Raw genomic sequence first — 54,718 nt, forward strand, 5'->3', positions numbered from 1 at the left:
CCGCCAGCAGCTTTGCCGCCGGGGTGAGCCGCAGCACGCCCTCGGTCGCGAGCGCGGCGCCGTTGAGTTGCCAGCCCGCAACGTCGGCGAAGTCCGGATAGTCCAGGACGACCCCGCCGCCGGTCGCCGTCACGCTCCAGACAAAGCCGGCCGTGACCGTCTCGAGTCCGTCGCTGACCGATACCGTGACCGGGTAGTCGCCGGCATCGGCGGTGATGATGCCGGCGATCAGGCCCTCGGAGGAGATGGTCAGCCCGGCGGGTAGACCGAAGGCGTCGAAGGTCAGGGCGTCGCCGTCCGGATCGCTGGCCTGGACCTGCAGGGACACGCTCGTGCCGGTCGCGTCGGAGCGATCGCCCGGATCGCTCAGCAGCGGCGCACGGTTGGTCGGCGCGGCCGCGGCGGTTGCGAAATAGAACCCCTCCACGTCGTGATTGTTGACCTTGCCGCCGGTGCCGGCGGTAAAGCCCACGTAGGCCTGCGGGCCGACCACGCCAAGCAGGTCGAGGGCGGCGCTCATGACCGGGGCGGACGGCTTCGTCCCCGGCGTCTCGGCGAGATAGACCGCGAGGATCCCGCTCGGGGCATCGTAGTCCACCCACAGGGTATGCAGCAGGCCGTCCTGTAGATCGAAGGCGGGGGAGAACTCGGCCTGTTGGACCGCCACGCTGCCGTCGAGGAGTACCGCCAGGTGATTGGCGTCGGGATCGGCGGTGTTGCGGCTCTTGAAGGTATCGATCTCCACGGCCAGGCTGGCGGGGATGCCGGCATAACCGAGGCCGGTACCGAGACTGCCGAGGGCGGTCGGGGCGGTGCCCTGGACGACGAAGGTCAGACCGTCGGCGCCGTCGAGCGCCCCGTGCACGCGAAAGTCCAGGCGAGCGGAGAACGAGGTGTCGGCGTCGATATCCAAGGCGGTGGCATGGAAGGCGGAGCCCGCCAGCAGCTTTGCCGCCGGGGTGAGCCGCAGCACGCCCTCGGTCGCGAGCGCGGCGCCGTTGAGTTGCCAGCCCGCAACGTCGGCGAAGTCCGGATAGTCCAGGACGACCCCGCCGCCGGTCGCCGTCACGCTCCAGACAAAGCCGGCGTCGGCGGTGTCGATGCCGTCGCTCACGACGACCAAGACCGAATAGTCTCCGATGGCGTCGGTGCGGATGGTTCCGTTGATCAGGCCGGTTGTCGGTTCGATGTTTAGACCCGGCGGCAGGCCGGCCGCGCTGTAGGTCAGCGGGTCGGCATCCGGGTCGAAGGCCTCGATTTGAACTGATACGGTTGCCCCGGCTTTGCTGGTCTGCGCCTCAGGTGTGCTTACTGTCGGCGGCAGATTTCCCGGCTCCCCGATCGTCCACGCGAATGTCTCGGAGTCCCGACCGCCCAATGGATCCTCGACAGTAACCGTGACGTTGTAGATGCCTCGTGCACCGAGCCCCACAGTGCCGATGATCAAGCCGTAGTCGTCCATGGTCAAACCTGGCGGCAACTGGTCGAAGGTCCATGTAAGGGGATCGTTCTCCGGATCCGTCGCGAGCAGTTGGAGACTGACTTGGTCGCCCTCGTCGTTGCTCCGGTCACCGGGATGACTTAGGTTGGGAGGCTGATTCGGCATGCCGTCGATCCAATCGCGAAAGACCTCGGTTGCCTGGGCATCGGCGAGATGCTTAGCGAGAGGAGGCATCATCAGGGTTGGATCGATACTCTCGAGTCGAAGCCAGGCAGCGGATGTCAGGTGGCTTCCGGGTGTGATGACACGGAGGTTCGGATCGCCGAGATCGTCTGACAGGTTGCCGCCGATCATTCCAGTGTCGTTCAGATCCAGCGACGACAGCAGCCGACCGTCCCAGATGGCTCGTCCGGCGGCGCCGTCCGGCCCGCGATGACAACCGGCGCAGTTGCTGTCGAGATATGACCTGGCGCGATGCTCCAATGTCGCGGTTTCGTCATCCAAAGCGGCGGATGTCAGAACCGTTGAGAGATTGATCTCGGCCTCCTCCAGACTGGGACTGAGAAGCCCAAGGTGATTAAGCGTGACTAGTTGATTGGCCGTCCGGCCGGTCTGCGAATAGGTGACACTGCGATTCAGCTGACGGGTCTTGGGTCCGAGTACGAATTCGAGATGGGTATGGCAGAGGATGCACTGTGTCCGGGACGGGTAGTCCCACTCATAAGTCCATCCGTCCGCACCGCCGACGTCGATGATCTCTGTCGCTCCCGTCGACCCGACCAGGATGGCGTCAGAACCGTCGGGAAGCCAGGAGTAGGTGATTCCGTACCAATCGCCGTCTTCACCGTGAACCAGGAATCGAGTCTCGGTCGGCCGAGCCGTCGACGGGTCGGGATTCACCGGGTCTGAGGGAAGCTCGAAATGCTTGACCACGACGCTGCCGATCGGAAATCCCCATTGGCCTTCTTCCGAGAAGGCGATCCGCTCCCCGGGCGTGTCGTGAGTGCCGTCGTTGGGAACCACCAGGAAGCGGTACTTGAAGGCAGCATCGGACCAAAGAGGGCTGTTGAGGTCGTAGGGGATTACGCCCGGAGCAGGCTGCAGGTCCGCGGGACCTCCTATATTCTGGCTGTTCGGGAGGTTCTCGAACACGCCCGTCTCAGACAAACGGAACGGCGGCTCCGCGACCGGAGCACCGCTTCGCGCAAGCCTTTGCAGAGGCCCCGTGCCCAACACGTCTCCGAGATAGATCTCTCCGTCATTGTCCTCGCCAAACGTGGCGAGCTGCTTCGGGGTGAAGGTGGTAAGCACCTCTTTCGTTGCCGTGGTGCTTCCCGGGGGCAAGTCGACGGCCCATATGGTGTCGGTCACATAGTCGCCCGCGATGTAACGCCCTCTGAGCTCGGGGAAGCGGCTGCCGCGATAGACATATCCACCAATGATGGCGCGCGCCTCTGTGCGGACGAAATCGATGACCGGATCAGTCAAAATCCCGAGTATGGTGGCGGGAGTGTCGCCCGGGCCTTCCGTCAATCCTTCACGGAAGGGCCAGCCGAAGTTGCACCCACTGCATAAGACATTGATTTCTTCGCGCGTCTGATGGCCGACTTCGCCGAGCCACAGTCGGCCGTTTGCGGGATCAAGCGCGAGCCGATGCGGAGCGCGATGGCCGATGCTGAAATATTCCTCGAAACTATTGGCTCGGCCGACCCAGGGATTGTCGTCCGGAACGCAATAGAGTCGGCCTGAGACCTCATCGTCGTTGCCCGTGACGGATTGCAGGAATCGAGGTGCGATATGGCTACCGACAGGGCAATCCCAGGTCCCATCGCCGTTGTCATCGATGTCGACGGCGAGTCGCATGACGCCGCCCTGTAGATTGTTCTCGATGTCTTGGGCGGTGTCCTGACGCCTTTGTTCTCCGATGGTAAGATAAAGACGCCCGTCGTTTCCGAATGTCATTCCGCCGCCGCGATGGGTGTTATTGGTCAAACGGATGTTGAGTAGAACCTCTTCGGACAGAGGGTCTCCGATCAAGATGTCGGTCTGGGCATCATAGACTTCGTAGCGTGCCAGTCTCAAATAAACACCAAAGAAGCCGCTGTTGGGTCCGGTATTGTCGCGAGGGTAATTGTTGAAACAATTGCTGAGGTCAACGCCCGCCTGGGTCGCATCGTAAGGGCAGTGTGAAGAGTAAAACGTGTAGAACGTGCGCTCGAAAGGGTGTCCCGGTTTGCCGAAATCGGGATGAAAGACCATACCCAGGAATCCACCGTCCCAGACCACTGCCACGCGATCCCTGAGATCCATGAATGGATCCTTAGTCACGGCCTCGGGGACATTGTTGAATGACTCGATCACTCCGTCCCGGGACCCCACATAGAGTCGGTTGTCGTTGGGATTCGGCGCGATGACCGTCGTGTTGGTCACTGCGATATGCGGGAATGCGTCCTCGACGTGCCAATCGTTGCCTGCAGTCGGGGTCGTCGACGGGAATGCGCCGTTGACGAAGGGGCCGATGGCTGCGGGTTGATCGATCCCGGTCACTTGACCTGACGCAGATGCTGTTATCAGAAGAATCAACCAACCGACCAAAAGAGTCAGTGGAGAACTCAGCGATTTTCGTCTATTGCACTGCGGGAAGAAGTGAGTTGGCACAACAAAAACTCCTTATACTGCGGTTGTTTGTGTCGGTTTCATGGTCGCACCGCGTCGAGGCACGGCTCCTCGGGGTGGTGCTTGAGCTAAGGACCAGAGGCCGCCGCTTCTGTGATCGTTCGCCGTGCCGCCGAGGCGTTTCTTTTTTTCGCTGGGATCAGGCCCGCCCCGCCTTCGAGTGGTGGAGGTGCCGCAAATTTTCCGATTGATCATTTCCGCAAAAAGAGATGCCAGGATCTGTCTGCTCAAAGACGGGAGGCTCGGTTTTGGAATCCGCGCGCCGTTATCGACTGAACCCAGGGCCAAGGGGGATGTCGTGCTGCCGCGTTTCAGGTCCTCAATGTGCCGACCGAGAGTGCGGATGTTGGGGTGCAACCCCCGCACCGGCACCGATAGCCCGTTTCGGGCCGTTTCCTGAATTCCGGGCTAGCCAAAGACGCCGCTAGTAGTATGCCGGTCTCATCTACTGTTCGCTTTTGGCGAGTTTAGCGCAACGGGTTGGGGTTTGCCTATAATTGCCCCCGAGGTCCACTACCAACCGATAGGGTGGCCCGAGGCGTACCGCCGCATGCGCGATCAGTGCGTGTCCGACCGGACCAAGGCCGTGATCCCCTAGCGCCCGGTTGGCGAGTCGGGGACATTGCCGACGCGCTCCTTGATGCCATTTAATAGTGCGCACTCAAATCTAAAGCGTTGTCGGCCCCGTAGCCTCGGTATGGAAGTGGCGCTATAGATCAGAGATAGAGTCTCCGATAGAGTATGACGTTGCGCCCGCAATGTGCCGATTTTCCTCCGTTATGGCGTTGCGACGATGGTCACACCGGAAACCGCTTCTTCACTTTTTGCCCTCTTCAGCCTCCTCGGAGACACGCGTGACGTTTCTCGGCGTCGAGTCGATCCGATAAGTATGGTGATCATTGTCATCGACGCAATGGGGTGCCGGACCAAAGATCGCCGAATAGATCTTCGACGAGGGCGGGAACTACGTACAGGCCCTCAGAGGCAACTAGGGGATACGGGGATGTGGCCATGCGCGAAGACGACTGCCGAGCGCGACGCAAGCCCAATCGAAGGACCGCCCGCGACAGCTCTCGGACGAGCGGAATCGGAGCGTCGCGAGGATGATTCGGGAATACTCACACGTTAAGATCGTATGATGCGTAGGGGTGCGCGGCGATGGAATCGCGTCGACGACCTCCAGGAACCGGGGCCGGAGTGCTGCCGATGGGGCGGAGGCTCCGACAACACTTGTCGATGCGTGCGCTTTGAAGAGGTTGACGCGGATGTCGGTGAATCGAGATCGGTACCCAATTTGGCTTCTGGCGTTCGGTTTGGCGTTGGCTGCGGGGCATTCCAGCGCGAGTCCGTCGCAGACGACCGGCGGCCCGATGCGCGCCAAGGCTGTCGTTGGCAACACCGCCCTCGTCACCGATGCGACCTCCGACCGCAAGACCGCCGAAGCGGTCCCGAATTCGTTGCCTATCCCCCCCCGAACCGCGCCGCCGTCCCGGCAGCAGGTCAACGCGACGATCGAGCATTTTGCCAGGAAGTACAGGCTCGATCTCGATCTCGTACACGCGTTGATCAATGCCGAGTCAGCCTACGACGCACATGCGGTCTCGCGCGCCGGCGCGGTGGGGCTAATGCAAGTGATGCCTGCCACGGGCGCCGACTATGGTGTAACGTCGGTCGATGCACTCTTTGATCCGGCAACCAATTTGCATACCGGAATGAGACACCTCAGACGTCTCCTCGATAAGTACGACTCCATCGGACAAGCGGTCATGGCCTACAACGCCGGTGAAGGCGCGCTGGAGCGCGGCGGCGGATTTGTCGCCTATCCCGAGACGCAGCGCTATACCCATGCCGTTCTGGTCTCCTACCTCCGGAAGAAGGGGGTTCTACCCTACTCGGTGCAGGCGCGGCAGGTTCTCGGGATGGATGTGACCCCGGAAATGGCACAAGCCTCGGGGGCGAAGAAAAAGAGCGGTCGGGGTGCGGCAGACTCGAAAACCGGGTCAGCCGACGAAGCCCCGCGACGTGCACCGGCGACACGCTTGAAATCTCGCCTCTCGCCCGGGTTGTCGCATGAATCCGAAGGAGGAGTCTCAGCTCCCGCCTCTCGCCCGATCTCTCATGGTGTCTTGGACCGGAATCTGTCGCGCTTTTCCGTTGGGGGTAGATGACGAGCTGCCGACAGTCGCGCAAAAAAACACGCCGGCTGAGTATAATCCTCGGCTGCCCGATCATCTTTAGCGCGACGAGAACCCGGATATGCCCTCTGCTCAACGTTTGTTGTTTCCCTTGACCTTCCCGCTACGCCTGATCCCGAGTGTTTTGCACAGCCAAACGCTGGCGACCCTTTTGAACCAGGTCATGAAGGAGTCGCTCGCGGAAGGCGAGCTGGATTTTCTGGACGGTCGTCGGGTCGGTATCGAGATCGACGATATCGGGGTTCGTTACTGTCTGGGTGTGAGCGGCGGTCATATTCGTGGATACGGCAAGGACTTGCCGCCGGATGCGAGCGTTGCCGGCGGTTTACGCGAGTTTATGCTGTTGGCCGCGCGGCGCGAGGATGCGGATACGCTGTTCTTCCAGCGCCGGTTGCGGATGTCCGGGGATACGGAGCTTGGGCTCTACCTGAAGAATTTTCTGGATGCTTTCGAGCCGCCCGCGCGCTGGGCGCCGCTCACGCGGGCGCTCGATCGCATGGCGGGGCTGCGTTTTCCGGGGCATTGAGCGTCGCTGCCGGGTGCTTTCGCCGGTTGTACTCAGGACGGTTGTGCTCAGGAAAGGAGGCACGAGTTGCTCCGACGGTTCTTTGTGCCTCGTACGGCTCGCCACAACCTCCTGCTCAATCGACACCCTAAGGAACTCGTGACACCCGCTCCGCGGTGTCACGCATGCCCCGTGGCGCTCTGCGCCACGTGCCGCGATGGCAGGCGTTACACCGAGCGGATCGACGAATCTAAAGCCGCCGCTCCACGGGGCTGTTGGCGATCCCGGCCTGGCCTGTCCAATACCCGTCGCAGAGGCCCGAGGGAGTCCAGTCGCGCAGTTTCGACATGCCGGTCGCGAGATCCATGTCGCCGGCCAGACAGGCGGCGAAGACGTCGATGATGCCCGCGGTGTGTTGGGACTGCGGGCTGATGCGCAGCAGATCCACACCCATGCGCGCGACCTCCTGGAGCGACGGCAGCAGGTTGTGGGTGCCGGCCGATTGAGTCTGGATCCCGTTGAGCGCCAGGAAGGGTTCGCCGTCCTGTGTCGCGACCAGCAGCCCATCCGGGTAGTCGGCGCAGCAGAACCGGCAGTCGTCCTTGGGCAGATCGCGGTTGTAGGCGGTGAAGCAGCGCGCTGAGTAGGCCAGCGGCAGGCGCCCGAACGCGAACAGCTCGCACTCCACGCCGTCCGCGCGCGCAGCCAGCAGGTCGGCGGCGGTCTCGCGGCCGAGCTCCACCGGCAGGACCCAGCGTTTCAGCCCGCGGGCGACGAGGAAGGACAGGGTGCGCTGATTGTAGAGGTTGATCGAGTGACCGGCCACGAAGGGGCGCCCTTCGAGAAATTCGAGTGCGCCGAGGTCGTTGGCCTCGACGAGAAAGCGCTCGTCGGTACAGATACGTTTGAGGGTCTTGAGCTCGCCGTCGGATTCGATCAACGCCAGGGTCGAGATGACCGCCTGCTTGCCCGCGGCAACGATCCGCTCGGCCAGCTCCCAGTAATCCTCCGGGCGCAACAGTCGGCGCTTCGAGCAGACGGTCTCTCCGAGGTAGACGACGTCGACCGGGGTTTCGAGCATCTCGGCATAGAAGTCGAGGACCTGCTCGCGCGGCCAGTGGTAGAGGATCGGGCCGAGTGAGAGGCGCGGGCGTGGCGATTGGCTCTGCATGGAATCCATTGTCATCGTCGTTTCGGTTTAATGCCAAGGCCGGTGATAGGGGCCGATGGTCGTCTGCGCGCCTTCCGAGACCTGGGCAAGGATCTGATGCCAGCTCTCCTTCGCGCGAAACGCCTGCGGGTTGCGCTTGCAGGCATCGATTGCCTCTCGCCAGACGCGGGTGACCTGCGAGACATAACGGGTGCTGCGCTGACGCCCTTCGAGCTTGATGGCGCTCACGCCGGCCGAGAGGATTCCGGGCAGGATGTCGAGCGTATTCAGGCTGGTCGGCTCCTCGATGGCATGACGGATCTCGCCTTCAACGGTGAAGCGTCCCTTGCAGAGCGTCGGATAACCGGCCGGCTCGCCGTGTCCGCGTCGCTCGATGAGGACGCCGCCGAGCCGCGTCTCCTGACCCTGCGGGGTGTCGCGCCACTCCACGTGCGCGGCCGGCGAGCAGGCGCCGTAGGTGTTGGGCGACTGACCGCTGGCATAGGAGGAGAGCAGGCAGCGGCCCTCGACCATGACGCAGAGGCTGCCGAATCCGAAGATCTCGACCGGGACCTCGACGTTCTCGATGAGGTTCGCGACCTGGGCGAGCGAGAGCACGCGCGGCACCACGACGCGACGGATCCCGAAATGGCGATGCATGAAGCCGATCGCCGCCGGGTTGGTCGCCGAGCCCTGCACCGAGAGATGCAGATTGAGGTTGGGATGACGCTCGGCGGCATAGTCGAGTACGCCCATGTCGGCAAGGATCAGGGCATCGACGGCCAGGTCCGCGGCACGGTCGACCGCGTCCGTCCAACGTGACCAGCCGTTCGGCTGCGCGTAGGTGTTCACGGCGACGAAGACCTTGACCTTGCGGTCGCGGGCGTACTTCAGACCCTCGCGGATCTGTTTCTCGCCGAAGTTCAGGCCGGCGAAGTGACGGGCATTGGTGTCGTCGCGAAACCCGATATAGACGGCATCGGCGCCGTTGTCGACGGCGGCCTTGAGCGACGGCAGATTGCCGGCGGGACAGACGAGCTCCATACAGGGGGTCTCCGAGGGTCAGGCTGTGCTTGCAAGTTTTGGATGGGACGCGGGCGCGGCATGATCGCCTTGGCGCGATCCCCGTCGGTAAAGCTCCGCCTCGATGGCGTTCAGAACCGCCCATTTGCGGTTGCACCACCCGGGCGCGAGCAGGATGTCGCGCGAGGCGGTACCGGTGAGGCGATGAAAGGTCACCTCGGGCGGCGTGCGCTCGACCAGGTCGGCGCAGATAGTCACGTAGTCGTCGAGCGCCAGCGGCGTATAGTCGCCGCGTCGCCAGTCGATGGCCAAGCGGGTTTGGCGCACGACATGCAGCGGGTGGATCTTCAATCCCTCCACACCGAGCTCGAGTACCCGCTCCAGGCTCGACAAGGCCGCGTCGCGCCCCTCGCCCGGGAGCCCGACGATCAGGTGTGCGCAGACCGGAATGCCGCGACGCCGTGCGGCGGCAACGGCGGTTCGAAAGTCCGCGAACCCGTGCCCGCGATTGACCCGCTCGAGCGTGCGGTCGTCCGCCGACTGAAGGCCCAGCTCAAGCCAGATCTCCTTGCCGCGGGCGCGATAGCGGGCGAGCAGGTCCAACACCGCTTCCGGCACACAGTCCGGACGTGTACCGACCGAGAGCCCGATCACGTCCGGGTGCACGAGTGCGGCGTCGTAGCGCTCGCGCAGCGTTTCGACCGGATCGTAGGTATTGGTATAGGCCTGAAAGTAGGCCATAAAGCGCCGCGCCCTGGTGCGTTTGGCGATCACGGCACGCCCGGCATCGAGCTGCTCCGCAATCGGGGCCGGTGCCTTGGCGTTGGGGCTGAAAGAGACGTTGTTGCAGAAGGTGCAGCCGCCGATGCCTTTTTGGCCGTCGCGATTGGGGCAGGTAAACCCCGCGTTCAGGGCAAGCTTGTGCACCCGCTGACCATAACGGCTCAACAGATACTGACCGAAGGTGTTGACGCGAGCGCTGAGGGTGCGGTGTTGCGGGTAGAGAGAGGCCATTCCATGCACCTTAACTGACTCGATCTCGGGCATGTTTGACATGAATCAAAGAAAGGTTACATGGCTTGCGGTTACGCTAAGTATTTATTCGGAGTGTGCGCGATAGAAGATCCTGATAGTCTTCGAGCGTCTCCGAAAAGATCGGAAGAATCCTTGAGCCCCCGATGACGCATTTCACTCTGGATGCGGTTCAGCGGTCCCCTACGGCGAGTGTCGGCGCGCGCGACGACGCGTACGCAAGAAGAGCGTCCGACAGGTAGACGGGTCGTTTAGTCGAAGGCCTTCGCCGGACCCGTCCGAAACGGGGTGAATCAGGTTCGTGGAAGGTGATCGCTCCCATCCTGGCGGACGAATTCACGAGCGAGACTCGACACGATGTTCGTTGCGGTCGAGCGGTGCCTACGACCGGATTGTGCCGCAGAATCAAGACATTTCCGAACACGATGAGGGTGTACGGACCCTTAACTTCGGTGAATTCCGGAAACCGTCAAATCGGGGGAAATTGTGCCGATCCGTGCGGGTCACAACGACACGTCGGCGCAAGTTGTGCTTCCTAATCGTCAGCACAACCTACGGTATGGAACGTTGCGGAAATCGCCTCAAAATTGCGGTGTCGGCGAGAAACGCATTCCTGGTTTCCGTCCCAGCCTTGCCGGGTATCGAACGCGCAGGAGATCCACCCGAGGCGATGTAACACGGCCGGCGGGTGAAGGCGACCTTGAATCGCCTTCCAGCCAAACCACGATGTCATTGGCCGCTAGGGGCCTCGACCATCTTTTCGGCCACATTGGCAGTGCCTAGGTCGCCGCCCGCGACCGCTTGGGTACGCCGGATTCATCCGGCTCGCCGGGGTACGGGCGCCTTCAGTCGCCCGATCGCTCCCGCGCGGCGGACTGAAATCCGCGTCCCCGGGGTTTCCGTCTGGTTGGGGTAACCCGAGAGGCCTGAACGAAACAATGACCAAAGCCCCGCTCGGCAACGTCCTCAGCCCTCCCGCCGGAGGCGACGATTGAAGTGGACCGGGAATTGCTTGCATGTGCGACGGGGCGCTGCTCGCAAGTGTGTGTCTGCCTCCGATGCATTCCGATTTTCCTCGAAACAAGCCTAAGCAGCTTGCTCTAGCCTGACTGATGGAAAAAATAGGCGCGATGTAGTAGCCGAAACTTCGGTAGGGAGCAGATCACATGAGTAATTTTTTAAGCTTATCGATCGGCGAAAGGGCGACATGCCAAGGTCCCCGATTCTCGGGTTCCGACACCGAGGCACGACGAAGCGTCGGTTATCGCGCTGGCGGCATATTGCGGCGCGTCATCACATCCATTGCCACTCTCGTCGTTGCCGCCACGCTGGTCGCCATCCCGGTCCGCCTTGCTGCGGCAGCCGAAGCAATCTCGTTCGGATCGAGTGGCTTGGCCGGGACGTCGGTATTTAAACCGACATCGCTTCAGTGGGGACCCGACGATCGTCTCTATGTGGCCCAACAAGACGGCACGATCCAGATCTACTCGGTCCAACGAAACGGCCCCAACGATTACTCGGTGACCGATCTCGAGGTCATCACGGCCATCAAGGAGATGGCCAACCACAACGACGACGGCACGGTGGCGGATCTGGGCAAGCGCCAGGTGACCGGCATCTACGTTACCGGCACCCCGACCGAACCAGAGATCTACGTGGCCTCGAGCGACCCGCGTATCGGCGCAGGCAGCAGTGGAACGGACAAAAATCTCGACACCAACTCGGGGGTTCTGTCTGTGCTGAACCAGACCGCTGACGGCTGGACCAAGACAGACCTCGTCCGGGGCCTGCCCCGCAACGAGGAGAACCACTCCAGCAATGGGATGGTGATCGACGGCACCACGCTCTACCTTGCCCAGGGTGGCCACACCAATATGGGCGGCACCTCGAACAACTTCGCGTTCCAGAAAGAGTACGCCCTTTCGGCCGCTATTCTGGCCATCGACCTCTCTGCCATCACGTCGCCTCCGTACGATCTGCCCACGCTCGACGACCCCGATCGTGACGGCGTGAACGATGCCAACGATCCATTCGGTGGCAACAACGGTTTAAATCAAGCAATCCTCGATCCCTTCGGCCCCGTGCAGATCCACTCGCCGGGCTATCGCAACGCCTATGACGTGATCATCACCGAATCGGGCCGGATGTACACGTTCGACAACGGCCCGAATGCCGGCTGGGGCGACATCCCGATCGGCGACGGGCCGGATGGCCTGTGCACCGACGAGATCAGCGAGCCCGGGGTGACCCATCCAGACAACCTGCACTTGATCACCGGGCCCGGCTACTACGCCGGGCACCCGAACCCCACCCGGGGCAATCTGGCGAACACGTTCAACGGAGTCTCTCCCGTCCCCGCAGCCAACCCCGTTGAGTGTGACTACCGGATACCCGGTGTCGAGGACGGCGCCCTGATGACCATCAACTCCTCGACCAACGGATTGACCGAGTACACCGCTTCGAACTTCGACGGCGCCATGAAAGGCGATCTTCTCGCCGCGGCATGGCGCGGCTGGGTGCATCGTATCAAGTTGAACGCGTCCGGCGACGCAGTGATCTTCGACGAAGAGCTCTTCTCGAACTTCGGCGTGAAGCCGCTCGACGTCGTGGCTCAGGGCGACGAGGATCCCTTCCCGGGAACGGTCTGGGCAGCCGTCTTCGGCGCGCAGACATTTGAGCCGGCCATCCAGGTCTTCGAGCCCAGCGACTACGACGGTTCCATCGGCCCCGTCTGCACCGGTGAGAACAGGGCCGACCTCGACGAGGACGGCGACGGTTTCGACAACGCCGACGAAATCCTCAACGGAACCGATCCGTGTTCGGGCGCCGACCAACCGCACGACACCGATCGCGACGGCGAATCGGATCTGCTCGATCCCGACGACGACAACGACGGGCTTGCTGACACCTTGGATCGCTTCGCCGTCGACCCCGATAACGGCACCACGACCACCCTCCCGGTCTCCTACACCTGGGACAACGACGCCGCCGTACCCGGCGGCCTGCTGGAGCTTGGATTCACCGGGCTCATGACCAACAGCGTCGACGACTACCTCAACCTCTTCGATCCCGACAACATGACGGGCGGCGGCGCTGCAGGTGTCACCACCGTCGACAGCGTCCCGGCCGGCGACGCCTTAGGCCCAAACAACGACCAGCAATACGGCTTCCAGTTCGGCGTCAACCCCGGTAACTTCGAGGTCTTCACCGCTCACACGGTTATCCTCGCGCCATTCGCAGGGGTGTCGCCCCTCAGGGCCCAGTCGACGGGACTCTTCGTCGGCACCGGGGATCAGGACAACTACGTGAAGATCGTGGTGTCGGCGGCCAACAGTGGGGCCATTGCGGCCCAGGCTGAAATGGACGGCATTGCCGCCACGCCGATGACGGCTCTGGTGGCATTGCCCGGTCCGTCGAGGGTCGATCTCTTCCTCACCATCGATCGAACGGCATCGACCGTGGCCGCGAGCTTCTCCGTCGACGGCGGTCCGATCACTCAGGTCGGAACACCCCAACTGGTGCCGGCATCATGGTTCGACGGCTCCGAGGCCGTCGCTGTCGGCATCATCTCCACCGCTGGCCCCGACGGTGTGTCTTTCCCAGCGACCTGGGGCCTCATCGAGGCACAGCCAGGGCTGCCGACTCCGATGACGCCGGGTGAGGTGTTGTATCGGGTGAATGCCGGTGGTGGGGTGTTGGCATCCTTGGACGCCTCTATGGACTGGTCGGCGGATTTGAGGGTTTCGCCGTCGCCTTATGTGAATGCTTTGGAAACGGGTAACAGGACGGGGAAGACGAACGAGGCGTTCTCGGTGCATTCATCGGTGCCGGCGTCGACGCCGTTGGCGTTGTTCGAGTCGGCCCGGTGGGATCCCAAGCCGCTTCCCGAGATGCGGTGGAGTTTTCCGGTCTCGGGCGGGGGGCCTTACGAGGTCCGGTTGTACTTCGCGGAAATGTTCGATAAGACCCAGGAGGTCGGGGCTCGGACGTTTGATGTCACCATCGAGGGTCAGTTGGTGCTTGAGGAGTACGACATCTATGCCGATGTGAGCGGGTACACGGCGGTGATGAAGAGTTTCACGGTGGACAGTGACGACTCGTTGGACGTGTCGATCCTGTTCGAGCATTGGGTGGAAAATCCTGAGATCCGCGGGATCGAGATTCTCGCGGCGGGTGGAGAGGAGCCGCCGCCGGCCAATGCTGATCCGGTGCTGGAGTCGGTGGCCGATCAGTTGTCGGTCGATGGAGATGTCGTATCTGTGCCGGTGACGGCGTCGGATGCGGACGGGGACACGTTGTCGTTCATGGCGGCGGGTTTGCCTGCTGGCGTGTCGATCGATTCCTCGTCGGGTTTGATCTCGGGGACATTGGGGTCGGATGCGAGTGTCTTCTCGCCGTATGCGGTCTCCGTTGCGGTGTCCGACGGTGCGGGTGGTGCGGACACGACGTCATTCTCATGGGTAGTGTCCCCGGTCGACGACCCGGTGACGCCGGGCGAGGTGTTGTATCGGGTGAATGCCGGTGGTGAGGCGTTGGTCTCGTTGGATGCCGCTATGGGCTGGTCGGCGGATTTGAAGGCTTCGCCGTCGCCGTATGTGAATGCTTTGGAAACGGGTAACAGGACGGGGAGGACGAACGAGGCGTTCTCGGTGCATTCATCGGTGCCGGCGTCGACGCCTTTGGCCTTGTTCGAGTCGGCCCGGTGGGATCCCGAACCGCTTCCCGAGATGCGGTGGAGTTTCCCGGTCTCGGGCGGGGGGCCTTTCGAGGTCCGGTTGTACTTCGCGGAAATGTTCGATAAGACCCAGGAGGTCGGGGCTCGGACGTTCGATGTCACCATCGAGGGTCAGGTGGTGCTTGAGGAGTACGACATCTATGCCGATGTGAGCGGGTACACGGCGGTGATGAAGAGTTTCACGGTGGACAGTGACGACTCGTTGGACGTGTTGATCCAGTTCGGTCATGAGGTGCAGAATCCCGAGATCCGCGGGATCGAGATTCTCGCGGCTGGTGGCGAGGAGCCGCCGCCCGTTGATTCGGTGATGGTCGGCATCGCCGACGCGGCGACCGTGCAGGAGAGCGGCGACAGTGGCAGCACCATTCTCGACTTCCCGCTGACCGCCTCGGGTGGCTTCACCGGTACCGTCACGGTCAGCTACAGCGCCGGCGGCGCCAGCTTCACGGCGCAAGTGAGCTTCGCGACCGGCTCGGCCACTCTGCCGGTCGCCGTAGCCAACGACGACGTCGACACCGGGCCGACCACCGTCGATGTCACCCTAGGCGGCGTCGGCGGATCGGCCGGAACCAGCTTCGAAATCAACGCCTCCGCCAACTCCGCCTCGGGCATCGTGGAGGAGGACGACGAGGCATCGCCGCCGCCCGAAGGACCGAAGGGTCCGTTGGTCTTTGCGGTGAACGCGGGCGGGCCGTCGGTGACGGACACGTCCGGGATCGTCTACGAAGCCGATGTTAACGCGAGCTGGATTGGATCCAATGCCTACCTAGACGGCGCCTCTCCGAGGGACGGCCCGGCGCCGGACGGCGACTATACCGGCGACGGCAACGCCGATGGCGACGACGCGACGTATGCCACCGAGCGCTTCGGCGGCGCGGACGGCGGGTCGGTCACCTTTACCCGCGGTGGGATCACGCAAGGTGACTACATCCTGACCCTGAAGTTCGCCGAGATCTGGGACCCGCTCGGTACCAGCGGCGCCGGTTCCCGCGTCTTCGACGTCATCGTGAACGGCCAGCTTGTGATCGACGACCTCGAGCTCATGGCAGTCGCCGGCCTCAACAATGCCTACGACGTCGATGTCCCGGTCACCATCGGTGCGGACGGCCTGCTGAGCGTCACCGGCAGCGCCTCTTCGAACGCCGCCAAGTTCAGCGCCATCGCCCTGTACCAGGCCGTCCCGCCGTCGGATACGATCCCTCTTGATGTCTTTGAGGCCATCGGGGCGGAGACACCGGACGTTGTCCAGCCGGGAGCGATCGGCTCGGCGGTCATGAAGGTTACGCCGAACACAAACAACGTCCAGATCTCGAACTTCGGCAGCAATTCGTTCACCCTTCAGAACACCGGCGACAAGCGAATTTCGGCCGTGTTCATCGACGCCACCGGCGCGCTCTACTCGGACGTGGTTTTCGATTTGGACGGAAGCGGCGGCGACCACGTCGTTAAGCCGTGGAACTTCGATTCCGGCCAGACGACGGCCGGCGGCGTGGGCACCAGCGAGTACCAGTCGTACTGGCTCCCGGCGCACGATTCGAACGATTTGAACCCGCTATTCGACGATGTCGGCAACAGCGGTCTCGGATCGGACGGCGGCTTTCGCGGCGCTGTCCTGAAGTTTACGACCAATGTCGGGAACGGGTTTGAGAAGGGCGAGACCGTAGGCTTCAGCGGCGATATGGACTCCAACTCGATCGCCGGTTTCTTGAAGCAGACCGTCGACGACAACAGCATCCCGTTATGGGATGTGGGTGGTGTCTCCGGCGCCGAGATGATTGGCTCCAGGATTACGATCCTCTTCACGGACGGCACGACCGCAACGGGTCAGCTCGTCTCCGACGAGACACAGGCCGGTGCCCACGCGCTGATGACCCAAGCGCCCGAAGCAGGTGCCGCTACGGTGAGCGTTAACGGGTTCGAGCCGGGCGAGATCGGCAGTTACGGTGCCGACGTGCCCGAGGTCCTCGTCGGCGGTCCCGCAGGCTCGACGATCCTGGTGACCATGACCAAGGGCATTCAGCCAGTGACGAACACCGTCGCCGATGTGGCATCGATCGTCAACCAGCGGGTCGCGCTGCTGAAGTTTCCGGCAAACAATGCCGTAGAGATCCAAACGGTCCAGATCACGCTGGACGCAAATGAGACATCCCGCAATATCTCGAACCTGTTCGACTACGGCAACGATCCAAACAATTACGCCTTTGACGGCAACACCACGCTGCCGCTCGGTTTCGTAGCCTCCGTTGTGGATCCAATGACCGGACTCGGCACGGGGCCGGTCAGCAAGCCCGTCTATCTCGTCAACAACGGCTTACTCGGAAACAACGGTCTGCTCGGATATTGGGCCTTCGACGAAGGGGAAGGATCAATCGCCAATGACAGCTCCGGGAATGAGAATCACGGTGCCCTGCTCAACGCAGGATGGGCGACTGGACGGATCGGTAATGCACTCAGCCTCAGTGGGTTAAACGACTCATATGTGAGTGTTCCGGCGTCCGCAAGCCTAAACGACGTCGCCGACGCGATCACGGTTATGGCATGGATCTTCCCGACCGACCCGTTTCTTATCGACGTCGACGTCATCGCTCAACGGCAGCTCGGGGATCTCAAACATCCCGATCAGTTCTTTCTTGGGATCGTGCCGATGGACGGCGGCCGAGTCAAGTGGCATTCAAGCACCTTAGACGAAGGTTCTCTGAAGGAAACGGCTGTACATGCAGGTGACCCTCGACCGAATACTTGGTTTCACTTGGCCGGAACCTACGATGGCGAGTTTATGCGCCTGTATATCGACGGGGTTCAAAGCGGTGCGCCCCGCCCATTGACCGGGAACATCTCAGTGGATGACAACGGCCTGATCATTGGCGCAGAAGCCAACGGGGCGACCAAGGAGATCGTCGGAGAGCTCACCGGCCTGATCGACGAGCTCCGCATCTACAATCGCGCATTGAGCGTATCGGAGATCGAACGGCTAATGCATCCTTAGTTCGCATGTCTCTCCGACAGAAGCGCACCGGCGAATCACGGATCAAACAGTCACCGGCCTGGCCCGTTGATTGTCTTGTCGTGACCTTTAGGCGGCACGAAAAAAACGCTCGGCCTCGTGAGCGGTTCCGCACAGACGCTTCGAGCAGCTCACGCATGAAGGCCCCCGGCTTTTCCGGCGGATGGTTTCTCTCTAGACCCAGACTGCGGCGCGATTGGAGCTCAATATGGTCCCGCACGAACGTGTTTCGCCTTCGCCCCGATCCGACACGAATGCCAAGCGGATTCTGCTCATTCAATCCGGGTCTTTCTCTCTCATCAACGCCAGCATACTGAGCGCGCTGACGCGGCAGTATCCAAGTCTCGAAATCGACGTTATCGATATCGTCAAGGAATTCGAAACCGTCAAGTGGCGTAAGATCGCCGCGCTTCCGCATCTGCTGCTAGAGCGCGGGCCGCAGGCGTTCGTCTCGTCGCGGGCGATCCGGTTTCATACGGTCCGGAGCGCGTGGTACGTGGGAATCGTTCGCGAGATCGTCGAACGGCGGCGAGGGAACGCGCCGATCCTGTTTACCTTGCAGACCCAATCCTTGTGCGACGCGTCGCTCGACGACGTGCCGCACTGCATCTACACGGATTTCGCCGCGCTGGGACGCAGGTGGTCTTCATGGCGGGCAGACGACCCGCCGCCTCACCCCCGGTGGTTGGCGCTCGAACGGCAGTTCTACGAGCGTGCCGATCGCGTGTTTACCTTCGGATCGCGCGTGCGCGACCTGATTGCGCACGAATACGGGGCGGGAGCCGAGAAGGTCCGGTGCGTCGGGGCGGGCCCCAACGCCGAAATCCGGCGCGACCGTTCGAATGTCCGCCCGCGGAGCATCCTGTTCATCGGCGTGGAGTGGGAACGCAAGGGCGGCCCGGAGCTGGTCGAGGCATTCGGCCGCGTCCGCGCCGCGCTTCCGGACGCGACCCTGACCATCGTTGGCTGCGCGCCGCGCGTCTCGGGCCCCGGTATCGAAGTCGTTGGGCGACAGCCGCCGGCGAAGATCAGTGACTTCTTCGCCCGCGCCGCCTGTTTCTGCATGCCCTCCCGCCTTGAGCCCTTCGGGATCGTGTATGTGGAGGCACTGCACGCAGGAACTGCGATCGTCGCGAGCGACTGCGGTGATCAGCGCGACGTGGTGCGCGACGGCGAGAACGGGTTCGTCGTGCCCGTCGGCGACGTCGCCGCCCTGGCAGAAGCGCTGATCGACGTTCTGGCCGATCCCGAGCGGTCCGCCGCCATGGGCGCCGCGAGCGCGGCACTCGCTCCGCACTTCACCTGGGACGCGACCGTCAAGCGGATCGTGTCCGAGATGGCGGAAGTGCTGCCGGTCGCCGTGCGCTGATACAGGGAGCAGGTGCGCCGTCCCGCGGCGCTTCGGTCGTTTCGTGCAACTCAACAACCGCCTGCTGTGGTCGGGACTCTCAAAGATCTTTGACGGCTGCCCGAGGGCGCCTGGAAAATCCGTTAAACAGGGCCACAAACGAGGTTGCGGCCGAGCTGGCGTAATATCTTCCTTGTCAAAGACCGCGGCAGATTATTTGTGAACGTTTGCACGGCCGCGCTGTCTCCAAGTGCGCACTCTATGGTGCGACTGTCACCGTTGCCCCGGCAAGGCGCTGGAAGCTCTATCAGGCCAGCTTAGTGCAGCCGACGTCCCAACCTGCGGGACTCGTTGGGCGATGGTTACTCCTCAAGCAATATCCGCAGTAGTATGGTCGCAGCCGATGGTTTGCGAACGGTGGGGCGCATTGGTTCTTGGTTACAGCGGAGCAGTTGTCGGGCTTACGAGGCCCCTCGCGTGCAGGCAACGGAGGATTCGGATGACTCGTAGGGTCTCGGTCTACCGTCTGTTCTCACTCCTTCAGCTGATCTTCATGGGATTCGCGGTCGTCACTCTGCCCCTTGCCGGCGCGCTCGCCACGGCTTTGGTATCCGTGGATCGTCTTACTTCGCATGGGCAGGCGGCGGTACTCGAAGCGACCCATGCCATCCAGGCGAGCCGCAATCTCGTCGAAGACATGACCGCAGTCGAGCGCTACGCCCGGCAATATCATGTCCTTGGCGACACGGCCTTGCTCGAGTCATACGAGCAGAGGCGCGACAGCTTCTTGAAGACCCTTGGTACGATGAGACGCCTGCAGTTGGGATCCGCCGGCATGGAACGGCTCGTTCAGCTCGATCGAGAGGCCATGACCGTTTTTTCGGTCTTGAAGAACGAGGATTCGGGCAGTCAAGTCGCGCTGGAAGCAATCGAGTCATTTCCGGGTCTTGGAATCCTCGCAAGGAACGTTCTTCACGAGACCATCAGGTCCGTAGCGCATGAAATCGAGCAGATGCAGCGCCAAGCCACTCGATTTCGGCAACACCTTTTGTGGGAGGCATCCGCTCTGATTCCCGCGGCTTTGTTGTTGGCGATTCTTTTCACCGTTGTGATCGCGAGACCGATCCATCAACTTGACCAGGCCATCAAGTCGCTCGGCGCGGGGATTTTCGACCGGCCCATCACGGTATCTGGCCCCTATGATCTTGCAGACCTTGGCCGCCGCCTGAATTGGTTGCGGATTCGCCTGATCGAGCTCGAGGAGCAGAAGACCTTCTTCATGCACCATATCTCTCATGAGCTCAAAACGCCTCTGACCAACATCCGGGAAGGTGTTGCGCTTCTGTCGCAAGACGTCGTGGGTAGGCTGAACGTAGAGCAACAAGAGATTGCGAACATCGTCTGCGCGAATAGTCTCGATCTGCAGCGATTGATAGAGAATCTGCTGAGCGTCAGTCTCGCAAGAGCGGCTTCGCCGATAGCCGATCCGCGGGAGATCGATCTGGATGGTCTGGTGCGTGAGATCGCGGATCGACACAAGCTCTACGCCCGATCCAATGATGTGACGCTCGACTTGGATCTGAACGGCGAGGTCTTATGCACGGATCTGGATCGGTTGACAACGATTCTCGATAACCTCCTCTCGAATGCAATCAAGTTTACGGCGATGCGAAGCCGTGTCCGCGTCATCACGGGCCGGATCGACGGGGATGTCTATGTCGAGGTTCAAGACGAGGGTTGTGGCATCCCTCCAGAAGATCGGGAGCGCGTATTCGAATTGTTTTTCCAAGGTGACCACCCTGGAGCAGGTCATATCCGTGGCAGCGGCATTGGGCTCTATATCGCCCGCGAATATGCTCGGGCCCTCGAAGGGCGATTGCAGGTACTCGCCTCCGAAAAGGGGGCCCGACTACAGCTTCGGTTGCCCGGCCCCAGATCCAAATCGTCAGGTCAGATGGAATCCCCTTTGAGCGGCGCGGGCGTGGAAGGATGAGGCCGAGATTCGCTCAGGAGTGGTGCCGCCGATCATTGCGCCTGAAGGTGCAGAGGACATCCATTGGTGCCGTTTTTGTCTTGGTTGTGGGTTGCACCATGATTCCGGGAAGGACCTCCTCGACGTCCGCTCAAGAGTCGATCGATCTCGGGGTGCTTTTCGATTCCGTTGCCGCCATCCGACACACCAGCCCGGATGTCCTTCGGAAGGCGGCGGCGGAGGCCAACCCGGATCATCCATCCGAGCTATTGCATTGGAGCGTCGTGTTGATCGTGCTCGGTCGCCCATCTGACAAAAAGCGTGCAATAGAGCTGCTCGACACCTATCTGACCCACACGGATCAAGCCCCCGGCTCTGTCTTACTCGCAAACCTTCTACTACAGCAGTTGCAGGACGAGCTCCGACTGCAGAGGAGGGTCGCAAAGGCGATCGGGCAGCGAAACGAGCTCTCCAAACAGTTCGAGGGGCGTAAGGGCGAGCTGCAGGAACGTATACAGGAGTTGGAGGGTCGCGAGCAGCAACTGGAGGGGCGTGAAGAGGAGTTGACGGGGCTTCGGCGGCAACTCGCAGAGCTGGAGACACAATTGGAAGGTCTCAAACGTATCGAGCTTGAGATGCAGGACCGTGCTCTGGCGCCCGATTTGGAGTTACCCCGATTAGAATCACCGAGATGACGACCGATGATAGATCCTTTTCGTATTCTTCTCGTGGACGACGATGCAGGGCTCCTGAGACTTCTCTCCATTCGGCTCAGAGCGGCTGGCCATGTCATCGAAGCCGCGAGCAGCGGCGAGCAGGCGATTGCGCTGCTCCCGCACTTCATGCCGAGTCTAGTCATTACGGATCTCCGGATGGGAGGCCTTGATGGTCTCGCGCTCTTCTCCTCCGTCCAACAGGACTATCCTGGTCTACCTGTGATCATCCTCACCGCCCACGGCAGTATTCCGGAAGCCGTGAAGGCCACGCAGCAGGGAGTCTTCGGATATCTGACAAAGCCCTTCGACGGGCAAGAGCTTTTGGCCGTCATCGGGCGCGCACAGCGCGTTTCGACTGGAGCGGACTCCGTATCCCGTCGATCCGATGGAGCCGATGAGTGGCGTGACGGCATTTTGACCCGGAGTGCGGCCATGGAAGAGGTGTTGCGCCAGGCGTACCTTGCGGCAGGAACGGATACCAACATCCTGATCCAAGGGGAAAGCGGCACCGGAAAGGAGCTGCTGGCGCGCGCGATACATCGGGCAAGTCATCGCGCGAACCGGCCGTTCGTAGCCGTCAACTGTACCGCCATACCTGAGACACTTCTTGAGTCGGAGCTCTTCGGTCACAGCAAAGGTTCTTTCACCGGCGCGACACAGAACCGAAAAGGTCTATTCGAAGAAGCGGATGCCGGTACCTTATTCTTGGATGAAATCGGAGATATGCCGCTCGCATTTCAGGCCAAGCTGCTGCGCGCGCTTCAAGAAGGGGAGGTTCGCCCGGTCGGGGCAAATCGCTCGGTACCCGTCGATGTGCGGATCGTCTCGGCGACGCATCGCGACCTTGACCAGGCCTTGATCGAGGAGCGGTTTCGTAACGATCTTTTTTATCGCCTGGACGTGGTCAGGTTGGCCTTTCCCCCGCTTCGTGAGCGATGTGAGGACGTGTCCTTGCTTGCAAGCCACTTTCTCGCACGGGCCAACGGACGAAACAAAAGACATATCGAAGGTTTCGCACCGGATGCGATGGAGCTGATGATGTCAGCCCCCTGGCCCGGAAACGTGCGTCAACTCCAGAATCTCGTCGAGCAAGCCGCCGCGCTCTGCACCACCGAGATTATCCCAGCCAGTTTGGTGCAGCGCGCCCTTCGCAACGATCTCAACTCAGTGCCTTCCCTGGCCGACGCGCGCGAGCGTTTCGACCGGGAGTACCTCGAAAATCTGCTGCGGATCACCGAAGGTAATGTTGCGAGTGCCGCGCGACTGGCCGGACGGAACCGGACAGAACTTTACAAGCTGCTGCGCCGGCATCGTCTCGAGCCCGCATTGTTCCGTAACTCACAATCCGACGCCAAGCAGCTGTTGCCCGTTGGCCGCAACTGACCGTTCATCGACGAGTTGCGAGGCGTGACTTTGTTGTCGTGGATCGACGACAAAGAAATACCCTACAAAGCAGCTACTTCGGATATCTCATCTCTTCGGCGTCGCCATTGGACGACATGTCTGACAGCCGGCATCTCGGACTTCGATCTTCGCTTCGACGCAAATCACATCACAACAAGGGCTTATCCCGCTTCGATGGCGATGGCACGGGTTTCGCGTAGGCCTGTATGACAGCGCCCCGCGCCCAGCGTAGCACTGTGGATCCGAACCCTGAAGCCGTGGTCAACCGATCGCCGGGTAGTCGACGAACCTGTGGCGTCTCCCGGCAGCAAGCGAAAGTCTGTCTGAAGTCATGATGTAAGAAACTATGGGTGTCGCTCGTTCACCGCACTCACATGCGGGCTGTAGCCGAATCCCAGGAGCCAAGACTTCAGTCCTATCTGAATTGACACAGTCGTCGATGAATATCGACTGGGTCAGTTCACCTCGATATCTGTCCGTGTCACAATCCTTCCGTTACGACTAAATTCTGCGCTTCCATAGGAGACATTAACCAATGCAGACCTTTAAAGGGGCCGGAATGCGCCTCGCCATCGCTCTGATCTTTCTCTTTTTCATTCTCGGGCCAGTCACGGCCGGCACCTTCACGGCAAACAATTCGTCGGAACGTGCGCTGGTCGAATACAAGATCCTCGCGGCGCAGTTCCTGAACATGGCGACGTTTGGCCCAACATCAGCCGACATTGACGCGCTGGCAAGCCGAATGCAGAGAATCGGTGTCGATGATGCACGCGAGGAGTGGATCGATAGGCAGTTCGCGCTTCCGATCTCCGGGCACCTCTCCCTTGCACAGCAGCTCATTCGCGAGTCCGGGCGCTCGTCCACCTTTAAGACCGAGAATAGAGCCAGGATTCACTCATGGTGGCAAAATGCGCTCGCCGCTCCCGATCAACTTCGCCAAAGGGTCGCTTGGGCGCTCGCACAAATCTGGGTCGTTGGAGGGGCTCCGAATGCGCTGTTTATTGGCACGGCGGATTACTATGACGTGCTACTTCAGAACAGCTTCGGAAACTACCGTGACCTTATGGAGGATGTCACGCTTCACCCGGTCATGGGTGTCTATCTCGACCATTTCCGAAACCGCAAGCCAGACCCCGCACTCAACAGATTTCCCGACGAGAACTATGCTCGCGAGTTCCTGCAGCTGTTCACCATAGGCCCGTTCGAGCTGAACCGGAACGGGGAGTGGAAAATCTCGGCTGATGGCGAGTTCGTCCCATCATACGATAACGCGGATATCGAGTCATTCGCCCGTGTTTTCACTGGATTCGGGTCCGGTACGGCGAATGACTTCTGGCAACCACCAGATGAACTTACACCGATGAGGATGTTCGAAAGCGAACATGATAAAGATCGCAAAGAGCTGCTTCAGGGCCGGGTTCTTCCGGCTGGGCAAGGAGGTATGCGGGATGTGAAGGATGCTATGGACAACGTCTTCGAGCATCCGAACGTGGGGCCATTTATTGCTAGACTCCTTATTCAGCGCCTGGTGATGTCGAACCCGCCCAGGTGGTACGTAAACCGCGTTGCCCGCGCATTTAATGGCGATGACGGCGGGGCGAGAGGTGACATGCGGCGTGTAATCAAGGCCATCTTGCTCGACCCGGAGGCATCACGTGGGTTATCCATCACCCGGCCGTCGGCGCTGAGCATCACCGCGACCTCTGGCGTTTCACACCGCTCTCGACTCCAGGAGCCGGTGGTGCGGTATGCATCCCTGGTGCGGGCGTTTAACCCGAGCAGTAATTGCCCGAGGGGTCGTTTGATTCTTGACGGCGCGGTGGGAGCTTTTGATCAAGGCCCTTATGCCTCTCCGAGCGTCTTCAATTTCTACCTGCCTGATTTCAGACCGGGAGGTAAGCTGCAGGAATACACCCACCCATCGCTCCGCGACGGCGTCCTTGTTGCGCCTGAATTTCAGTTGTTGACCTCAAGCGGGGCAAATCGCTTTTCGAACCGAATCTACGGGGATGTCAGGTCTGAAGCGATCTCGGTCAATACGATTGCTGGCCAGAGATGTCGGGTGCAATTGGACCTGACTCGGGAAAAGCAGTTGGCGCTTTCGAACCCAGCGGAATTAATGCGCCACCTCGACTTGCTCCTCTGCCAGGGTACGATGAGCGACAGTAGCCGCCGTGTAATCGAGGAGGAGATTGTGAGTGCAACCAACCTGCGTTGGTTGAGCCAGAATCAAAAGGCACAGCTCCGGGCAACTAGTGCGGTGATTGCAACGACGCTCTCTCCTGACTGCGCGATTTCGCCTTGACATGGTGAGGGGCGTCATTCGCACGATTTACTCGATGTCCATCATTCCAAAGCGTTTTACGCAGTGTACTACTAGGGGCAAACCATGAAACCGAAACGTCCAGTCATTGCTCGCGAACTACCCTCGCCGAGCCGTCGTCAATTCCTGAGGCTCTCCGGTGGCTGCGCAGGGTTGTTGTCCACCTCGCTGGTGTCGAGCATCATCAACTTGAAGATGACCAACGCTGCGTACGCTGCCGCCGGGGATACATCGGGATATAAGGCTCTCGTTTGCGTGTTTTTGCTTGGCGGCAACGACAGCTGGAATATGCTTGTTCCCTACGAGTCCGGTGAATATAACGACTACGCCGGGATCCGTCGGGATCTGGCGCTTAGGCGTTCGAGTCTGCTTCCGATTACGGATACGCAGACCGGACGCCGCTTCGGCGTTCATCCGAGGATGAACGAGATCCGTAATCTTTACAATCGCGGCAACTCGCCGCTCGCTTTTGTGACGAATGTCGGCAGCTTGATCGAGCCCACCGACAAGCAAGGTTTTGTTTCCGGTCGAAATCTTCCGGTCAGCTTGTTCTCGCATTCTGACGAGCAACGTCATTGGCAGACTTCTTTGCCCCAATCGGCCGGACAAGAAACGGGCTGGGCCGGACGAATGGCCGACATCCTCACGGACTCCGTCAACGACGATCCAGCGGTCGGGATGAACATCGCGCTCAACTCGCTGAATGTTTTTCAGACGGGCAGGAGAGTGTTGCCATATGTGGTCGGTGCCGATGGTGCGATCCCCTCCAACTATTACAAGGGTAGCGGTATTGCCAACAGCATCTTGACTAAAATCAGCGACCGGCTGCTGACCGACGCCTACGCCAATGAATTCGAGGGAGCCTACGCGCTGGCGCATCGCGAAGCGATCGACCTGAGTGAAGAGTATGATCGCGCGACCCGCGGGGCGACAGTGAGAACTGCCTTCCCTCGAACCGACCTTGGGGCACAGCTACGTCAGGTTGCTCGTGCGATCGCCGCGCGCGGCGCGCTCGGGCACAGGAGACAGACCTTCTTCGTCTCGATGGGAGGATGGGATCATCACGACGAGTTGCTCAATGCCCAAGCCGCTATGCTCCCGGAACTCAGCCAGGCCCTCGCCGCTTTCTACGAGGCGACGGTCGAGTTGGGGGTCGATCAGGACGTCGTAACCTTCACGGCCTCGGATTTCGGTCGAACGTTATCCTCAAACGGCAACGGATCGGACCACGCCTGGGGCGGAAACCAGATCATCATGGGGGGTTCCGTGGTCGGTGGCCGGTTGTACGGCGACTATCCCGAGACGCTACGTGCGGGCTCAGAACTCGATGTCGGGCGCGGACGGTTGATTCCCACGACATCGGTCGATGAGTACAACGCAGAGCTCGCGCTGTGGTTCGGGGTTCAAAACAACAGGGACCTCGACGAAATTTTGCCGAACATCCGTAACTTCGACTTCCCTCGCGGGATCGCCAATGGACCGCTCGGGGCGCTGGTTTAAACGCGGCTTAGCTTGGGGGGAAGCTGGGGGAAGGGATTGCGCCTTGGCACGATGTCCCGGATGACTTAGTGACGATTCAGAAACAAGGTGAACACCTAGTTCACGGATGGGTAGAGCGCAGCGAAACCCATCCACCCCCGCTCAAGCGTCGATTCCGGGGCGCGGCGCGCAAAAGATGGGTTTCGCTGCGCTCTACCCATCCTACGTGTTTCGGTTATTTCTTAACCGTTCCTCAACGGCCTGCGTGGGCGGTCGATCGATCGGGTCTCTGCGGCGGGCGATGATGCCGTGGACGGTGGCGGGCACTCGAACCGTCGTTTCGACCGGTCTGCTCAACCCGCCCTCGTCGGCAACATGGTCATGGCGGGTCTCCTTTGCTGTACCATTTTGTGCAGTGCAAGAAACAATCGCCGATGATCAGATCCATATGACCGCAGCTGTCCAGCAACGGATCCGCGAGATCCCCTACAACTACACCTCCTTCTCCGACCGGGAGATCGTCATCCGGTTTCTCGGCGAGCCGCTGTGGCGGTTGATCGAGGAGCTGCGCGTCAGCCGCCGGACCGGACGTTCGGCGCGGATGCTCTTCGAGGTGCTCGGGGACATGTGGGTGGTGACGCGCAACCCTTACCTACAGGACGACCTGCTCGACAACCCGGAGCGTCGCCGTTTGCTCCTGCAGGCGCTGACGCATCGGCTCGATCAGTTCGAGCTGCGGCTCAACGACAATCGTCGGGCCGGCGAGCTTCTGACTGCGGCGCGGGCCGCGGTGCAGCGCTTCGGGGACTGGTTCGAGCAGGAGAAGAGCCAGCGCGCGCGTCTGCGCAAGGCGCTCGTGGGGATCACGCACAAGGACAACCTGGATTTCGGCGGTCTGGCGCGGGTCTCGCACGCAACGGATGCGACCGACTGGCGCGTGGAGATGCCCTTCGTGGTCATCTCGCCGGACACCGAGGCGGAGGTCGCGCCGATCGTGGGCGCCTGTATCGACGCGGGTTTGACCTTGATCCCGCGCGGCGGCGGCACGGGCTACACGGGATCGGCGGTGCCGCTTCAGGCGAAGACGGCCGTCATCAACACCGAGAAGCTGGAAGACCTCTCGGGTGTGGAGCGGATCGCGCTGCCCGGCGTCGAGGGCGCGGTGCCGACGGTGCGCTGTGGCGCCGGGGTGGTCACGCGTCGGGTCTCGGACCTGGCCGACCGGTCCGGTCTGGCGTTCGCGGTCGATCCCACGTCGCAGGATGCCTCCTGCATTGGCGGCAACGTGGCCATGAACGCGGGCGGCAAAAAGGCCGTGCTCTGGGGCACGGCGCTCGACAACCTGGCCTCCTGGCGGATGGTGACGCCCGATGCAGATTGGCAGGAGGTCGAGCGTCTGGATCACAACCTCGGCAAGATCCATGAGCAACCGCTGGTGCGCTTTCGCATCCGGCGCTTCTTGCCTGACGGTGTGACGCCGAAGGGCGAGCCCGAGATCCTGGAGATGCCCGGCTCCGCCCTGCGCAAGGTCGGTCTCGGCAAGGACGTGACGGACAAATTCCTCTCCGGTCTGCCCGGCGTTCAAAAGGAAGGCTGCGACGGGATCATCACCTCGGCACGCTTCGTCCTGCATCGGATGCCGGACCATGCGCGCACGGTCTGTTTGGAGTTCTTCGGGACAGATCTGGATCTGGCCGTGCCGGCGATCGTCGAGATCAAGGACTATCTCGAAGCCTTGTCTGGCGTGCAGCTGGCCGGGCTCGAACATCTCGACGAGCGCTATGTCCGCGCTGTGGACTACACCACCAAGGCGGCGCGTCGCGAGCTGCCCAAGATGGTGCTGATCGCGGATCTGGTGAGCGACGACGAGGCGTTGGTCGATCAAGCCGCCGCGCAGGTGGTGACGCTCGCCAAGGCCCGCGATGGCGAGGGCTTCATCGCGATCAGTCCGGAGGCCCGCAAACGCTTTTGGCTCGACCGCGCCCGCACCGCCGCCATCTCGCGTCACACCAATGCTTTCAAGATCAACGAGGACGTGGTGATCCCGCTCGACCGGCTCGGCGATTACAGCCGCGGTATCGAACGGATGAACATCGAGCAGTCGATCCGCAACAAGGACGCCATCATGGCGGCGCTGCTTGAGTATCTTGCGGGTGATCTCGGCGGTGATCTTGCCGGGGCGCGCGGGGAGGGCGAGTATCAGGACTCGGCCGAGGCCGTCGCTATCCTGAGTGCCAAGCGCGATGCGGCGCGCGAGGCGGTCCAAGCCGCGCGGCAGCGCTGGCAGACCATCTTGAGTGATCTGGACGAGCCCGCCTCGGCACATCTCGATCGACTGAGCGACACCGAGAAGGCCCGTATCCGCGAGGGCGACACCCTGCTCTCCATGATGCTTCGTCGCGATCTGCGTCAATCGCTGCGCGCCGAGGTGGCCGATCGACTCAACGAGATCTTCTCGGGCCAGGATCTGGCTCGCGTGCGCGAGCGCCTGACCGAGATCCACGCCCGAGTGCGCGACTCCCGGCTCTTCATCGCGCTGCACATGCATGCCGGCGACGGCAACGTGCACACCAATATCCCGGTGCATTCATCGGACTACGCCATGCTTCACGAGGCCGACCGCCTGGTCGCGCGCATCATGGCGCTGGCGAGCGATCTGGGCGGGGTTATTTCGGGCGAGCACGGCATCGGCATCACCAAGCTGCAGTTCCTCGAGCGCGAGAAGCTCGACGCCTTCGTGGCCTACAAGCAGCGCGTCGACCCGCACTCGCGCTTCAATCCGGGCAAGCTGATGCCGGGCTCCGGGCTGGAAGGTGCCTACACGCCGTCGCTGCGGTTGGTGCAGCAAGAGGCCATCATCCTCGAGGAGACCGAGCTCGGCGCACTCAACGACGACGTCAAGCACTGCCTGCGCTGCGGCAAGTGCAAGCCCAAGTGCATGACGCATGTGCCGCGGGCCAATCTCAACTATTCGCCGCGCAACAAGATCCTGGGCACCGGGCTCATCATCGAGGCCTTCCTCTACGAGGAGCAGACCCGTCGCGGTCTCTCGCTGCGCCATTTCGATGCCATGAACGACGTGGCGGATCACTGCACGGTCTGTCACAAGTGTCTGAATCCCTGTCCGGTGAACATCGACTTCGGCGATGTCACCATGCGGATGCGGCGCATCCTGATCGATCGCGGGAAGAAGCGTTTCAACGCCGGCTCCTGGGCGGCGATGCAGTTCCTCAATGTCACGGATCCCCGTGCCGTGCGACTGCTCCGCAAAGGGCTGGCGCAGTGGGGGTTTGCGGGGATGAATCTCGGCCATCGTGTCGCCAAGGCGCTGCGGATGACGGCAAAGCGTACCGCCAAGCCGGGTGCAACCAGTCATCGGCCGATGCTCGCGAGCCAGGTCGTGGATCTGGTCAGTCGACCGATCCGGGTCGAGCTGCCCAAGCGGACCTTTCGCCAGATCCTGGGGCTCGAGGACAAGACCCAGGTGCCGATCCTGCGCGATCCGCGGGTGGCGGCGGAGGACGCCGAAGCGGTCTTCTACTTCCCGGGCTGCGGCTCCGAGCGGCTCTTCTCGGATGTCGGGCTCGCCACGCTCGCGATGCTCTACGAGCAAGGCGCTCAGACCGTGCTGCCGCCCGGTTATCTCTGCTGCGGTTATCCGCAGCGCTCGGCCGGGCTCGAAGACCGAGGACGCCAGATCACGATGGAGAATCGTGTGCTCTTCCACCGGGTCGCCAATACGCTCAATTACATGGACATCCGTACAGTCGTCGTCTCCTGCGGGACCTGTATGGATCAGCTGCTCAAGTACGAGTTCGAGCGCATCTTCCCCGGCTGCCGTCTGCTCGACATCCATGAGTGGTTGATGGAGAAGGGCGTGAGTCTGGAGGGCGTTAAAGGGGTTCAATATCTCTATCACGATCCCTGTCACTCGCCCATGAAGACCCATGCGCCGCTCAAGGTGGCGGCGAGTCTGATCGGCCAGTCGGTGATGCTCTCGGATCGCTGCTGCGGGGAGGCTGGCACGCTCGGAACCTCGCGTCCGGATATCGCCAACCAGGTGCGGTTCCGCAAGCAGGAGGAGTTGACCGCGGGGATTCAGGCGCTGACGGGGCAGGACGTCGTCCGCGCCGGCGAGGTCAAGCTCTTGACCTCGTGTCCGGCTTGCCAGCAGGGTCTCGCCAAGTACACCGACGACACGGGTCTGAAGACCGACTATATCGTGGTCGAGATGGCCGACCGCATGCTTGGCGAGGGCTGGCAGCAGCGGTTTCTGGATCAGGCGCAGGACGGCGGGATCGAGCGCGTCTTGTTGTAGGGCTGAACCGCGTCCGGTGCTTCCTTGATGGTTGCGGATTGCGACGGGCGTCGAGGCTAAAGTCGGACTTGGCGAGACGCAGTTCAGGTTCGGTTGTTTTGAATCCTTCCTCGACGAGGGCTGACCGGGATGTTGCGCAACCTTTTTCAAGACCTCCCCCGGATCGATCGCGGCGAGGCGTTCGAGGAGCTGTTGCGCTGCTCCAACGTTCGGATCGAGCGCATCCTGAGCAGCGATCGCCCCGAGTCCGTCCTCTACGATCAGGTCCAGGACGAGTGGGTCTGTCTGCTGCAAGGCGAGGCGGAGCTCTGGGTCGACGGAGAGACGCTCACCATGCGCTCGGGCGACTATCGGTTCATCCCGGCGGGAACCCCGCATCGCGTGAACAAGACGTCGACCGACCCCCGCTGCCTTTGGTTAGCCGTCCATATTCACGACCATTCGACCGAAGCTTGAGGGCGACCTGATGGACCCGGCACGCGACGCGATCCCGGATCAAGAACTGCGACCGCTCGTCGATCGTCTGCTGCTCGAGCAGGGGCGGCTCGATCCACTGGAGCTTCTGCTCGCGGCCGACCTGCTTGGCTACGAGGACTATGTCGCCTGGCGGACCGGGGGGCGGTCGGATCTGCAGGGGGTCCTGCGTGCCTCACCCAAGGCGATTGCTGGGTTCCTGGAGGATGCAGGGGTCTATGCTCGCGGACAGAAGCTCGTGGCCGTCGCGCTTTCGCACAACGCGTGGGGCGATCGGGAGCGTCCCTTGTCGATCGGTCCGCACACGGAGCTGTCCCGCGCCTGCACGCTCGTCTATGCGCCGCCCCCGGAGCGTTGTCAGCTGGACCTGTTTCAGGACAGCACCGCGCTGCTGCTCGAGGAGGAGGTCCGCACGGCCTTGGTCGAGCACCGCATGGATCGTGCGCGCGATCGGGTCGCCCGATTGATGCACCATGAGCCGGGGCATCCAAGACTCGGCGGCTTTCTCCGTTTGATCCAGACCCTCGACGACGTCGATGCGGTCGGGCGCGACGGACGTGTCGAGGAACGATGGCGCGAGCTGGAAGGGATCGGGCCTTTGGCCGGAGAGCTGCTGGGTCATCGGGCACGCGATTTCCTGGGGACCCTCTGGGCGGGGCTGGCCGAGTGCTTGACCGGGCGTGCCTTCGGTCCGGGTTCGGGTGACTTCCACGCGGCGATCGCCTGGACCCGGGCAGGGCGATGGGAGCGCGCGCGAGAGGCGATCGAGTCCGAGCCCGACTGGCTCGACCAACCGGTGCTGGTCCTCGTCCATGCCGAGGCCTGCTGGCGCGTTCGCGATCCGTTCGGTGCGCGCCGAGACTGGTTGTGGCTCTGTCGTGAATATCCGTCGGCAGCGGAGCGCGCCTTTCGTGCCCCGGCGTTTCCGGATCGTCGTCTGGCCGATCTCTGGGCGGCGTTCGGCGACCTCGGACTCGAGGACGAACTGGCGACCGAGGATTTCCCCGCCTGGCTTCTGTTGGAGGATCCGAAGGCCTTTGCGGTGATCCGCGAAACGGGCGACACGTCCAGCGACGATCGCGCGACCGCATACCGTCTCTTGCATGCGCTTGTGAGCGGCGACGATACCATCGACCGGCGACGCGAGCTGGGCGAGATCCAACCAATTCTGCTGAAGCAGTTCTTGGCGTATCGAAGGCACGCTTAAGCCGGCAGTCGAGCGGACAAAGGCGTCGCCTCGCCGAGCACGCAGAATGCGGCGGTACGGTTTACGCGTGCAACGCCGCGCAATTTCCGGCGCCCTTCGCACCCGGGTCCACGGCAGACTGAAGTCCGCCTCCCCGGGTGCCGACTGAAGTCGGCGTACCGGGGAGGCAGTATCGAGACTTCCGGGGGACTCAACCGCGTCCAGAGCGAGATGCTCACTTTAGCGTGAGTTCGACGTCGGGTGCATCCACGGCTCTTAGCGGAGACGCGGTTTCGAATTTTATATCTTTTAATACTTTAAACCGCGCCGGCTCCGAGAATGATCGGAGCCGGCGCGGCCAAACCAAATCAACAGACGACGCATGCCGCGCTGGGCGCGGTTTAGCGACACGGCGCAAAGAAGGCGTTGCTCATGGCCTCCTCGCACTGTTTCCCGCTCTCCGTGACGCGGCCTGGATCGGCTCCTTTAAGCCACTCCTCCTGTTCCATTTGACGGAGTTGGCGCGCGGCCTCGCAAGCGGGCTCCTGCCAACAGGTGCGGGCGGCGCCGCAGACTCGGAGCACCAGTTGCTCGCAAGGCGAGGCGCCCGTAAGGCGTCCGCCGGTCGGCTGCTTGGCCTCGCCTTCGTCGGCTTCGACCGCCTCCGGTGCTTCTGTGTCGGATGCGGCCGGCTCGCTCGGCGCGCCGCTCGGCGCCAGCATATCGGTCGTCGGGACCACGCGGCCGCCTTCGATGCGGATGACCGAGCCGTCTTCCAGTCGGTGTACGCCGTCCCAGAGTTGCGTGCGACGACCGTTCTGATCGAGGACCGGGCGGTTGGTGCGTGGATCGACCTCGACCTGACCGCCGCGTTGCAGGGGTGCTGTCCAGGGCTCGTCGGCATGAGCGTGGAAGACGAAGAGCAGAAGGATCGCGGGAACGGCGCCGAGGCATGCTGTCCAGGGCTGTCTTTCGATGTTGTTCATGGTCACCTCCGCTGACCTGATTACGGAACGATTCAAGGCAACATGAGCAGGTCGGTGTGGCGCGCTGCGCTTTGCCTAACGGACGAGCGTCATGCAGCGCGACCTCAGAGCCGATTCTCCATCACCAGAAACCAGGGCCGGCGCGTCACGGGCTTGAGCCGACCGCGGTCGTCGAGCTCGAGGACGCTCTTGGAGACCGAGTTGCGCACGTTCCCTCCGATGACGTCCAGTGTCTGGCCGTTTCTCCCGACCACGAGGTCGCAGTGGGTTTCCGCACCCTGGAGCATCCAGGCGCTGGTATAGCCGTCGACCGGTCGCAACGGCGTGCGGCCGCGCCCTGCGCAGACCAGGTCGCCCGGCTCGGGGCTGTAGTCCTGAATCCGCCGGGGGACGAAGTAGCGACCCGGATAGCTCGCCTCCTCGACCATCGATGAGAGATAGACCCAGTGGGCGCTCGCCGGGCGGAACTGGCTCGTCGGTACGCCCGCACTCTGCATCACCCAGCTGATGAAGGCGGCCGACCAGGGTTGCCGGCAGTCCAGTCCGTCGAGCGTCGGCTTGTTGACGGCACGCCAGTAGAGGTTGACCCGACTGACATGGGTGTAGTCGTCCTCCCAGGCGCCGACGTGAGGGATGCTCTCCTCGTTGCCCTTGAAGACCACGACCTGGCGATCGAACTGCTCCCACTCGCGGGTTGCACGTTGGATCATCGCCTGTTTGAGCCCCGGGTTGGGCGAGGGCGCCCGGCCGATCGGGCGTCCGGCCCAGGTTCCGGGCGCCTCGCCGGGACGCGGGCCCGGGGCCCCGCAGGCGACCAACGCGAGGCAAACCGCGACAGAGGCTATTCCGAGCAGGGCCTGCTCGGGTCGGCATGGCACGGAGGGACAACTGCTGGGCATGGGACGGACTCCGTTTGGGCGCAGCCGGGCGTGGGTGTCGAATGCGTCTGTTCAGCCGATCGAGAAGGTTGCGCTAACGCGGCGGGCGGACCGCCTCGCGGAACCAGGGACGATACTCCTCCATGCGCGCACGCTGGTCCGCCGGTGCACGCCGCCGACAGGTCGACTCATCGGGCGAGCCCGGGGATGCGCCCCAGCGCCGCTCCACGCAGTCGTTCGGGTTGTAGGCCATCTCAAGCTCGGCGCGGCGGCTGAAGATCTCTCCGAGACTCAGCCGCCAGGGCGTGCCGTCGCTGCGGGTGTAGGTGATGAACCGCTCGCCCATTCTCTGTGCATTCATCCGTTCGATCCGCGCGGCGGCATCGCTCGGCGAGCGGCCCTGCAGCACGAAGAGCTCCGGGTAACGACGGATGCGCTCGGGCAGGTCTGCGAGCACCTTCATGGCGATCAAGAGCCGCATGTCGCGCGAGGGCGTGGCGTAATCCTCCCAGGGGCCGGTGGTCTCGAAGATGGCGGGTCCGCTCGGCATCGGGATGGTGATGCCGGGTCGGCTGCGCACGTAGGCCTCGCCGTTCTCGACCGAGGTCACGCGTGTTTCGAGCTGCTCCATTAAGGCGTCCAGCGTCGCGGTGTAGGCAACCTCGGGTTCGAGGCCGCGCGGGTTGACGAGCCGTTGCATGCGGGCATAGAAGTCTGCCGGCGACAGTGCGGCTTGCTCGAGGGAGAAGGGCGGCAGACCGGATCGACCGTCGATCGCGTTGTTGGGCATCTGGCGCACGCCGCTGCCTGTCTGAACCACCGGCCTGAACGCCTTGAAGCCCGGTCCCGCGCTCGGGGTTTGGGCGAACAGAAAGGTGCCCTCCCAGAACCGCTTGCGCGTCACGGAGTTGTCCGGCTGGGCGTCGACGGCGAGCAGGAGACCGCTCTCCCGGCCGCGTTGGGGCAGCCATTTTACGATCACCATGATGTGACCGTAGGGGTCGGCGAAGATGGTCCCGGGCCAGAGTGTCGAGCGATCGAGCGCGACCGGATAGAAGTCGGTCGCGTCGTCGCGAAGCGCGGTGCGTGCACTGCCTGAATGGACCGTGTTCATCATCGAGCGGCTGGCCTCGCGAAAGACCTCGGCGGATGCCCCCTGGTCCATGGAAGCGCCGACGAAGCGCGTCTCGGCGACAGGTGCCTGGCAGGTCGGAGCGCTGCTCCGGCTCCCGCGCGTGCAGGGTCGGTAGGCGACCGGCAGGCCGAGCTTCCAAGCGAAATAGGTCCGCAGGAAGTAGGGCAGGTCGGCGCAATCAGGCTCGGCTGGGAGGCTGTGGTCCTCGCCGTTGCCGAGATAGTTGAAGAGCAGGTTTCGCGCGGGGTCGCGCAGCACGGGGCCGAGCGAGTCGAAGCTCAGCAATTGCTCGGGCGGGGCCTCGAAGAGGTGCTCGATCCAGGCCGAGTAGAATGCCTCCGTCGCCAGGTCCCACTCGCCGCTGCCGCGCTTGCTCCCTTGCGTGCGATCTCTGCCGCCGACCCTCACCTCGGCGCAACCCGCGACCCGCCCTGCGCGCGTGGTTTCGATGCGATAGATCCCGGCGACCGGGCGAAACTGTGTCCCGTAGAGACTCCATGGCGGTCCGCCGCCGTGGGCTGTGCGCAAGCTGGTTTGGCGGCCGGCGGGGTCCGTGATCAGTACCTCGTCGAGATCGGCGTCGGTAGCGACCGCGATGATCTCCAGCGGCGCGCCCGGACTTGGTTGCAGCGGAGCGGTCCAGATCCGCACCTCCTTGCCTTCTCGGCAGGCGTCCGCGGCGCGCGCCGTGTCGGGGAGCACGGCCCCGAGCAAGGAGAGACCGACGATGGCCAACGATGGGATCAGCAATCGGATGGAGCGAGGAGTCGACATGGACTAAACCGGCCCGGCGCGTGGTGTGTCGAGTCTATCCCGAGCGGGCCCGCGATGGGAGTGGTCTCGGGTATGCCCGGGAGCGCACGTAGGGTGCGGTGAGGATACGAACCGCACCATGTGGCCATCGAGCCGCGTATCGGTGCGGTTCCTGCGTCACCACACCCTACGCCTTTGTTCTCGCACACGTCGGGTGCGGTGAGGAGACGAACCGCACGGCGCGATCATCGAGCCGCCTATCGGTGCGGTTCCTGCGTCACCACACCCTACGCCTTTGTTCTCGCCCATGTCGGGTGCGGTGAGGAGACGAACCGCACGGCGCGATCATCGAGCCGCCCAACGGTGCGGTTCCTGCGTCACCACACCCTACGCCTTTGTTCTCGCCCATGTCGGGTGCGGTGAGGATACGAACCGCACGGCGCGATCATCGAGCCGCCTATCGGTGCGGTTCCTGCGTCACCACACCCTACGCCTTTGTTTTCGCACACGTCGGGTGCGGTGAGGAGACGAACCGCACCGTGCGATTGCAGCTCAGCCTCGCCGAAGGTCGCGGTCGACAAGGGCGGCGACAACCAAGTCCCCCCAGACGTTGACGGCCGTGATCGGATAGTCGAAGAAACGATCGACGACGAGATAGAGGGCGAGATAGGTCTGCGGCAGGCCGAGCAGGTCGAGCATGAAGGCCATCAGTGCAATGCCGCCTCCGGGGATGCCGGCGGTGCCGGCGGAGGAGGCCATGGTGAGCAGAACGATGAAGAGCGCCTGCGCGGCACTGAGATCAACCCCGGCGAGCTGGGACATAAAGATGAGCAGGATCGACTGGTAGAGGGCGGATCCGTCCATGTTGAGCGTAGCGCCCAAGGGCAGACTGAAGGCCGTGACACGCTCGCTCACGCCCGTGTCTTCCAGTGCCTGCTTGGAGACCGGATAGGTCGCGGCGCTCGAGGCGGTGGAGAGCGCGGTCATTAGCGGGGCACGGCAGGCGGCGACGAAGCGCCAAGGCGAAGACCCCGTGCGCAAACGAAACAGGGTCGGCAGAAAGACCCCCGCATGCAGCACCGCGGCCAAGGCCACCGCCCATACGAATGCGTGCAGCTGGAAGACCTCGGCCCAGTCCATCCCGGCGAGTCCGTCGTAGATCAAGGCCGCGATGCCGACGGGTGCAAGTGCAAGAACCCCGCGCAGGACCTGCATCAGCAGGGCGTCCGCGGCGCGTGCACCGGCGAGCAGGGTCTCGCGCTGTTCTCCTGCGATGCGCCGCGAGGCAATCGCCAACACGATGGCAACGAACACGATGTGCAGGATGTTCCCGTCCGCGAGCGAGGCGAAGAGGTTGCTCGGGACGAGGTTCGCAACTAGGTGCTCGATACTAAAACTTGCCGCGCCCGGCTCGACCTGCTCGAGCCGGAGCAGCCCCGCCGGGAGCTCGCGCGAGAACGCCAGCCCGATCAGTGTCCCCAGCCCGGCGGCAACGGCGGAGGTCGTGACATAGTAGAGCAAGGTCCGTCCGCCGATGCGCCGCAGCTCGCGCCCGCCCGAGAGCGAGGCATAGATGGAGACCAGGATCAGCGGCAGGATCAGCAGCTTGAGGATGGAGATAAAGACCTGCCCGATCCAGGCCACGTTGGGCGCACCCTCCGGGACGAGCAGCGCGAGCACGATGCCGAGCAGCAAGCCGACGGGGACCGAGTAGAGTCGGCGCAAGGGCCCAGTGATTGGCATGTCGCTCCTCGCCGGCTCGCGTCAGACCCAGCCGAGGCGCAGAAGGTTGCGCTCGATCTCGTCCTGATCGCTGTAGGGCGTCTTGTGGCCTTTGGCATCGAGATAGCGCTCGTGACCCTTGCCGGCGACGAGGGCGACCCAGGGCTCGTCCTCCGGTCGCTCGGCAAGGAAGTCGAACAGGCGTGCGATCGCGCGCGGGCGCTCGACCACCACCTCGCGACCCGTCTCGGGCATGCCCGTCAGGATATCCGCGATGATCCGTTCCGGGTCCTCGAAGCGCGGATTGTCGGAGGTCACGATCGTGTGGTCCGAATGACGCGCCACCGCGGCACCCATCAGCGGGCGCTTGAAACGATCGCGGTCGCCGCCGCAGCCGAAGAGGCTGGCGACCTGCGCCCGGGGGAAGGCCTCGCGGATCGCGCTCAGGATGGTCTCGAGTGCGTCCGGGGTGTGGGCGAAGTCGACCACCAGCGTGCGGTTGCCGACGACGCGGCACTCGAACCGCCCGTCCACCGCGCTCAGATGCCGCCAGTCCTCGCGCGCGCCCGGTCCCAAGATCCCGTCGGCCAAGGTAACGGCGAGCGCATAGTTGCGACGGTTGTGCGCGAGCGCGAGGAATGGCTTGGCGGCGAGCGCCTCGGCGCCGAGCGTCGCGGCAGGCAGGACTTCGACTGGAACCCGCGGTTGGCCATTCTCACGCAGACGCTCGGCGACATCCGAGCTGGTCGTGTAGAGACGCCCCCCGTCCGCGATCATGTCCAGGATGCGTGCCTTGGCCGCGAAATAGGCCGCCTCGCCGCCGTGATAGTCCAGATGATCCTGCGTGAAGTTGGTCCAGGCGGCGTTCTGAAGCGGGATGCCGTGCGCGCGCCCTTGATCCAAGGCGTGGCTGCTGACCTCCATCGCGACCACCGCGTAGCGGTCGCGATGGGCGTGCAGCAGACGGCGCAGCTCGATCAGCGGCGGCGAGGTGAATCCGGTATTGACCAGCGGCTCGCCCGCCAAGGAGAGGCCGAGCGTCCCGACCGAGAGGACAGGCCGCCCATGGGCCGAGAGGATCGCCTCCAGATACTTCACCGTGGTGGTCTTGCCGTTGGTGCCCGTGACGCCCAGAAAGACCGTGCCGTCGGTGTCCAGCGGATAGATGCAATCGCAGAAGCGCGCAACGACCTCGGCCCAATCGCCGAGGTGCGTGACATAGATGCCCTTGCCGGGCAGTCGCTCGACACCCTCGATCATGCGGTTGGTGACCAGCACGGAGCAGGCGCTATCGGCGAGATAGCGCTCGATGATCTCGGTATCGGTGCGCCCGTCGTCGAACCGCTGGAAGAAGAGGATCGAGCCGGCATCGCAGGCATTCGCGCGCCATTGGATGTTGTCCAAGGGGCCGGGCGTGGCCGGTTCGCGCCTCCAGGCGAAATCGAGCGCGGACAGCAGATCGGATAGGGCGTGATTCGGCATGGTGTTCGGGTCTGATATCCAGAGGAGCCGAATGATACTCGGGGTGCCGGGATCTTGCCCGGGGTTACGGGATAGGGTCGGGTCGATCGTGACTGAAACCGCGTTGCGCTCCGACGACCACGGCCACGGTCGGTTTGTCGAGGGCTCACCGGGAATGACGCGGCGCAACGATGCATATATTCTTGATCAGTGCAGTTCGCGTTCTTCCCGCATGGCTACACTACTCCAAGACAACCAAGCAACTGACCAATGGATATCGCTGAAGAAATCCTGCTGGGTCGAATGGTCTCGGTGATCGTTCGGGAAGTCGATCCCGACGCCATCATTCTCTTCGGTTCGCGTGCCCGCGGGGAGGCTCGTTGGGACTCAGACGTCGATCTGTTGGTCGTCGAGCGTAAGCCATTCTCCGATACGCACAGTCGTGGTCGGGACGCCGGTCGTCTCTATCGCAGTTTGGCTGGGTTCGGGGTTGCAAAGGACCTGCTGCTTTACAGCCGAGACGAGGTCGATCGGTTATCGAAGAACCCAGGTCATGTCGTCAGCCAGGCGCTCAAGGAGGGAAAGGTGATTTATGGCAAGCCATCGGGATGATGCGGCGCGACTGTTACGGCGATCGAGTGCCGATTTTCTTGCGCTCGTCAACATGCGCAATCCCCGCAAATTCGACGACAACATCTTCGGATTCCATGCCCAACAGGCCGTTGAAAAGGCACTGAAGGCATGGCTAGCGATCCTCGGCGCCTCCTATCCGTTTCGCCATGATCTTGCCGAGTTGCTTGCGGCCTTGGAGTCGCACGGCCAGAAGGTCGATGATCTTTGGTGCCTTGTCGACCTCACGAGCTTCGCTGTTCAGCTTCGCTACGACGAGGTCGACGCGGGGTATCCGCTGGACAGAGAGGCTCTGATCAAAGCAGTCGGCTTGCTGATCGACCGTGTCCAGGCCACACCCCTAACCTGATTCGCGCACGGGTGGGAGCAGTATGGACGAAACGCTGGGTTACCCCCAACCCCTGTGACCGCTCGTGTGGATAAGCTGTTCGCGCGTGCCTTAACCCGCGGGTGGGGCACGGCGGATCGGTAGCCGGTCAAGGATTGCCCGCTTGTGGTTATTCGGCGTCGAGTGCGGAACGGTCGAGGCCGGTCCGCTCCTCCGCGCTCCGGCCTCGGATCTCAAGTATCATGTCGGATCAAGAGCCAGAATACAGAGTCACGTCCCATGCTCGTCCTCCGTGGTGCCCCCGCCCTTTCAGAGTTCCGTCTTCAGAAGCTTGCCGGCAGGCTGCGCGAGCAGATCGGCGTGCCGATCGAGGTTTATGCCGAGCATGTCCATTTCGCCGCTCTGGCAGGCGAGCTGGCCGAGGATCAGCGCGGGATCCTGGAGCGGCTCCTGCGCTACGGTCCCGCCTTGCCGAGCCACGCGCCGGTCGGCCGGCTCGTTCTGGTCGTGCCGCGACCGGGCACCATCTCGCCCTGGTCGTCGAAGGCGACCGACATCGCGCACAACTGCGGACTCGATGGCCTAGAGCGACTGGAGCGCGGCACAGCTTACTATCTGACGGCGGACGGCGGCTCACTCGACGCGGAGACCGTCGAGCAGGCTGCTGCATTCCTGCACGACCGTATGACCCAAGTCGCGCTCTTCGACTTGGCCGAGGCCGAGCGGCTGTTCGCACACGCCGAGCCGCGTCCGGTGCGCCGAGTCGCGCTCGGCGCGGACCCGGAGGCGGCGCTGGGGCAGGCGAACCGCGAGCTGGGCCTCGCGCTCTCGCCCGACGAGATCGCCTATCTCGCCGGCAGCTTCGCCGCACTCGAGCGCGACCCCACCGATGTCGAGCTGATGATGTTCGCCCAGGCCAACTCCGAGCATTGTCGGCACAAGATCTTCAACGCCCGCTGGGATATCGACGGCGAGCCGCAGCCGCACTCGCTCTTTAAGATGATTCGCCACACGACGGACGTTTCTCCGGATGGCGTGCTCTCCGCCTACAAGGACAACGCCGCCGTTATCGAGGGGTGGGAGGGGCGCCGTTTTCTCGCCGACCCCGCAACCGGGATCTATGGCGAGCACGAGGAAGCCATCCAGATCCTCATGAAGGTCGAAACCCACAACCACCCGACCGCGATCGCACCGGATCCGGGTGCGGCGACCGGCTCGGGCGGTGAGATCCGCGACGAGGGCGCGACCGGGCGGGGCGCCAAGCCCAAAGCCGGTCTCTGCGGCTTCTCGGTCTCGGATCTGCGCATCCCCGGTTTCGGGCAGCCCTGGGAGCCGCCAGAGGCCGACTACCACGGAAAGCCGGGCCGGATCGTCTCCGCACTCGAGATCATGCTCGAAGGGCCGATCGGTGCGGCTGCGTTCAACAACGAGTTCGGCCGACCGAATCTGACGGGTTATTTCCGCACCTTCGAGCAGGCCATCCCCGGCCCGAACGGCGCGACCGAGCTGCGCGGCTATCACAAGCCCATCATGCTCGCCGGCGGCATCGGCAACATCCGCTCCGAGCATGTCGCCAAGGACAGCTTTCCCGTCGGCACGGCGCTGATCGTGCTCGGCGGCCCGGCGATGCTGATCGGGCTCGGTGGCGGGGCGGCCTCGAGCATGGCCTCGGGCGCTTCGGCAGAGGATCTCGACTTCGCCTCGGTGCAGCGCGCCAACCCGGAGATGCAGCGCCGTTGCCAAGAGGTCATCGACCGCTGTTGGGCGCTCGGCGAGGACAATCCCATTCTCTTCGTCCACGACGTCGGCGCCGGCGGGCTGGCCAACGCGCTGCCCGAGCTGGTTCACGACGCCGGACGCGGCGGACGCTTCGAGCTGCGCGCCGTACCCAACGCCGATCCGGGCATGTCGCCGATGGAGATCTGGTGCAACGAGTCGCAGGAGCGCTATGTCCTGGCCGTCGCGGCGGAGCGGCTGGCGCAGTTCGAGGCGATCTGCGCGCGCGAGCGTTGTCCGCATGCGGTGGTCGGAACCGCGACCGAGGATGAGCATCTGATGCTCGGCGACACCCATTTCTCGGATACCCCGATCGACATGCCCATGTCGCTCCTCTTCGGCAAGCCGCCCAAGATGGAGCGGGATGCCCTCTCCGGACAGCCGCCGCGCCCGCCGCTGCGCACCGCCGAGATCGATCTGCGCGAGGCGCTCGATCGCGTGCTGCGTCTGCCCACGGTCGCCGACAAGTCCTTCCTGATCACCATCGGGGATCGCAGCATCACAGGTCAGGTCGCACGCGATCAGATGGTCGGACCCTGGCAGATCCCGGTCGCCGACTGCGCCGTGACCATCAGCGACTATCGCGGCATCACCGGCGAGGCGATGGCGATCGGCGAGCGCACGCCGCTCGCCCTGCTCGATGCCCCGGCCTCCGGGCGCATGGCCGTCGGCGAGGCCATCACCAATCTCGCAGCCGCGCGCATCGCGTCGATCGGGGATATCAAGCTCTCCGCCAACTGGATGGCCGCCGCCGGCGATCCGCGCGAGGATGCTCGGCTTTACGCCACTGTCCGCGCCGTCGGTCTGGAGCTCTGCCCGGCACTCGGGATCGCCATCCCGGTCGGCAAGGACTCGATGAGCATGAAGACGGTCTGGGAGGATGCCGCGGGTGTGCGGCACGCGATGTCCGCGCCGCTCTCGCTGATCGTCTCCGCCTTTGCCCCGGTGCTCGACGTGCGCGCGACCCTGACGCCGCAACTGCGAACCGATCAGGGCGACACCGATCTCATCCTCGTCGATCTGGGGCAGGGCCGGAACCGTCTCGGCGGGTCCGCGCTCGCGCAGGTCTACGGTCAGCTCGGTGACGACGGGCCGGATCTGGATGCACCGGACCTGCTCAAGCGCTTCTTTGCAGCGATTCAAGAGCTTCAAGACGAGGGGCTGATCCTCGCCTACCACGACCGCTCGGACGGCGGACTCATCACCACGCTCTGCGAGATGGCCTTTGCCGGACGCTGCGGGGTCGATGTCGATCTGGCCGCGGTCGGTCCCGATGACCTCTCGGCCCTGTTCAGCGAAGAGCTGGGTGCGGTGATCCAGGTTCGCCACACGGAGACGGACGACGCGCTCCAGATCCTGGAATACCACGGTCTGGCCGAGTACAGCCCGGTGATCGGCATGCTCGACGACAGCGATCAGATCCGCGTCTGCCGCCGCTGTCGACCGCTCTTCGAGGCGAGTCGCACCGAGCTTCAGCAGGTCTGGTCCGAGACGAGTTTCCGGATGCAGTCCCTGCGCGACAACCCCGAGTGCGCGGCCGAGGCCTATGCGCGCATCGCCGAGCCGGATCCCGGTCTCCATGCGGAGCTGACCTTCGATCCGGATGATGACCTGACCGCGCCCTATGTCGAGCGCGGCGCACGCCCGCCGATCGCCATCCTGCGCGAGCAGGGGGTGAACGGGCAGGTCGAGATGGCCGCGGCCTTCCATGCGGCGGGCTTCGAGTGCGTGGACGTGCATCTGTCCGACATCATGGCCGGGCGCGTCGAGCTCGCGCGCTTCCGCGGCCTCGCCGCTTGCGGCGGCTTTTCTTACGGCGACGTGCTGGGGGCGGGGGAGGGCTGGGCGAAGTCCATCCTCTTCAACCCGCGCGCACGCGATCAATTCCAGGCCTTCTTCGAGCGCAGCGACACCTTTGCGCTCGGCATCTGCAACGGCTGCCAGATGCTCTCCAACCTGCGCGAGCTGATCCCGGGCGCGGACCATTGGCCGCATTTCGTGCGCAACCGCTCAGAGCAGTTCGAGGCACGCACACTGATGCTCGAGGTTCGGGAGACGCCGTCCGTCGTGCTCGCCGGGATGGCCGGATCGCGCATGCCGATCGCGGTGGCGCACGGCGAAGGCCGAGCAGAGTTCCGCGATGCCGAGCATCTGGCCGCGGCGCGCACGAGCGTGGCGACGCGCTACATCGAGAACGATGGCCGGGTCGCCGAGCGGTATCCCGCCAACCCCAACGGCTCGCCCGAGGGCATCGCCGGCCTGACGACGCTCGACGGACGCGTGACCATCATGATGCCGCACCCCGAGCGCGTCTTTCGGTCCGTTCAGAATTCGTGGCATCCGGATGAGTGGGGTACGGACGGCCCTTGGATGCGTCTATTCCGCAATGCGCGCGTGTGGGTGGACTAAACCGCGTCCAGATCAATTGCGTGATGTTGCAGATCTCCAAGCGTATCCGAATCGACGAGACCGAGCTGAGCGAGCGGTTCATCCGCTCGCCCGGACCCGGCGGCCAAAACGTCAACAAGGTCGAGACGGCGGTCCAGTTGCGGTTCGACGTCGGACGCTCGCCCTCGCTCCCGGAGGACGTGCGCGAGCGTCTAAGACGCCTCGGCGGCCGGCGGATCGATTCGGACGGCGTCCTCATGATCGAAGCACACCGCTATCGCACCCGCGAGCGCAATCGCGCCGATGCGCGAGCCCGACTCGCCGCCCTGATCGCTCAAGCAGCGGTGCGGCCGAAGACACGCATCGCGACTCGACCCACCCGCGCCTCGACCGAGCGACGCTTGGAGACCAAGCGGAAACAATCCAGCAGCAAGCGGATGCGCCGCGCCCCGTCGGATCACGATTAGGAATCGGCTTTGCCGGGTGAGGTTTTCCCTAAAACCCGGGCAATGCTCCGGTGACGGGCGGACGCAGACCGAGCGTCCCTGAGGCCCTACTCGCTCACCTCGACAACCGCCCCCGTACCGTCCGGCGCGACGATGATCACCAGTCTGCCGAGCGTCGGGTGGCGTGCGGTGACCACGCTGAATGCGGGTAGGCGCATCTCGCCGATCAACTCGCTTTCGTCCTTCAGGTCTGAGATCAGCGCTGCTTCGGCTTCCAATAAACGCATCTGTCACCCCCGATCCTGTTGTGGGCCTAAACCGCGTATGGCTCCACTATGCTCTGTTTTTGCAGGGACGAAACCCGCGATGATCCCCGGAACGCCCTGCACGACGCGGTTTAGAATTCTTCGGGCTATTTCGCATCCTGAGCCGCGTCGCGCCAAGCTCGTGTGTCGAGCCGACGCATACATTCACGCGACCCGACCCGACCCGACCCGAACCCAACCGGACGCGGTTCAGCCCTACATCGCCATATCCAGATCGTCCTGGATCTCGGCGATGCCGGCGAGTGCGCATTCCTCGTCGGTCTCCCCCGAGGGTGCACCGCTGACGCCGACGCCTGCCACAAGCGACGAGCCGCCGACCAGGACGGGAACACCGCCCGCGGACATGACGAGACCCTCGACACGCCCGATCGGCGTATCCGCCCGATCGGCCATGGCCGAGGTTGCGGCATTGAAGTTGACCGCGGTAAAGGCCTTCATCTTGCTGATCGGCACCGTGATCGGCGCGGCGATGGTGTCGCGCAGTGTCACCTGCACCGTGCCTTCGCGATCGACGACGGTGACAGCGATCTGGATCCCCTTCTCGCGACATTCCTCGATCGCCCCTTGGGCGATCTTCACCGCAGAATCCATCGACAGACGCTGCAACGGGACCACCATAGGTCCGTCGGCGAGGGCCGATCCGCAGACCAATACAGTGGCGATGAGTACGGGAATGGTCTTCTTCATCTCTCCTCCTCTTTTCCGTTAGGGCATTCTTATCGTTAGTGCTTTGGATCAATATCTCGACGACGCGTACCCGCGGATCGGGGTGATTCAAATCGCCGTTACACACGAATCATTGCTTCTCCGGGCATCGTCGAAGCCGAGCCGACCGGCGCGTCGGTCACTGCGCCCGATAGTGGGTCTCGATGTATTCGTCGACCATCCGCTTGAACTGCTCGGCGATCCCGTCGCCCTTGAGTGTGGCGACCTTCTCGCCGTCGACATAGACGGGTGCGGACGGGCGCTCGTCGTTGCCGGGCAGGCTGATGCCGATATTGGCGTGCTTGCTCTCGCCGGGTCCGTTCACGACGCATCCCATCACTGCGACCTGCATGGTCTCGACCCCTGGAAACCGCGTGCGCCAATCCGGCATCTGCTCGCGAAGGTAGGCCTGAATGTCTTGCGCCAGGTGTTGGAAGGTATCGCTGGTGGTGCGTCCGCAGCCCGGACAGGCGGTGACCATGGGGGCGAAGGAGCGCATGCCCATGGTTTGGAGGATCTCCTGCGCGACCACCACCTCGCGGGTGCGCGCCTCACCCGGTGCAGGGGTCAACGAGATGCGGATGGTGTCGCCGATGCCTTCCTGAAGCAGCACGGACAAGGCGGCGGTGGATGCGACGATCCCCTTCGATCCCATGCCGGCCTCGGTCAGGCCCAGATGCAGGGCATAGTCGCCGCGATCGGCCAGCATGCGATAGACCGCGATCAGATCCTGCACGCCGCTCATCTTGCAGGACAGGATGATGCGATCGCGCGGCAAGCCGACCTGCTCGGCGCGCTCGGCGCTCGAGATGGCCGATTCCACCATCGCCTCGCGCATCACCTGATCGGCATCGCGCGGCTCGGGCGAGCGTGCGTTCTCGTCCATCATCCGCACGATCAGGTCGGGATCCAGGCTGCCCCAGTTCACCCCGATGCGCACCGGCCGATCGTAGCGGCAGGCGATTTCGACCATGGTCGCGAACTGGCTGTCCTTCTTCTCGCCCCGCCCGACATTGCCCGGGTTGATGCGGTACTTCGCCAGCGCCTCCGCGCACTCGGGGTAATCCGTAAGCAGACGGTGGCCGTTGAAATGAAAGTCGCCGACCAACGGCACGCTGCACCCTTGTGCGTCCAGCGCCTCGCGGATCGCCGGGACCGCGCGGGCCGCGGACTCGTGATTCACGGTGATTCGCACCAACTCCGAGCCGGCACGGGCAAGCTCGGCGACCTGTTGGACCGTGGAGGCGATATCCGCGGTGTCCGTATTGGTCATGGACTGGATGACGATCGGGGATTGACCGCCGACGGTCACCGGTCCGATGCGAACCGGTACGGTTCGGCGTCTTTGAATCGGGAATCGAGTTGGGCTCATAGTGCCTTTGCCGCTGCAGCGGCCCTGTCAGTTGGTCGGAGTCGAGCGTCGATCCGACGAGGGCAATGGGGAACGCAGACCCTGGACGATCGCGACATAATGCGGGTCGTCTTGAGGAATCAGTCCGTGGCGGATTAGAAAATCGATGATGACCAGGTTACAGTTGAGCTTGAAGTCATCGGTCTCGCGGACGATCTCCGCAACCTCCTTCACCGGCACGCGATAGAAGGCTTCGACCTCCCCGTCGGTGCAGCGCGGCTCGAAGTCCTCCGGAAGCTCGAGATCGTAGCAGAACATGACGTCCGGCTTCAGCCCGCGCTCCGAATCGCGGCAGTAGGTGACGGCTCCGACGGCCACCGCCCGGTCCGCAAGGGCGGGGGGCATGCCGGCCTCCTCCGCGCACTCCTTGCGCAGATTCTCGATCAGACCGACACCGTGGGGCAACCCACCCGCAACAAGGTTATCGAGCCGCCCCGGATAGAGACGGCGATCGGCGGCGCGCCGGCCGATCCACATCTCGATGCCCCGTGCGGTCCGCACGAAGCCGTTCAGATGCTGACCGAAGGCGCGCATCCCGAAGAAGGGTGCGCAGGCCCGATCGACCAGGCAGCGCGCCGCCTCGCGCCCGCCGGCGGTGACAGGGTACTGCTCGCCGTGCAGATAGGGGATGACGCCCTCGTCGACGAGGCCTCGCGTGACCTCGGCCAGCGCCGAGGTGCAACCCTCGAAGTCATCCGGCGTCTCGATCCACTCGACCGTCGTCTCAGTCACACGGAACCGTGTCGGCCAGCGCCGAAGCTCCTCTGCAGCGCTACGCCGCAGGCTCCCGAGACGTTCGCCCCGTCGGATGAAGGGAACAAACGCGTCCGGCTCCCAGGCGTTACAGGCGTCGATCTTGTCGAGATAGCTCATTGATGAACCGCGTCTTGGAGTGTCTTGCAACCTAATTCAGGTCACGCCCGGCCCGCTTCCCTCCGATACCTCGGCAGGACACGGTTCATTTGATAAAAAAATCGTAAAACCGCGCCCGCTGAAACGCCCGTTAGTGACTCCAGTCTTCGATCTCGATGAAGACCGAGCCTATCTCGAGGAGGCGCGGTTTTAACGCTCCTCGGATTTGATGAGGCTCCAGAGCCGCTCCATCTCCGGTCTCACCGCAGCACTCGGCTCTTGCCCGCCGGCACGCAGGCACACCTCGACACGCCCGAAGCGCCGCTCGAAACGGTGGTTCGCCGCCCGCAGCGCCTGCTCGGCATCCACGCCCATATGGCGGGCGAGATTGACACAGGAGAACAGCAGGTCGCCGATCTCGTGCACCCGCTCGGTCGGCTCGGCGTGGGCGCGCAGCGTCTCGCGACACTCCTGCAGCTCTTCGAGCACCTTGTCGAAGACCTCTTCCATCTCGTCCCAATCAAAGCCGACGACCGCCGCGCGCTTCTGCAGCTTCTCGGCCCGCACCAGGGCGGGGAGGGCTTGGGCAACCCCTTCGAGCACGCTCCCGATGGGTCGCTGGCGCTTGCTTGCACGCTCGGCGGCCTTCTCGCGCTCCCAGTTCGCGCGTACCGCTTCCTCGTCCTCGAGCTCCGCGTCTCCGAAGACATGCGGATGGCGGCGGATCATCTTCTCGCTGATCGACTGCACCACGTCCGGGAAGGCGAAGCTCCCTTGCTCCTCGGCGATCCGGGCATGGTAGACCACCTGAAGCAGCAGATCGCCGAGCTCCTCGCGCAGCTCCTTCATGTCCTCGTTCTCGATCGCTTCGGCGACCTCGTAGGCCTCCTCCAAGGTGAAGGGCAGGATGCTGCGGAAGGTCTGCTCCTGGTCCCACGGACAGCCGTCCTGTGGATCGCGTAGACGCGCAACGATGGCGATGAGATCGGAAATCGAGTCGTGTCGGTTCATAGGCTGAAGGTGTTCCGGGCGAATGGCGGATGCGGATTTCGGGGTCTGCTGGGCCGAGACGGGATCGAACCGCCTAGCAACTGTTCAACAACAGGTGATCCATCTTAGCCCCTCTCCCCTCGCGGGAGAGGGGTTGCGGAGAGGGGGAGAATGCACCGGAAGAGCTAAGTTGTTTCTGCACCGTGACCTACCGAGTCTCAAGCGGCGCCGTACACGAATCCGTCGAAGGCGACTCCGAGCAAGATCGCACCGATCCCGCCCCATTTCCAGTAGCTGCGGGGAATGCCGATGATCTCGTCCGGGCGTGAGCGACTCGGATCCTTGAGGATCTCGTAGAGGTGCGGGCCGGCCAGGAACCAGGGCAGGAATCCGAAGAAGGTCGGCACCGCGAGCCACAACGGGACCGGCTCGTTTAAGAAGAGCGCCACGGCCAAGACCGGCCAAAGCACGAGATAACCGGCGGTGAGCTTCGCGTCACGCGATTTCTGCGCCGTGGTTGCGAACGTCAGGAGTGCGACGATTCCCCAAGAGGCGACGATCAGGATGAGGAGTATGCGCATTGGGGTCGCGGTGATGGCATTGCTTGGGTTCTCTGCGATGATCCGAGGACTCTCGTCATGCGTCACGTGCGCCTGAAACGGGCGCCTGAAATGCGACGCGACCAAACGAAGAATGACGTCGGGCCGATCGACGCGTACCCCGGAAAGCCGCCGGTCATGTTAGCGGATCCTCCGACCAACGGTCCAACTCGGGTGCAACGCCATGCCTTGGAGCAGGTTTTCAGGAACATCCCTCGGGCTCGACGCTGTTCTGTTTCGACAAGCCGGGACGCGGTGAATCACATGCGAAGCGAAAATCAAACACGCTGAGGCGAGCCGAATCCTTGCGGCGGGTTCCGGAACTGGTCTAGTTCCGGTTGCGTGCGAGGCATCCGACCTTGATCTCGCGGGTGAGGACGAGTCCGGTCTTGCTTCCGCCCGAAGAGCACCCGTCGGCGAGGGCGTCGTGAGTCTGCCGACCGTGCCCTCCGGCGGGAACGCCGAACGCCTGCGCTTCACCCGCGTGAAGCCGGATCCGGCGGTCGACAATCTCGGCGTCGAACGAGGTGAGTCGAACCTCTTGACAGCCGACCGCCGGATCCGGAAGATACGCGGCTCGGTGGTGTCGCCGACAAGCACACCGCCAAGCGTCAATCAGTCTGCAGGCATGCCGGACTGGATAGAGCCTCCACGGATGGAGCGCCGCACTCAAAGCGCCCGTAGCTCAGCTGGATAGAGTACCTGGCTACGAACCAGGTGGTCGGAGGTTCGAATCCTTCCGGGCGCGCCAAACAGAACAAGCGGTTAGCTGAGAAATTAGCTAGCCGTTTTTTGTTTGTGCAGGGTAAACCAGTTTTGTAGTCGCGTCTGTAGTCGCGTGCTGGGGCGGCAACCCTGCTTGACCTAACTTGCGGCACTCCTGAGTTCAGCTGACGACAGCAGGAATCCGCACGAACAGGCCCGTCCTGTTGTTTCCAGCATTTTCTCGTCACAGATTTCTAAGATTCGCTCACCTGACTTCCGCCGATCTTTCCGCACTGCGGCACCGGCAGAGAGGCGGCGGTCCGTTCTCGACCCAGACCGGCCACCGAGCCGAGCCAGTCGACCGATCACTTTGCCCCATGACCGGTCACTAGGTCCAGGAGGTCTGAGGGGAAGGTCTCGGCCAGTTTCGGACACCGTTGCTTGCCAGGCCGGGGTCCGCAGTCGCGTGTGCAGCGGACACTCGCTGCGGCCATGAGTTGCGTGTACTGTCCCCGGAACTGCCTGCACCCAGGCCCCGGCAAACCACCCCCCCACGCCTGCTCGGTCCCCTCCGAGACTGCGACCTGATCCCCGACTCTCCCCGTCCCTCACCGTCGGCTCGCGCGCGACTCAGTCCGGTCCTTGCCACCCGCCTCCCAACGATGGTAGCGTCCGCCCGACGCTAGTCGTCCGTGCGATTGGACTTCCCATCCCCCTGGTTCCGGCGTCTTGTCGATCGGTAACACCGAGGCAACAACCCGTGCGGCAAGACCCCATGCGTAACCCACTGGTCCTGGCGCTCACCGCGCCCCTTCTGGCCGCGTCGCTGCTGCTGACGGCGGCGCAGGTGCGACCGGCGCCCGATGCCGGGGCGGGGCATCTGCCGCTCACGGTCTTCTACGACCTCATGGCGGACGACCGCACCGCCGGTGCGGCCCTGGACCGCATCGATGCCGGTTGGCGGGACGGTTACGCCGGGATGCTGCTGGACCTGGTCTATTTCGTGGTCTCCGATCCCATCGAGGACCGGATGACCCGCCTCCTGGAGCAGGCCTCAGGGATCACCTACCGAGGCGACTACGACCCCTTCTACCGCTGGCTGTGGACCGCGAAGCCCGCAGAGCATCCCGACTACGCCGACTTCAAGGCACAGCTCTACGCCGACATCGACCCGCGCTTTCGCGCCTATTTCGACGGCGACCCCGGGCGCACCATCCGTCTCGACGAGGTGCTGTGGGGCGGGGTGAGACGGGACGGCATCCCGCCCCTGGTGAATCCCGGGATGATCCCCGCCCGTGATGCCGGTTACCTGGACGACGACAACACCGTCTTCGGCGTCTATCTCAACGGCGAAGCCCGCGCCTATCCCAAGCGCATCCTGGCCTGGCACGAGCTGGTGCGAGACCGCGTCGGCGGGCGCGAGATCGCGGGCGTCTACTGCACCCTGTGCGGGGCCATGATCGTCTACGACCCGGAGGTGCGGGGCACCCGCCACGTGCTCGGCACCAGCGGATTCCTGTACCGCTCCAACAAGCTGATGTACGACCAGGCCACCGAGTCCCTGTGGTCTACCTTCACCGGGGAGCCGGTGGTCGGGCCACTGGTGGACAAGGGCATCGAGCTCCGGACCCTGCCGGTGGTCACGGCGAGTTGGAAGGAGTGGCGCGCCCGCCATCCGGACACCCTGGCGCTGTCCCTGGATACGGGACGGGATCGGGACTACAGCGAGGGCGCCGCCTATCGGGACTATTTCGCCACCGACCGGCTGATGTTCACCGTGCCCGGCATCGACCGCCGCCTGCCCAACAAGGCCGAGGTGCTGGCCCTGCGCTACGGCGGCGAGCCGCTGGCGATCTCGGCCGAGTATCTCGAGCGACGGCCGGTCCATCACGACCGAACCGGCGGCACCGGCTTCGTGGTGCTCACGGATGCGAGCGGAGCCAACCGGGTCTACGAATCCAACGGCGTGCGCTTCACGGCCTGGGACGGCGCCACCCGCGCCTTCGATACCGAAGGTGACGGCTGGGCGGTGAGCGAATCGACCCTGACCCATAGCGACGGGCGGCGCCTGGAGCGTCTCACTGCTCACCGGGCCTTCTGGTTCGGCTGGCAGGCCCAGTTCCCGGAGACCCGGCTTGTGAAATGACCGGCGCGTATCGGCCGAGCAACCCGGCTCCCTCCGCGCAGCGAGCTTGCACCCATGAGGATTACAACATTTACAATCAGAGAAACTGACCGGCTTATGTGGGTTTCTTCGAGCAGGCCCAGTCAATCGCAGCGTTAGATCTTGAGCGCGTCGTCACTTTAAAGACCTCCGACAAAAAACTTGAAGTTCTTCGCACCAAGATTGATTTTGTAATCCAATTCCTGATCGACATAGACAACCTGAGGCGCTCCCTCGGGACCACAGGTTCGATAGTCAAGACAGCGTTTGCCACCGGGGCTCCAGAGCACCGCGGTATGGCGGCTTTCAACGATCCGGCCGCTGCATCGCGGGCGAGAAAGGCCTATCGGAATCGCCCCCCTGAGCACCGGCCACCACCAGCAAGATGCTGGATTTCTGCGCCCTCCACCACATCGATGCCCTCACCGAGCACTACCCACGCGTCAGGTCAACGAGGCCATGGCGCACTTGGAAGCCGGCAAGGCACGCTACCGGGTCGTGTTGGAAAACGACGCGACCTAGCGCTGAGTCGCAGGGGCTTGAGCAGTCAACTTCAGCGCGCCAGCCGGTTCAAGTAGCGCGATGCTCGAGGGTACGCCCCATGACCCACAGCTGCCTCTCAAGGCCAGCCTTATGGTTACCGCAAAGGACGCATTTCGGTCGCTCGCAGATGGCCCGCCGAATGGATCGGTTCAGCCATAAGCGGCCTCCCGACGCCGCATGACAGGCGGCCGCAATGGCGTCTGTCGAGGTCGTTCGAGTCGCTCGACACCAGTGGATGGATGCGGTCTGTCGCCGCCAGCGGCAGGCCAACTGCCGGGAATGCATACAGTGGCCCGCGGATTATCTTTGGTAAATTCATTCAATCGCCGAAAGAAATCCGTGGGGTCTGCTTACGGTGCTTTCTGCTCAAACTCGCCCCCGCTCTGTCCGAGGCGGCCTCCGATCACCGTCGACATCTGGTCCGAGATGCTCGGACGATGATCTCCTGAGAAATTTTTTCACCCTCCTGTAACCAATCGACGGCGGCCGACGACGAGCCCTGTGAGCCTACCGGCCAGGGCCGGTGCCTAGGGTCGTCCAATCGTTAACCTTGAAGGAAACCATGATGAAACTCACCAAATCGATCGCCACGGGAACCGGGATGATGGCGCTGCTGCTGATTTCGGCAGCGCACGCAGATAACCAGCGCGGAGGAGCGACAAGGGATTACACCGTGACCATTACCAACTTGACGCTGGGCCAGGTCTTCAGTCCGCCGGTGCTGGTGACGCATAAGCAAGATGTCGCACTCTTTACCCATCTTTGACACGGTCGGGTCCGATTTCCTGTCCGCAGGCTGCCCATGCCATTGATTCATATGTACACGGCAACCTCGCCGTGAAAAGTAGTGCCATATTATTTCAGCCTGGCCCTAGGCAGCCGGCAGCGCATGGGCTAGCGTGTGGGCATGTACATCCGGCGCACCCATACCCGCAACAC

34 protein-coding genes and 1 tRNA gene are annotated in these 54,718 nt (G+C 63.3%); 19 read left to right on the plus strand and 16 right to left on the minus strand.

Features of this window, described 5'->3' with window-relative positions:
* Positions 1-3,988: putative Ig domain-containing protein (locus tag THIMADRAFT_RS22625; RefSeq protein WP_040733886.1), on the minus strand; the 3,988-nt coding region annotated here is incomplete at its 3' end.
* A 1,499-nt stretch (positions 3,989-5,487) separates the two neighbouring features.
* Between THIMADRAFT_RS22625 and THIMADRAFT_RS22630 the strand changes: the two genes are divergently transcribed.
* Positions 5,488-6,285 carry a lytic transglycosylase domain-containing protein gene (locus tag THIMADRAFT_RS22630; RefSeq protein WP_083829369.1) on the plus strand — a complete coding sequence of 266 codons (798 nt, stop codon included), beginning with the start codon at positions 5,488-5,490 and terminating at the stop codon, positions 6,283-6,285.
* Positions 6,286-6,373: 88 nt separating this feature from the next.
* The gene (gene ubiT / locus THIMADRAFT_RS22635) at positions 6,374-6,838 is read left to right on the plus strand and encodes a ubiquinone anaerobic biosynthesis accessory factor UbiT (protein WP_007195464.1); all 465 of its coding nucleotides are present in this window, start codon (positions 6,374-6,376) and stop codon (positions 6,836-6,838) included.
* Between the two features lie 229 nt (positions 6,839-7,067).
* Here the strand turns inward: ubiT and ubiV are convergent, their stop codons facing one another.
* From ubiV to THIMADRAFT_RS22650, 3 genes are read right to left on the minus strand one after another with little or no spacing between them, the layout of a single operon-like run.
* The gene (gene ubiV, locus THIMADRAFT_RS22640) at positions 7,068-7,997 is read right to left on the minus strand and encodes a ubiquinone anaerobic biosynthesis protein UbiV (RefSeq protein ID WP_007195465.1); all 930 of its coding nucleotides are present in this window, start codon (positions 7,995-7,997) and stop codon (positions 7,068-7,070) included.
* 18 nt (positions 7,998-8,015) lie between these two features.
* Positions 8,016-9,011, minus strand: a complete 996-nt coding sequence (gene ubiU, locus THIMADRAFT_RS22645) for a ubiquinone anaerobic biosynthesis protein UbiU (RefSeq protein WP_007195466.1) — start codon at positions 9,009-9,011, stop codon at positions 8,016-8,018.
* An 18-nt stretch (positions 9,012-9,029) separates the two neighbouring features.
* Entirely contained in the window at positions 9,030-10,004 is a 975-nt protein-coding gene (locus THIMADRAFT_RS22650; protein WP_040733889.1) for a TIGR01212 family radical SAM protein, read from the minus strand.
* 1,184 nt (positions 10,005-11,188) lie between these two features.
* Here THIMADRAFT_RS22650 and THIMADRAFT_RS22655 point away from each other — a divergent pair.
* Both THIMADRAFT_RS22655 and THIMADRAFT_RS25125 read left to right on the plus strand, forming a co-directional pair.
* Entirely contained in the window at positions 11,189-17,743 is a 6,555-nt protein-coding gene (locus tag THIMADRAFT_RS22655) for a malectin domain-containing carbohydrate-binding protein (protein WP_007195468.1), read from the plus strand.
* A gap of 226 nt (positions 17,744-17,969) precedes the next feature.
* Positions 17,970-19,130, plus strand: a complete 1,161-nt coding sequence (locus THIMADRAFT_RS25125) for a glycosyltransferase family 4 protein (protein ID WP_007195469.1) — start codon at positions 17,970-17,972, stop codon at positions 19,128-19,130.
* A 511-nt stretch (positions 19,131-19,641) separates the two neighbouring features.
* Here the strand turns inward: THIMADRAFT_RS25125 and THIMADRAFT_RS27255 are convergent.
* A complete protein-coding gene (locus THIMADRAFT_RS27255; protein WP_158308414.1) occupies positions 19,642-19,836 on the minus strand; it encodes a hypothetical protein in 195 nt (64 codons plus the stop codon).
* A 141-nt stretch (positions 19,837-19,977) separates the two neighbouring features.
* On the opposite strand from THIMADRAFT_RS27255, the gene THIMADRAFT_RS22665 reads away from it, so the two are divergent.
* The 8 genes from THIMADRAFT_RS22665 to THIMADRAFT_RS22700 all read left to right on the plus strand — a co-directional run bounded on the left by THIMADRAFT_RS22665 (position 19,978) and on the right by THIMADRAFT_RS22700 (position 33,002).
* The gene (locus THIMADRAFT_RS22665; protein WP_158308415.1) at positions 19,978-21,102 is read left to right on the plus strand and encodes a HAMP domain-containing sensor histidine kinase; all 1,125 of its coding nucleotides are present in this window, start codon (positions 19,978-19,980) and stop codon (positions 21,100-21,102) included.
* A 35-nt stretch (positions 21,103-21,137) separates the two neighbouring features.
* Positions 21,138-21,776, plus strand: coding sequence for a hypothetical protein (locus THIMADRAFT_RS22670; RefSeq protein WP_139052971.1), 639 nt, complete (start codon positions 21,138-21,140; stop codon positions 21,774-21,776).
* A gap of 6 nt (positions 21,777-21,782) precedes the next feature.
* Positions 21,783-23,180 (plus strand): sigma 54-interacting transcriptional regulator, encoded by a 1,398-nt coding sequence (locus tag THIMADRAFT_RS22675; protein ID WP_007195472.1) that lies wholly within the window; start codon positions 21,783-21,785, stop codon positions 23,178-23,180.
* A gap of 556 nt (positions 23,181-23,736) precedes the next feature.
* On the plus strand, positions 23,737-25,506 hold the full coding sequence (locus tag THIMADRAFT_RS22680; RefSeq protein ID WP_007195473.1) for a DUF1800 domain-containing protein: 1,770 nt from the start codon (positions 23,737-23,739) through the stop codon (positions 25,504-25,506).
* An 84-nt stretch (positions 25,507-25,590) separates the two neighbouring features.
* Positions 25,591-27,024, plus strand: a complete 1,434-nt coding sequence (locus tag THIMADRAFT_RS22685) for a DUF1501 domain-containing protein (protein WP_007195474.1) — start codon at positions 25,591-25,593, stop codon at positions 27,022-27,024.
* Positions 27,025-27,451: 427 nt separating this feature from the next.
* The gene (locus THIMADRAFT_RS22690) at positions 27,452-31,321 is read left to right on the plus strand and encodes a DUF3683 domain-containing protein (RefSeq protein ID WP_007195475.1); all 3,870 of its coding nucleotides are present in this window, start codon (positions 27,452-27,454) and stop codon (positions 31,319-31,321) included.
* A gap of 129 nt (positions 31,322-31,450) precedes the next feature.
* A complete protein-coding gene (locus THIMADRAFT_RS22695; protein WP_007195476.1) occupies positions 31,451-31,777 on the plus strand; it encodes a cupin domain-containing protein in 327 nt (108 codons plus the stop codon).
* Between the two features lie 10 nt (positions 31,778-31,787).
* Positions 31,788-33,002 (plus strand): hypothetical protein, encoded by a 1,215-nt coding sequence (locus THIMADRAFT_RS22700; protein ID WP_007195477.1) that lies wholly within the window; start codon positions 31,788-31,790, stop codon positions 33,000-33,002.
* A 380-nt stretch (positions 33,003-33,382) separates the two neighbouring features.
* Here THIMADRAFT_RS22700 and THIMADRAFT_RS22705 read toward each other — a convergent pair whose 3' ends face one another.
* The 5 genes from THIMADRAFT_RS22705 to THIMADRAFT_RS22725 form a co-directional block, all read right to left on the minus strand.
* Complete coding sequence (locus tag THIMADRAFT_RS22705) at positions 33,383-33,967, minus strand: hypothetical protein (RefSeq protein ID WP_007195478.1); 585 nt, start codon at positions 33,965-33,967, stop codon at positions 33,383-33,385.
* A gap of 104 nt (positions 33,968-34,071) precedes the next feature.
* Complete coding sequence (locus tag THIMADRAFT_RS22710) at positions 34,072-34,866, minus strand: DUF2272 domain-containing protein (RefSeq protein WP_007195479.1); 795 nt, start codon at positions 34,864-34,866, stop codon at positions 34,072-34,074.
* Positions 34,867-34,939: 73 nt separating this feature from the next.
* Complete coding sequence (locus THIMADRAFT_RS22715) at positions 34,940-36,754, minus strand: hypothetical protein (RefSeq protein WP_007195480.1); 1,815 nt, start codon at positions 36,752-36,754, stop codon at positions 34,940-34,942.
* Positions 36,755-37,285: 531 nt separating this feature from the next.
* Complete coding sequence (locus tag THIMADRAFT_RS22720) at positions 37,286-38,476, minus strand: dicarboxylate/amino acid:cation symporter (protein ID WP_007195481.1); 1,191 nt, start codon at positions 38,474-38,476, stop codon at positions 37,286-37,288.
* Positions 38,477-38,497: 21 nt separating this feature from the next.
* On the minus strand, positions 38,498-39,937 hold the full coding sequence (locus THIMADRAFT_RS22725; RefSeq protein WP_007195482.1) for a Mur ligase family protein: 1,440 nt from the start codon (positions 39,935-39,937) through the stop codon (positions 38,498-38,500).
* 249 nt (positions 39,938-40,186) lie between these two features.
* Here THIMADRAFT_RS22725 and THIMADRAFT_RS22730 point away from each other — a divergent pair, with 249 nt between their 5' ends.
* The 4 genes from THIMADRAFT_RS22730 to arfB all read left to right on the plus strand — a co-directional run bounded on the left by THIMADRAFT_RS22730 (position 40,187) and on the right by arfB (position 45,505).
* Positions 40,187-40,528: a nucleotidyltransferase domain-containing protein gene (locus tag THIMADRAFT_RS22730; RefSeq protein WP_007195483.1), complete on the plus strand. Its 342-nt coding sequence runs from the start codon at positions 40,187-40,189 to the stop codon at positions 40,526-40,528.
* A complete protein-coding gene (locus THIMADRAFT_RS22735) occupies positions 40,509-40,895 on the plus strand; it encodes a HEPN domain-containing protein (RefSeq protein WP_007195484.1) in 387 nt (128 codons plus the stop codon). The genes THIMADRAFT_RS22730 and THIMADRAFT_RS22735 overlap by 20 nt, the downstream gene beginning before the upstream one ends.
* Before the next feature lie 258 nt (positions 40,896-41,153).
* Entirely contained in the window at positions 41,154-45,059 is a 3,906-nt protein-coding gene (gene purL, locus THIMADRAFT_RS22740) for a phosphoribosylformylglycinamidine synthase (protein WP_007195485.1), read from the plus strand.
* 23 nt (positions 45,060-45,082) lie between these two features.
* Complete coding sequence (gene arfB / locus THIMADRAFT_RS22745) at positions 45,083-45,505, plus strand: alternative ribosome rescue aminoacyl-tRNA hydrolase ArfB (RefSeq protein WP_199484286.1); 423 nt, start codon at positions 45,083-45,085, stop codon at positions 45,503-45,505.
* 86 nt (positions 45,506-45,591) lie between these two features.
* On the opposite strand, the gene THIMADRAFT_RS22750 is transcribed toward arfB, so the two are convergent.
* The 6 genes from THIMADRAFT_RS22750 to THIMADRAFT_RS22775 all read right to left on the minus strand — a co-directional run bounded on the left by THIMADRAFT_RS22750 (position 45,592) and on the right by THIMADRAFT_RS22775 (position 50,349).
* Entirely contained in the window at positions 45,592-45,771 is a 180-nt protein-coding gene (locus tag THIMADRAFT_RS22750; RefSeq protein ID WP_007195487.1) for a hypothetical protein, read from the minus strand.
* Between the two features lie 234 nt (positions 45,772-46,005).
* Positions 46,006-46,497 (minus strand): GlcG/HbpS family heme-binding protein, encoded by a 492-nt coding sequence (locus tag THIMADRAFT_RS22755; protein ID WP_007195488.1) that lies wholly within the window; start codon positions 46,495-46,497, stop codon positions 46,006-46,008.
* A gap of 157 nt (positions 46,498-46,654) precedes the next feature.
* Complete coding sequence (ispG, locus tag THIMADRAFT_RS22760) at positions 46,655-47,887, minus strand: flavodoxin-dependent (E)-4-hydroxy-3-methylbut-2-enyl-diphosphate synthase (RefSeq protein ID WP_007195489.1); 1,233 nt, start codon at positions 47,885-47,887, stop codon at positions 46,655-46,657.
* Positions 47,888-47,914: 27 nt separating this feature from the next.
* A complete protein-coding gene (locus tag THIMADRAFT_RS22765) occupies positions 47,915-48,799 on the minus strand; it encodes a DUF4743 domain-containing protein (RefSeq protein ID WP_007195490.1) in 885 nt (294 codons plus the stop codon).
* Positions 48,800-48,988: 189 nt separating this feature from the next.
* Positions 48,989-49,789: a nucleoside triphosphate pyrophosphohydrolase gene (gene mazG, locus THIMADRAFT_RS22770; protein WP_007195491.1), complete on the minus strand. Its 801-nt coding sequence runs from the start codon at positions 49,787-49,789 to the stop codon at positions 48,989-48,991.
* Positions 49,790-49,986: 197 nt separating this feature from the next.
* Positions 49,987-50,349 (minus strand): hypothetical protein, encoded by a 363-nt coding sequence (locus tag THIMADRAFT_RS22775; RefSeq protein ID WP_139052972.1) that lies wholly within the window; start codon positions 50,347-50,349, stop codon positions 49,987-49,989.
* A gap of 692 nt (positions 50,350-51,041) precedes the next feature.
* Between THIMADRAFT_RS22775 and THIMADRAFT_RS22780 the strand changes: the two genes are divergently transcribed.
* The 3 genes from THIMADRAFT_RS22780 (at position 51,042) to THIMADRAFT_RS22790 (ending at position 54,545) form a co-directional block, all read left to right on the plus strand.
* Positions 51,042-51,118, plus strand: a tRNA-Arg gene (locus tag THIMADRAFT_RS22780).
* A gap of 729 nt (positions 51,119-51,847) precedes the next feature.
* Positions 51,848-53,218 carry a DUF3179 domain-containing protein gene (locus THIMADRAFT_RS22785; protein WP_050799668.1) on the plus strand — a complete coding sequence of 457 codons (1,371 nt, stop codon included), beginning with the start codon at positions 51,848-51,850 and terminating at the stop codon, positions 53,216-53,218.
* 1,123 nt (positions 53,219-54,341) lie between these two features.
* Positions 54,342-54,545: a hypothetical protein gene (locus tag THIMADRAFT_RS22790; protein WP_040733898.1), complete on the plus strand. Its 204-nt coding sequence runs from the start codon at positions 54,342-54,344 to the stop codon at positions 54,543-54,545.
* The last annotated feature ends 173 nt before the right edge of the window (positions 54,546-54,718 follow it).

Source organism: Thiocapsa marina 5811, from assembly GCF_000223985.1.
GTDB classification, from domain to species: Bacteria; Pseudomonadota; Gammaproteobacteria; order Chromatiales; family Chromatiaceae; genus Thiocapsa; species Thiocapsa marina.

Bases quoted from the DNA above. Each gene is read 5' to 3' on its own strand.
- THIMADRAFT_RS22630 (WP_083829369.1), top strand. From the start codon at position 5,488: ATGCGCGCCAAGGCTGTCGTTGGCAACACCGCCCTCGTCACCGATGCG.
- ubiT (WP_007195464.1), top strand. From the start codon at position 6,374: ATGCCCTCTGCTCAACGTTTGTTGTTTCCCTTGACCTTCCCGCTACGC.
- ubiV (WP_007195465.1), bottom strand. From the start codon at position 7,997: ATGGATTCCATGCAGAGCCAATCGCCACGCCCGCGCCTCTCACTCGGC.
- ubiU (WP_007195466.1), bottom strand. From the start codon at position 9,011: ATGGAGCTCGTCTGTCCCGCCGGCAATCTGCCGTCGCTCAAGGCCGCC.
- THIMADRAFT_RS22650 (WP_040733889.1), bottom strand. From the start codon at position 10,004: ATGGCCTCTCTCTACCCGCAACACCGCACCCTCAGCGCTCGCGTCAAC.
- THIMADRAFT_RS22655 (WP_007195468.1), top strand. From the start codon at position 11,189: ATGAGTAATTTTTTAAGCTTATCGATCGGCGAAAGGGCGACATGCCAA.
- THIMADRAFT_RS25125 (WP_007195469.1), top strand. From the start codon at position 17,970: ATGGTCCCGCACGAACGTGTTTCGCCTTCGCCCCGATCCGACACGAAT.
- THIMADRAFT_RS22665 (WP_158308415.1), top strand. From the start codon at position 19,978: ATGACCGTTTTTTCGGTCTTGAAGAACGAGGATTCGGGCAGTCAAGTC.
- THIMADRAFT_RS22675 (WP_007195472.1), top strand. From the start codon at position 21,783: ATGATAGATCCTTTTCGTATTCTTCTCGTGGACGACGATGCAGGGCTC.
- THIMADRAFT_RS22680 (WP_007195473.1), top strand. From the start codon at position 23,737: ATGCAGACCTTTAAAGGGGCCGGAATGCGCCTCGCCATCGCTCTGATC.
- THIMADRAFT_RS22685 (WP_007195474.1), top strand. From the start codon at position 25,591: ATGAAACCGAAACGTCCAGTCATTGCTCGCGAACTACCCTCGCCGAGC.
- THIMADRAFT_RS22690 (WP_007195475.1), top strand. From the start codon at position 27,452: ATGACCGCAGCTGTCCAGCAACGGATCCGCGAGATCCCCTACAACTAC.
- THIMADRAFT_RS22695 (WP_007195476.1), top strand. From the start codon at position 31,451: ATGTTGCGCAACCTTTTTCAAGACCTCCCCCGGATCGATCGCGGCGAG.
- THIMADRAFT_RS22700 (WP_007195477.1), top strand. From the start codon at position 31,788: ATGGACCCGGCACGCGACGCGATCCCGGATCAAGAACTGCGACCGCTC.
- THIMADRAFT_RS22705 (WP_007195478.1), bottom strand. From the start codon at position 33,967: ATGAACAACATCGAAAGACAGCCCTGGACAGCATGCCTCGGCGCCGTT.
- THIMADRAFT_RS22710 (WP_007195479.1), bottom strand. From the start codon at position 34,866: ATGCCCAGCAGTTGTCCCTCCGTGCCATGCCGACCCGAGCAGGCCCTG.
- THIMADRAFT_RS22715 (WP_007195480.1), bottom strand. From the start codon at position 36,754: ATGTCGACTCCTCGCTCCATCCGATTGCTGATCCCATCGTTGGCCATC.
- THIMADRAFT_RS22720 (WP_007195481.1), bottom strand. From the start codon at position 38,476: ATGCCAATCACTGGGCCCTTGCGCCGACTCTACTCGGTCCCCGTCGGC.
- THIMADRAFT_RS22725 (WP_007195482.1), bottom strand. From the start codon at position 39,937: ATGCCGAATCACGCCCTATCCGATCTGCTGTCCGCGCTCGATTTCGCC.
- THIMADRAFT_RS22730 (WP_007195483.1), top strand. From the start codon at position 40,187: ATGGATATCGCTGAAGAAATCCTGCTGGGTCGAATGGTCTCGGTGATC.
- THIMADRAFT_RS22735 (WP_007195484.1), top strand. From the start codon at position 40,509: ATGGCAAGCCATCGGGATGATGCGGCGCGACTGTTACGGCGATCGAGT.
- purL (WP_007195485.1), top strand. From the start codon at position 41,154: ATGCTCGTCCTCCGTGGTGCCCCCGCCCTTTCAGAGTTCCGTCTTCAG.
- arfB (WP_199484286.1), top strand. From the start codon at position 45,083: ATGTTGCAGATCTCCAAGCGTATCCGAATCGACGAGACCGAGCTGAGC.
- THIMADRAFT_RS22750 (WP_007195487.1), bottom strand. From the start codon at position 45,771: ATGCGTTTATTGGAAGCCGAAGCAGCGCTGATCTCAGACCTGAAGGAC.
- THIMADRAFT_RS22755 (WP_007195488.1), bottom strand. From the start codon at position 46,497: ATGAAGAAGACCATTCCCGTACTCATCGCCACTGTATTGGTCTGCGGA.
- ispG (WP_007195489.1), bottom strand. From the start codon at position 47,887: ATGAGCCCAACTCGATTCCCGATTCAAAGACGCCGAACCGTACCGGTT.
- THIMADRAFT_RS22765 (WP_007195490.1), bottom strand. From the start codon at position 48,799: ATGAGCTATCTCGACAAGATCGACGCCTGTAACGCCTGGGAGCCGGAC.
- mazG (WP_007195491.1), bottom strand. From the start codon at position 49,789: ATGAACCGACACGACTCGATTTCCGATCTCATCGCCATCGTTGCGCGT.
- THIMADRAFT_RS22775 (WP_139052972.1), bottom strand. From the start codon at position 50,349: ATGCGCATACTCCTCATCCTGATCGTCGCCTCTTGGGGAATCGTCGCA.
- THIMADRAFT_RS22785 (WP_050799668.1), top strand. From the start codon at position 51,848: ATGCGTAACCCACTGGTCCTGGCGCTCACCGCGCCCCTTCTGGCCGCG.
- THIMADRAFT_RS22790 (WP_040733898.1), top strand. From the start codon at position 54,342: ATGATGAAACTCACCAAATCGATCGCCACGGGAACCGGGATGATGGCG.